The 57671-nt window shown below is 68.6% G+C and carries 44 protein-coding genes (1 of these 44 running past the window's edge); 17 read left to right on the forward strand and 27 right to left on the reverse strand.

Annotated elements, in window-relative coordinates:
* Together VFK57_05465 and VFK57_05470 are read left to right on the forward strand one after the other, a co-directional pair.
* Nucleotides 1-1210: hypothetical protein (locus VFK57_05465; protein ID HET7695137.1), on the forward strand; the 1210-nt coding region annotated here is incomplete at its 5' end.
* A gap of 3 nt (nucleotides 1211-1213) precedes the next feature.
* Complete coding sequence (locus VFK57_05470; GenBank protein ID HET7695138.1) at nucleotides 1214-2509, forward strand: MFS transporter; 1296 nt, start codon at nucleotides 1214-1216, stop codon at nucleotides 2507-2509.
* Between the two features lie 84 nt (nucleotides 2510-2593).
* Here VFK57_05470 and VFK57_05475 read toward each other — a convergent pair whose 3' ends face one another.
* A complete protein-coding gene (locus VFK57_05475) occupies nucleotides 2594-4564 on the reverse strand; it encodes a prolyl oligopeptidase family serine peptidase (GenBank protein HET7695139.1) in 1971 nt (656 codons plus the stop codon).
* Between the two features lie 101 nt (nucleotides 4565-4665).
* On the opposite strand from VFK57_05475, the gene VFK57_05480 reads away from it, so the two are divergent.
* Nucleotides 4666-5601, forward strand: coding sequence for a TIGR01777 family oxidoreductase (locus VFK57_05480; protein HET7695140.1), 936 nt, complete (start codon nucleotides 4666-4668; stop codon nucleotides 5599-5601).
* A gap of 64 nt (nucleotides 5602-5665) precedes the next feature.
* Here VFK57_05480 and VFK57_05485 read toward each other — a convergent pair whose 3' ends face one another.
* Complete coding sequence (locus tag VFK57_05485) at nucleotides 5666-6880, reverse strand: FAD-dependent oxidoreductase (protein ID HET7695141.1); 1215 nt, start codon at nucleotides 6878-6880, stop codon at nucleotides 5666-5668.
* 64 nt (nucleotides 6881-6944) lie between these two features.
* On the opposite strand from VFK57_05485, the gene VFK57_05490 reads away from it, so the two are divergent.
* On the forward strand, nucleotides 6945-8102 hold the full coding sequence (locus VFK57_05490) for a Vms1/Ankzf1 family peptidyl-tRNA hydrolase (GenBank protein HET7695142.1): 1158 nt from the start codon (nucleotides 6945-6947) through the stop codon (nucleotides 8100-8102).
* On the opposite strand, the gene VFK57_05495 is transcribed toward VFK57_05490, so the two are convergent.
* Nucleotides 8099-8737: a VTT domain-containing protein gene (locus VFK57_05495; protein HET7695143.1), complete on the reverse strand. Its 639-nt coding sequence runs from the start codon at nucleotides 8735-8737 to the stop codon at nucleotides 8099-8101. The genes VFK57_05490 and VFK57_05495 overlap by 4 nt on opposite strands.
* A 45-nt stretch (nucleotides 8738-8782) precedes the next feature.
* Here VFK57_05495 and VFK57_05500 point away from each other — a divergent pair, with 45 nt between their 5' ends.
* From VFK57_05500 to VFK57_05510, 3 genes are read left to right on the forward strand one after another with little or no spacing between them, the layout of a single operon-like run.
* Complete coding sequence (locus VFK57_05500) at nucleotides 8783-10087, forward strand: hypothetical protein (protein HET7695144.1); 1305 nt, start codon at nucleotides 8783-8785, stop codon at nucleotides 10085-10087.
* Nucleotides 10088-10134: 47 nt separating this feature from the next.
* Entirely contained in the window at nucleotides 10135-11058 is a 924-nt protein-coding gene (locus VFK57_05505) for an FRG domain-containing protein (GenBank protein ID HET7695145.1), read from the forward strand.
* Nucleotides 10952-11992 (forward strand): NAD(P)H-quinone oxidoreductase, encoded by a 1041-nt coding sequence (locus VFK57_05510; GenBank protein HET7695146.1) that lies wholly within the window; start codon nucleotides 10952-10954, stop codon nucleotides 11990-11992. Before VFK57_05505 ends, VFK57_05510 begins: the two co-directional genes overlap by 107 nt.
* Here the strand turns inward: VFK57_05510 and VFK57_05515 are convergent.
* The gene (locus VFK57_05515) at nucleotides 11943-13034 is read right to left on the reverse strand and encodes a DUF763 domain-containing protein (GenBank protein ID HET7695147.1); all 1092 of its coding nucleotides are present in this window, start codon (nucleotides 13032-13034) and stop codon (nucleotides 11943-11945) included. The genes VFK57_05510 and VFK57_05515 overlap by 50 nt on opposite strands.
* Before the next feature lie 44 nt (nucleotides 13035-13078).
* On the opposite strand from VFK57_05515, the gene VFK57_05520 reads away from it, so the two are divergent.
* On the forward strand, nucleotides 13079-14866 hold the full coding sequence (locus VFK57_05520; protein HET7695148.1) for a glycosyltransferase family 39 protein: 1788 nt from the start codon (nucleotides 13079-13081) through the stop codon (nucleotides 14864-14866).
* An 11-nt stretch (nucleotides 14867-14877) separates the two neighbouring features.
* On the opposite strand, the gene VFK57_05525 is transcribed toward VFK57_05520, so the two are convergent.
* On the reverse strand, nucleotides 14878-16857 hold the full coding sequence (locus tag VFK57_05525; protein HET7695149.1) for a von Willebrand factor type A domain-containing protein: 1980 nt from the start codon (nucleotides 16855-16857) through the stop codon (nucleotides 14878-14880).
* A 151-nt stretch (nucleotides 16858-17008) separates the two neighbouring features.
* Between VFK57_05525 and VFK57_05530 the strand changes: the two genes are divergently transcribed.
* Nucleotides 17009-17497, forward strand: coding sequence for a four helix bundle protein (locus VFK57_05530; GenBank protein HET7695150.1), 489 nt, complete (start codon nucleotides 17009-17011; stop codon nucleotides 17495-17497).
* Nucleotides 17498-17582: 85 nt separating this feature from the next.
* Here the strand turns inward: VFK57_05530 and VFK57_05535 are convergent, their stop codons facing one another.
* From VFK57_05535 to VFK57_05560, 6 genes are read right to left on the reverse strand one after another with little or no spacing between them, the layout of a single operon-like run.
* Nucleotides 17583-19496 (reverse strand): DNA topoisomerase IV subunit B, encoded by a 1914-nt coding sequence (locus tag VFK57_05535; GenBank protein ID HET7695151.1) that lies wholly within the window; start codon nucleotides 19494-19496, stop codon nucleotides 17583-17585.
* A 42-nt stretch (nucleotides 19497-19538) separates the two neighbouring features.
* A complete protein-coding gene (locus VFK57_05540; GenBank protein HET7695152.1) occupies nucleotides 19539-22520 on the reverse strand; it encodes a protein kinase in 2982 nt (993 codons plus the stop codon).
* A 21-nt stretch (nucleotides 22521-22541) separates the two neighbouring features.
* Nucleotides 22542-23027, reverse strand: coding sequence for a DinB family protein (locus tag VFK57_05545; protein ID HET7695153.1), 486 nt, complete (start codon nucleotides 23025-23027; stop codon nucleotides 22542-22544).
* A complete protein-coding gene (locus tag VFK57_05550; GenBank protein HET7695154.1) occupies nucleotides 23027-23926 on the reverse strand; it encodes a hypothetical protein in 900 nt (299 codons plus the stop codon). The genes VFK57_05545 and VFK57_05550 overlap by 1 nt, the downstream gene beginning before the upstream one ends.
* A 14-nt stretch (nucleotides 23927-23940) precedes the next feature.
* Nucleotides 23941-25218, reverse strand: coding sequence for a 2-oxoglutarate dehydrogenase complex dihydrolipoyllysine-residue succinyltransferase (gene odhB, locus VFK57_05555; protein HET7695155.1), 1278 nt, complete (start codon nucleotides 25216-25218; stop codon nucleotides 23941-23943).
* Between the two features lie 49 nt (nucleotides 25219-25267).
* On the reverse strand, nucleotides 25268-28093 hold the full coding sequence (locus VFK57_05560; protein ID HET7695156.1) for a 2-oxoglutarate dehydrogenase E1 component: 2826 nt from the start codon (nucleotides 28091-28093) through the stop codon (nucleotides 25268-25270).
* Between the two features lie 24 nt (nucleotides 28094-28117).
* Between VFK57_05560 and VFK57_05565 the strand changes: the two genes are divergently transcribed.
* Together VFK57_05565 and VFK57_05570 are read left to right on the forward strand one after the other, a co-directional pair.
* Nucleotides 28118-28399 (forward strand): hypothetical protein, encoded by a 282-nt coding sequence (locus tag VFK57_05565; GenBank protein HET7695157.1) that lies wholly within the window; start codon nucleotides 28118-28120, stop codon nucleotides 28397-28399.
* Between the two features lie 37 nt (nucleotides 28400-28436).
* Entirely contained in the window at nucleotides 28437-29267 is an 831-nt protein-coding gene (locus VFK57_05570) for a glycoside hydrolase family 16 protein (protein ID HET7695158.1), read from the forward strand.
* A 43-nt stretch (nucleotides 29268-29310) separates the two neighbouring features.
* Here the strand turns inward: VFK57_05570 and VFK57_05575 are convergent, their stop codons facing one another.
* Entirely contained in the window at nucleotides 29311-31686 is a 2376-nt protein-coding gene (locus tag VFK57_05575; protein HET7695159.1) for a DNA topoisomerase IV subunit A, read from the reverse strand.
* A 288-nt stretch (nucleotides 31687-31974) separates the two neighbouring features.
* On the opposite strand from VFK57_05575, the gene VFK57_05580 reads away from it, so the two are divergent.
* On the forward strand, nucleotides 31975-32886 hold the full coding sequence (locus VFK57_05580) for a PhzF family phenazine biosynthesis protein (GenBank protein HET7695160.1): 912 nt from the start codon (nucleotides 31975-31977) through the stop codon (nucleotides 32884-32886).
* On the opposite strand, the gene VFK57_05585 is transcribed toward VFK57_05580, so the two are convergent.
* The 3 genes from VFK57_05585 to VFK57_05595 form a co-directional block, all read right to left on the reverse strand.
* A complete protein-coding gene (locus VFK57_05585) occupies nucleotides 32883-34484 on the reverse strand; it encodes an AarF/UbiB family protein (GenBank protein ID HET7695161.1) in 1602 nt (533 codons plus the stop codon). The genes VFK57_05580 and VFK57_05585 overlap by 4 nt on opposite strands.
* A gap of 90 nt (nucleotides 34485-34574) precedes the next feature.
* Nucleotides 34575-35444: a hypothetical protein gene (locus VFK57_05590; GenBank protein ID HET7695162.1), complete on the reverse strand. Its 870-nt coding sequence runs from the start codon at nucleotides 35442-35444 to the stop codon at nucleotides 34575-34577.
* Nucleotides 35445-35501: 57 nt separating this feature from the next.
* Entirely contained in the window at nucleotides 35502-37685 is a 2184-nt protein-coding gene (locus tag VFK57_05595; GenBank protein HET7695163.1) for a glutamine synthetase III, read from the reverse strand.
* Between the two features lie 96 nt (nucleotides 37686-37781).
* Between VFK57_05595 and VFK57_05600 the strand changes: the two genes are divergently transcribed.
* Nucleotides 37782-38135: a helix-turn-helix transcriptional regulator gene (locus tag VFK57_05600; GenBank protein HET7695164.1), complete on the forward strand. Its 354-nt coding sequence runs from the start codon at nucleotides 37782-37784 to the stop codon at nucleotides 38133-38135.
* A 10-nt stretch (nucleotides 38136-38145) separates the two neighbouring features.
* On the opposite strand, the gene VFK57_05605 is transcribed toward VFK57_05600, so the two are convergent.
* Together VFK57_05605 and VFK57_05610 are read right to left on the reverse strand one after the other, a co-directional pair.
* Nucleotides 38146-38583 carry an SRPBCC family protein gene (locus VFK57_05605; protein HET7695165.1) on the reverse strand — a complete coding sequence of 146 codons (438 nt, stop codon included), beginning with the start codon at nucleotides 38581-38583 and terminating at the stop codon, nucleotides 38146-38148.
* Nucleotides 38584-38585: 2 nt separating this feature from the next.
* Nucleotides 38586-39446, reverse strand: coding sequence for a DUF1684 domain-containing protein (locus VFK57_05610; GenBank protein HET7695166.1), 861 nt, complete (start codon nucleotides 39444-39446; stop codon nucleotides 38586-38588).
* Between the two features lie 171 nt (nucleotides 39447-39617).
* Between VFK57_05610 and VFK57_05615 the strand changes: the two genes are divergently transcribed.
* The gene (locus tag VFK57_05615; protein ID HET7695167.1) at nucleotides 39618-40331 is read left to right on the forward strand and encodes a peptidase inhibitor family I36 protein; all 714 of its coding nucleotides are present in this window, start codon (nucleotides 39618-39620) and stop codon (nucleotides 40329-40331) included.
* Nucleotides 40332-40355: 24 nt separating this feature from the next.
* On the forward strand, nucleotides 40356-41432 hold the full coding sequence (dinB, locus tag VFK57_05620; GenBank protein ID HET7695168.1) for a DNA polymerase IV: 1077 nt from the start codon (nucleotides 40356-40358) through the stop codon (nucleotides 41430-41432).
* On the opposite strand, the gene VFK57_05625 is transcribed toward dinB, so the two are convergent.
* The 10 genes from VFK57_05625 to VFK57_05670 all read right to left on the reverse strand — a co-directional run bounded on the left by VFK57_05625 (nucleotide 41429) and on the right by VFK57_05670 (nucleotide 56449).
* Entirely contained in the window at nucleotides 41429-42745 is a 1317-nt protein-coding gene (locus tag VFK57_05625) for a tetratricopeptide repeat protein (GenBank protein ID HET7695169.1), read from the reverse strand. The two genes, dinB and VFK57_05625, sit on opposite strands and share 4 nt — an antisense overlap.
* 5 nt (nucleotides 42746-42750) lie before the next feature.
* The gene (locus VFK57_05630; GenBank protein ID HET7695170.1) at nucleotides 42751-43587 is read right to left on the reverse strand and encodes a VWA domain-containing protein; all 837 of its coding nucleotides are present in this window, start codon (nucleotides 43585-43587) and stop codon (nucleotides 42751-42753) included.
* Nucleotides 43588-43849: 262 nt separating this feature from the next.
* On the reverse strand, nucleotides 43850-45331 hold the full coding sequence (locus tag VFK57_05635; protein HET7695171.1) for an NYN domain-containing protein: 1482 nt from the start codon (nucleotides 45329-45331) through the stop codon (nucleotides 43850-43852).
* A 13-nt stretch (nucleotides 45332-45344) separates the two neighbouring features.
* A complete protein-coding gene (locus VFK57_05640) occupies nucleotides 45345-46466 on the reverse strand; it encodes a peptidylprolyl isomerase (protein HET7695172.1) in 1122 nt (373 codons plus the stop codon).
* Nucleotides 46467-46497: 31 nt separating this feature from the next.
* Nucleotides 46498-47775 carry an ABC transporter permease gene (locus tag VFK57_05645; GenBank protein HET7695173.1) on the reverse strand — a complete coding sequence of 426 codons (1278 nt, stop codon included), beginning with the start codon at nucleotides 47773-47775 and terminating at the stop codon, nucleotides 46498-46500.
* Complete coding sequence (locus tag VFK57_05650) at nucleotides 47772-49073, reverse strand: efflux RND transporter periplasmic adaptor subunit (GenBank protein HET7695174.1); 1302 nt, start codon at nucleotides 49071-49073, stop codon at nucleotides 47772-47774. The genes VFK57_05645 and VFK57_05650 overlap by 4 nt, the downstream gene beginning before the upstream one ends.
* A complete protein-coding gene (locus tag VFK57_05655) occupies nucleotides 49070-50338 on the reverse strand; it encodes an efflux RND transporter periplasmic adaptor subunit (GenBank protein ID HET7695175.1) in 1269 nt (422 codons plus the stop codon). Before VFK57_05655 ends, VFK57_05650 begins: the two co-directional genes overlap by 4 nt.
* A 4-nt stretch (nucleotides 50339-50342) precedes the next feature.
* Nucleotides 50343-51581, reverse strand: a complete 1239-nt coding sequence (locus tag VFK57_05660) for an HlyD family efflux transporter periplasmic adaptor subunit (GenBank protein HET7695176.1) — start codon at nucleotides 51579-51581, stop codon at nucleotides 50343-50345.
* Between the two features lie 124 nt (nucleotides 51582-51705).
* The gene (gene metH / locus VFK57_05665) at nucleotides 51706-55464 is read right to left on the reverse strand and encodes a methionine synthase (protein HET7695177.1); all 3759 of its coding nucleotides are present in this window, start codon (nucleotides 55462-55464) and stop codon (nucleotides 51706-51708) included.
* 13 nt (nucleotides 55465-55477) lie between these two features.
* Complete coding sequence (locus VFK57_05670; GenBank protein HET7695178.1) at nucleotides 55478-56449, reverse strand: metalloregulator ArsR/SmtB family transcription factor; 972 nt, start codon at nucleotides 56447-56449, stop codon at nucleotides 55478-55480.
* 54 nt (nucleotides 56450-56503) lie between these two features.
* Here VFK57_05670 and VFK57_05675 point away from each other — a divergent pair, with 54 nt between their 5' ends.
* Complete coding sequence (locus VFK57_05675) at nucleotides 56504-57253, forward strand: thioredoxin domain-containing protein (GenBank protein HET7695179.1); 750 nt, start codon at nucleotides 56504-56506, stop codon at nucleotides 57251-57253.
* A 32-nt stretch (nucleotides 57254-57285) separates the two neighbouring features.
* Nucleotides 57286-57671 carry the 5' portion of a nuclear transport factor 2 family protein gene (locus VFK57_05680; protein ID HET7695180.1) on the forward strand. Its footprint extends 52 nt past the window's final position, so 386 of the gene's 438 nt are visible here — the first part of the coding sequence; the start codon lies at nucleotides 57286-57288; its stop codon lies off the right edge, out of view.

The raw sequence follows: 57671 nt of genomic DNA on the forward strand, positions 1-57671 counted from the left end.
GCGCTACGCACGCGAGGTGTATCACCCGTGGTACGCGCATCCCGATCGGCTGTTCCTGATGCTGCTGGCGATCGGCACGCTTGCCGGATGGCTGATCGTCCGGCTCGGCGCGATCCTGCCGCGGCGCGCGCACGGCGCGCGACATCCGATCCTGGTCTGGAGCCTCGCGCTGCCGCTCTGGGTCGGGCTCGCCGGCGTGACCGCCGCGCTGGCGCCGGTCGCCGGCTACTTGTGGACGCTGCCGCTTCTCACAATCGGCGCCGGCCTGCTCGCGGTCCCGCCAGCCCGGATTTCAGGGGTGCGCGCGGTCTCGGTCGTGGCGCTCGCCGTCGCCGGCACTCTGTGGCTGTTCGATACCGCCGACCTTCTCCGCTTCATGGTGCCGCTCTTCGGACGATTGCCGCTGGTGACGCCCGTCTACGTCTACCCGGCACTCATGCTCGCGTGCGGCGCGATGGTCGTCCCGCCGTTCATCGCCACCACCGCCGCGGTGGCCCCGCTCGTACGCCCGTCGCTGATTACGACCGCTCTGCTCGTCGCGGTGGCGGTCTCGATGGGCGCCGCGTTCTTCGCGCCGGCCTACACCTACGAGCGGCCGCAGCGGCGCAGCGCGCGGGCGATCGTCGAGCCGGGCGCGGCGACGGCAACGTATGAGGTCGCGTCGCAGGAACCCGGGATCGACCTCGACGCCGGTGCGCCGGAAGGCTGGTACCGCGCGACCGATGCTCCCGCGGCGAGCGTTCCGCTCGGACGGTATCCGCAGCCGTTCGTCTTCCGTGCCACCGCGCCGAGCCCCGGCCCCGCTCCTGCGGCGGTGACCGAGTTCTCGCTCAAGGCAGTTCCCGCCGGCACCGAGGTGACGATGACGATCGTCCCGCGCGAGCCGGGGCTCACCGCATTGTTCGTCCTGCCCGACGGGATCACGCCGGCACGCTCCAACCTTCCCGGCGCGGTCACCCGCGGGCGATGGCGCGTCGTCTACGCCGGCATTCCCAGCGACGGCGTGACGTGGCGCGCGTCGTTCAAGGCGGGGCTCGAATCGCGGCTGACCGGGGCGCGCGCGGTCGTGGTGTCATCGCGGTTTCCGGGGGGCACCGGATGGCAGTCGCTGCCCGCGTGGCTGCCGCAGCAGAACACCGTCTGGGACGCGGACGTCGCCTGGGTGCTCGCCGCGGCCGCGCCGATTCCTCCAGTGCCGCCGCTGCGCTGAACGATGACGCGTCTGCTCGATCGCCTCGGGCTCGGCCGCCGCGATCTGCGCGCCTGGGCGATGTACGACTGGGCCAACTCCGCGGTGCAGACGACGATCATCGCGGCGATCTTCCCCATCTATTTTCAGAAGGTCTCGGCGGCGAACCTGCCGGGGCCCGAGGCGACCGGCCGTTTCGCCTGGGCGACGACGATCGCGATCGTCATCGTCGCGGTCGTGGCGCCGGTGCTCGGCGCGATCGCGGATCGCACGCCGATCAAGAAGCGGCTGCTCGCCGTGTTTCTCGCAATCGGCGCCGCCGCGACGGCGGCGATGTTCTTCCTGTCGCGCGGCGACTGGGCGCTGGCGCTGACGCTGTTCGTCGTCACCAACGTGGGCGTCGCCGGCAGCATCGTCTTCTACGAATCGCTGCTGCCGCATATCGTCGTCGAGGGTGAGCTGGACCGGGTGTCGACCGCCGGCTACGCGCTCGGCTATCTCGGCGGCGGCGTGCTGCTCGCGATCAACATCGTGATGATGGCGAACCCGACGTGGTTCGGCCTGCCGGATCGGGATACCGCCGTCCGGGCCAGCCTGGCAAGCGTCGCCGTGTGGTGGGTGCTGTTCTCGATTCCACTGTTCCGCCACGTCCCGGAGCCGACGCTGCTCGACCGTAACCGCGACGCGGCGCACCCGGGTGGAATCGCGGCGGCATTCCGGCAACTGTTCCATACACTCCGGGAACTGCGTCGCTATCGTGACGCCTTCCTGTTGCTGCTCGCGTTCCTGGTCTACAACGACGGCATCCAGACGATCATCCGGATGGCGACGACCTACGGAACCGAGATCGGCATCGACGAGAACGCGATGATCGGAGCGCTGCTGCTGACGCAGTTCATCGGCGTGCCGTTCGGGTTTCTGTTCGGCGCGTTTGCCGGAAAGGTCGGCGCGAAGCGGGCGGTGTTCGTCGGTCTCGCGGTCTATTCGCTGATCACCGTGCTCGGATACTTCATGCGGACCGCGACGCATTTCTTTGCGCTGGCGGTGATGGTCGGCGTCGTGCAAGGCGGGACGCAGGCGCTGAGCCGATCGCTGTTCGCCAGCATGATTCCGAAGGAGAAGTCGTCCGAGTTCTTCGCCTTCTTCGGCGTGTTCGAACGGTATGCCGGCGTGCTGGGACCGGCGGTGTTCGCCTGGGTGGTGACCCAGTCCGGCACCAGCCGCAACGCGATCCTGTCGATCCTGGGGTTCTTCGTCGTCGGCGCGGTGCTGCTGATGCTGGTGGACGTGGAAGCGGGGCGGCGCGCGGCGCGGAGTTAGCTGCCGGCTACCGGCTACCGGCTACCAGCTACCAGCTACCGGCTACCGGCTACCGGCTACCGGCTGCCGGCTGCCGGCTGCCGGCTAGTTGAGCAGGAAGCTCTGGATGAACACGATCCAGGCGTTGAGCATCCAGCTCACGTTCGCGATCGTGTTCGGGAAATTGTCGTGGCTGGCGTCGGCGAACTCCGCATACCAGACCGGGGCGTTGTTTCTCTTGAGCGCCGTCAGGAGCTCTCGCGCCTGACCCACGGGAACGCGGATGTCTTTCGCGGGATGCAGGATGAACGTCGGCTTCTTCAGGTCTGCGGCGCGGGTCACCGGTGAGATCGACTTGAGAAACTCCCGCATCTGCGGATCGCGTTCGTCGCCGAACTCCTGGCGGCGGTTGTCCTGTCGCGCCGCATCGGTCGTCTCGAGGTAGGTGTTTATGTCGGTAATGCCGGCGCCGGCGATGATGCCGCGGATGCGGCTGTTGTAGTGAATGCCGGCTTCGAGCGCCAGCCAGCCGCCGTAGCTGGCGCCGGTCAGCATGATGCGGTTCCCGTCGAGATCGCCGCGGGTCGCGATCCAGTCGAGCAGCGCGCCGATGTCCTTGATCGCCCCTTCACGGCCGCGCCCGTCATCCATCTGCTGGAACTTGCGGCCGAAGCCCGACGATCCGCGGACGTTCGGAAACACGATTGCGATCCCCATCTCGTTGAGGAAGTAGTTGCTGCGGCCCTGCCACCGGGCGCGCTCGGACGTGTCCGGCCCGCCGTGGATGTTGACCAGGACGGGACGCGGTCCGCTGAATTTCGCCGCCGGCCGGTACAACACCCCCGAGATCGGCGTGCCGTCGAAGCCCTTCCACTCGATGACTTCGGGAGCGGGCAGTACCTCCGGGTTGAAGCTGGCCTCGCTGCTGGTCCACCGGGTCACCGTGCCCAGCGCGACGTCGAGAGAATACACATCCCCCTGCGACTTGATCGAGCCCAGCGTGAACGCGATCTCGCGCGACGCCGGCCGCCATCGCAGCTGCGATACCAGCCCGCGCGGAAGGCCCGAGAACGTCCGCGGCTTCATGGTCGCGACGTCCAGGATCTGCAGTTCCGTCGACGTGCCCTTGTCGACGACGATGGCGAGCAGCAGGCCGTCGGAGGAGAACTCGAAACCAGCCGATCCGTGGAGTCCGCCGATCGCGTCGACGACCATGCCTTCCGGCGTCGCCGCGGTCCACTTGCAGTTCGCCGGCTCGCACCGCCACAGACGGAAGTCTCCGCCCTGGCGATCGCTGAGCGCGTAAACCCGGCGGCCGTCCGCGGAGAAACGCGGATTGAACCAGGCGGCTTTCTCGCCGTCGCGCGGTGTCAGTGCCTTGCGCTCACCCGTCTTGACGTCGACCGTCCAGAGGTAGGTCTCGGCGTTCGCGAAGACTTCGTTGACCAGCAGGGTGGATCCATCCGGAGACCAGTCCTGCGGACTCCAGTTGCCTTCCGCTTCGATGACCCGCCGCTTGGTCGCCGGATCGGATATGAGCATGACGTACAGATCGCGATCGCGGCCGTTCCGCTCGGCGGAGTCGAACGCCACCCACTTTCCCGCGCGCGCGAACACGTGCGGATACCGCGTCTTCGAGGCCGTCACCCGCGACGACTCGCCGGTGGCGAGATCGTAGCGATACAGCGACCGCAGCTCGGCGCCGTCCGGATCGTATTGATAGAAGAACGTGTTCGGATCCGTGGGGTCGAACGCGACGTTGGTGAAGATCGGAAGACTGCGATCCGACCACGTCAGCTGGCGGCGGTAGCGCAGCGGGCCGTCAATCCAATAGAGCTGGGTCGTATTGCCGAGGGCGGTCGTGATCAGGACCTGCCGCTTCGCCGGATGCCAGGCCATCAGCTGCGCCTGGCGGAACTGCGCGTAGCGCGCGAGGCCGTCGGCCACGCTCTGTGGAATCGGCGGAATGCCTTCGGTGGTGACCGACGGGGGCGTCGCCAGAACCTTCTCCTGCGCGTGGATGATCGCCAGCGCCGGCAGCAGCGCCAGCGCGGCGGCGCACACGAAATGTCGCATGATCCGGCCCTTCCGAAAGAGCTGCAGGGGAGTGCAGGAGCCATTATAGTGCACCGATCGCGCAAACTTCCCGGGGAGCGGGCACGTCCAACCAGAGCACGATGCGAGTCGTCATCGCCGGCGGCGGCGGGTTTCTCGGCGGTCCACTGGCGTGGGCGTGGGCCGAAGACGGACACGACGTCCGCGTGCTGACCCGCGGCCTCGCGCCCGGGCAGGCGCAGCACGAGTCGGGCACCGGCCGCCCCGGGATCACGCGGGTCGGCTGGGAGCCGGACGGCAGCGCCGGGCAGCTCGCCCGCGAGTTCGACGGCGCCGCCGCAGTGGTCAATCTCGCCGGCACCTCGATCGCCGGCGGGCGCTGGACCCCGGCGCGCAAGAAGGCCATTCACGACAGCCGCATCCGCGCCACGCAGTCGCTGGCGGCGGCGTTCGGCGGCGTGGCGTCGCCGCCAGGGACGTTCATCAGCGCCAGCGGCGTCGGCTATTACGGCGATCGCGGCAGCGACGTGCTGACCGAGAGCGCCGCGCCCGGATCGGATTTCCTGGCCAACGTCTGCGTAGCGTGGGAAGCGGAGGCACGGCGCGCCGAGCGGAGCGGCGTCCGCGTCGTGCTGCTGCGTACGGGGATGGTGCTCGAGAAGGAAGGCGGCGCGCTGCCCCGGATGATGCGCCCGTTCCGGTTCTTCGTCGGCGGGCCGATCGCGGGCGGCCGCCAGTACGTGTCCTGGATCCATCGGCACGACTGGACCGAGATGGTCCGCTGGATCGTCGAGACGCCGGACGTCGCCGGGCCGCTGAACGTCACGGCGCCGCATCCGGTGACCAACCGGGATCTCGCGCGCGCGCTGGGACGCGCGCTGCGCCGGCCGGCGCTCGCCCCCGCGCCGCGGGTCGTGCTGAAACTGGCGCTCGGGGAAATGGCGGAGGGCCTGCTGTTCGCGAGCCAGCGCGCCGTGCCGTCCCGGGCATTGGCGGCCGGCTATCACTTCCGCTATCCCGAAATCGACATCGCGTTCAGAGGAATCTTCGGCGACTGAGGCCACCGATCACACGGATGGCGCGAACGAAATCAGAAGTCCGCGCGGTCAGTGAAATCCGTGGCTACAGCACCCGCGCGAACCCGAACTGCTCGTCCCCCTTCGCCGGCTCCTGCAGGTAGGCGCGCAGCAGCACGCGCGCGGCGAGCCACGCCGTCCCCGCGCCGTGGCGGCCGCTGCCGAGTGCGAACAGGTGCCGCGGGAAGTTCCGGTGCGGACCGATGACCGGAAGATCGTCCGGCGAGCCGTACGAGTCGGCGTCCCAGCCCCACTCGGGCTGCAGACCCGAGATCGCCGGATACAAGGTCGTCAACTCGTACATCAGCTCGTGCACCTCCGGAACGCGCAGCTTGTCGCGCGCACGGCCGGCGACGACGGGACGCTCGCCGCCGGCGACCAGCACGCGATCGTCCTTGAGCCATCGCACCAGGCGCGGCGGCACGTGAGTGTCGCGCACCGCGGTGGTGCGCTTGCCGACTTCCCGGCGCACGGCCGCCGGCAGGGGCTGGGTCACGGCCGCATACGACATCGTCGGCGCGAAGTGCCGCCGCAGGGCACGCAGATCATCGGGCAGCGCGCCCGTGGCAATGATCACCGCGCCAGCCGTCACGACGCCCGTCTGGGTGGTCACCTGCACGGACTTTCGTCCGGCGCGGATGCGGCGCGCGCGGGAGTGTTCGTGGATCTGCGCGCCCTTCGCGGCGGCCGCCGAGGCGAGGCCGAGACACGCGCGGTACGGGTCCAGCGCTTCTCCCCTCGTGCGGATTCCGCCCGCCGCGGCAAGCCCGGTCTCGGCGCTCACCGCGCGCGCCGTGAGCCAGGACGCCTCCAGCCCGGCGTCGCGCCGGGCGCTCGACTCTTTGGCGAGCCGCCGCGCCCCGTCGGCGTCGCGCGACAGCAGGATCAGATCCTGCGGCACGACGTCGGCGCGGACGCCGGCACGCCGCAACGCGGCGCTGAAGTCGAGGGAGGCGCGTCTGAAGCTCTGCCACAGGTGGCGGGCGGTCCGCAGCCCGTGCCGCGCCGCGCTCTCCTGGAACGAGGCGTCCAGCGACTGCCGCAGCAGACCGGCGCTCGCCGCGGTCGCGCCGGCGCCCAGACGCTCCGCCTCCAGCAGCACGACCTCCACCCCTGCGCCCGCGAAGGCGAGCGCACAGGCACAGCCCGTCAGGCCGCCGCCAATGATGACCACGCCGGATGTCTGTTCTCCGCGCTGTCGTGAATAGTCGGGCCGCCGCGACCGGGGGAACGTATCGAAGAAGTAAGGAACAGACCGCATCCGCCCGTGGATTCTAACCTCAACGGCGCGCCGGCGTAGCACGCGGTTTGCGTAGCACTCTGCCATGACTCTCAACGACCAGCTCGCCCGCCTTGCCGCCTTCGAACCCTCGCCCTATCCGGTCATCAGCCTGTATCTGGATACACAGCCGGACGGCCGCGGGCGCGATCATTACCAGACGTTCGTACGCAAGGAACTGAAGGCCCGCGCGCAGACCTACCCGCAGCGCAGCCCCGAGCGCGAAATGCTGGATCGCGACATGGAACGCATCGCCTCGTATCTCGAGAACAGCGTCGAGCCGTCGGCCAACGGCATCGCCATCTTCGCGTGCGACGCGGCCGAGCTGTTCGAGGCGGTTCAGTTCGATGCGCCGCTCGGCGACCACTGGCTGTACGTCGGCGACACGCCGCACCTGTATCCGCTGGCGCGGGTGGCGTCCCAATATCCGCGCTACGCGGTCGTCCTCGCCGACACCTGCCGCACGCGAATTCTCGTCATGGCCGCCGGCGGCGTGGCTGCCGACACCGCGGTCGAGGGACCCAAGACCCGCCGGACCTCGCAGGGCGGCTGGTCCCAGGCGCGGTACCAGCGGCACGTCGAGAACTATCACCTGCAGCACGTCAAGGACGTCGCCGCCACGCTGGAGCGGATCGTCATGCGGGAAGGCATCGACCGCGTCATCGTCTCGGGCGATCCCGTGGTGATACCGCTGCTGCGGGAGCAGCTGTCGAAATCGCTGGCCGGCAAGGTGGTCGACGAGCTGACGATTCCGTCGGACGCGCCGGAGGCGGATGTGCTCGCCGCGACGCGCGGGTCGATCATGGAGGCCGATGCGAAGACCGACCGCGAGAAGGTGGACGCCGCGATCGGCGCGTATCGCGCCGGCGGCCTCGGCGTCGTCGGCCCGGACGCCACGCTGCTCGCGCTCACCAACGGCCAGGTCGACGAACTGCTGATCACGGCGTCGCTGGCGTCGCTCGAGGGTCTGCGCGGCACGCGCGCCGCCGAGATGGCGATTGCGAACGACACCGCGATTGCCGAGCCCGCGGTGGAGCCCTCGGCCGCAGGAGAACCCGCGGCCGCCGAGATGGGAACGGTGCGCCTCGCCGACGAACTGGTGACGAAAGCGCAGCAGACGGCGGCGCGGATCTCGTTCATCGAAGATCCATCGCTGCTCGAGGCGTACGGCGGCGTCGCGGCGACGCTGCGCTATCGAATCTAGGCCGGACGCTTCGCTTCCCGGACGCCGCCGGCGCTCGTCCGCGGGCGCCCGCGCGACCCGCGGATAGCGACGATTGCCGACACGATCGTGCCGATCACCGCGAGCGCGATGATCACGCCCACCACCGCCTGAAAGGCCGGCGTATTCATCCATCGCAGAATCTGGCTGCCGTACACATAGGCGAGCGCTCCTTCGACGCCGAAGCGGAAGATGCGGGCGCCCGCCAGTCCCGAGAAGAAGGCCCACGGGTTCATGGCCAGCGCGCCGCTCGCGAGCACGAAGGGTGTGAAAGGAAACGGCGGGGGGATCAGCGCCAGTCCGGCCATCACATACGCGCCTTGATTGACGCGGGCCTTCACCCGTTCGAGCCGGCGAGGGTTGACGAGCCGCGTCAGCCCCTTCTCTCCCAGCTTCTTGCCGATCCAGTAGGTCCCGGCGGCGCCGAGCATCGACCCGGCGGTGGCCAGCAGCGCGTAGAGCCAGAAGAGTTCAGGCCTGCGCGCCGTCATGACGATGACGACGAAGTCGATGCCGAGGGGCAGGAAGAAGACGAGCGATGCGTCGAGCACGCCCATGACGACGAGGCCCGGAGGGGTGAGGAAATACCCGAGAATGGAGAAGAAGAACCGGCGCACGCGCGGGTGGAAGCAAACCCGGCGCCGATCGGGAATAATCGTCCGATGACTCGAGCCCTCGCCTTCGGCTGCGTCGTTCTCTCGATGGCCGCGGCGGCGCCGCAGCGCGGCGCCCCGGCGGGGACGGCAGATCCCATGGCCACCATCTCCCGTGATTACGTCACCCTCGTGCTGGCCCTGGGCAGGCACGATCGCGATTACGTCGACGCCTATTACGGCCCCGATGACCTGAAGAAGGAAGCCGAATCGGCCGGCCTCGGCCTCGACGCGATCGGCGAGCGCGCCGCGGCGCTGCTGGATCGCGTCCGGAAGATGCCCAAAGGGGCCGACGACCTGTCGGCGCTGCGGCAGCAGTATCTCGAGAAGCAGCTCGGCGCGCTGGCGGCGCGGGTGCGGATGCTGAAGGGAGAAAAGCTGTCGTTCGACGCCGAGTCCAGGGCGTTGTACGACGCCGAGGCGCCGCGCCACGACGAGGCGCATTTCAAGGCGGTGCTGGACAAGCTCGAGCGGCGGTTCCCCGGAAACGGACCGCTGGTGGAGCGGTTCGACGCGTGGCGGCGCGCGTTCGTGATCCCGCGTGACAAGCTGGACGCGGTCTTTCAGACGGCGATCGCCGCCTGCCGCGAGCGCACCGCCGCGCACGTCACGCTGCCGCCCGGCGAGCAGTTCACCGTCGAGTACGTGACCAACAAATCGTGGAGCGGTTACAACTGGTACCAGGGGAACTTCCGGAGCCTGATCCAGGTGAACACCGACCTGCCGATCTACATCGATCGCGCGATCGATCTCGCCTGCCACGAAGGCTATCCGGGGCATCACGTCTACAACGCGCTGCTCGAACAGCACCTGGTGAAGAACCGCGGCTGGCTCGAGTTCACGGTGTATCCGCTCTTCAGCCCGCAGTCGCTGATCGCGGAGGGCACGGCGAACTACGGCATCGACGTGGCGTTCCCCGGACCGGCACGGGCGGAGTTCGAGAAGACGAAGCTGTTTCCGCTCGCCGGTCTCGATCCGGCGCGCGCCGCCGAGTACTACGACGTGCAGGCGCTCGTCGAGCAGCTCTCGTACGCCGGGAACGAGGCGGCGCGAGCGTATCTGGACGGGAAGATCGATCGCGAGGCGGCCGCCGCGTGGCTGCAGCGGTATGCGCTGATGTCGAAGGACCGCGCCGCGCAGCGGATCCGCTTCTTCGATCAGTACCGCAGCTACGTGATCAACTACAACCACGGCAAGGATCTCGTCCGCCGTTACATCGAATCGAGAGGCGGGACGGCGGGCAATCCCGCGAAGCGCTGGCAGGAATTCGAAACGCTGCTGTCGTCGCCGCGTCTGCCGTCCGGCCTGCGGTGACCCCCCGCGCCACGGGCTGGCGGCCATGTTGCTTCATCGCGCTGGGCATGGCTGGCAAGGCTGACCGGGCGCGAAGCTGGACCGGAATTCTGGAGGCGCTCTACGCGGGCTCGTGGAACCCGTCCCTGCGGCGGTTCCGATCGCCGTTTGCGTTCCGCGGGCTGCAGTGCGCCGAACACACGCTGTCGAGCTCGCTGCTCCGGCTCGCGGGCCGGGCGGATATCCGCACCCTCGAGCTGGCGCTGCTGCGCAACTTCCGAAAATACGCCGCGACCGATTCGAGCCACGCCGACTCGATCTGGGACTGGCTCGCGCTCGGGCAGCACCGCGGCCTCCCGACGCGGCTGCTCGACTGGACGTACTCGCCGCTCGTCGCGCTCCACTTCGCCACCGAGGCGCCCGAGGCATTCGATCGCGACGGCGTGGTCTGGTGCGTCAACTTCGTCGAGGCCAACAAGCGGCTGCCGCCGCGGTTGCGGCGGATCATGGCGCGGGAGGGATCGCAGACCGTCACGGTCGACATGCTGGCGGTGTTCAAGGAGCTGCGCGACTTCGACCGCCTCTCGCGCACACCGTTCCTCGTGTTCCTCGAGCCGCCCGCGATCGACCGCCGGATTCTGAACCAGCTGGCGCTGTTCTCGTTGATGAACAGCCCCGACGCCGAGATCGACGCCTGGCTGCAGCGTCATCCCGACCTGTCGCGGCGCGTGATCGTTCCCGCGGAGCTGAAATGGGAGATCCGGGACAAGCTCGATCAGGCCAACGTGAACGAGCGGATCCTCTTTCCCGATCTCGACGGCCTGAGCCGCTGGCTCACGCGCTACTATCTTCCGGCGGCTTCCGCGCCGCGACTGGCCGGACCATATGGCTCCCATCCCGAACACGATGCGCGCGATCGAGATCTCCGCGCCCGGCGGACCGGAGGTGCTGCGCCTCGCCGACCGTCCGCTGCCCGAGCCCCGCGAGGGTGAGGTCCTCGTCCGCGTCATCGCCGCCGGCGTGAACCGGCCGGACGTCATGCAGCGGATGGGCAAATACCCGCCGCCGCCCGGCGTCACCGACATTCCCGGACTCGAGCTCTCCGGCCGGATCGTCGCCACGCGCGGTACGTCGAGGTTCGAGGACGGGCAGATCGTCTGCGCGCTCGTCGCCGGCGGGGCTTACGCCGAGTACTGCGCCGTACCGGCCGAGCAGTGCCTGCCGGTTCCCCCCGGCATTCCGGCCGCGCACGCCGCGGCGATTCCGGAAACCTACTTCACGGTGTGGACGAATCTCTTCGATCGCGGCCGGCTGCGGCATGGCCAGACGGTGCTCGTGCACGGAGGGACGAGCGGCATCGGCACGACGGCGATTCAGCTCGCGCGCGCCTTCGGCGCCACGGTCATTGCCACCGCCGGCTCTGACGAGAAGTGCGCAGCGTGCCGCGCGATCGGCGCCAGCGTCGCAGTCAATTACACCCGCGACGACTTCGTCGCCGAGGTCCGCTCCGCAACCGGCGGCCGCGGCGTCGACGTCGTCCTCGACATCGTCGGGGGAGACTACCTGCCGCGGAATCTCGAGTGTCTGCGCATGGACGGGAGGCTGGTCCAGATCGGGCTGATCGGCGGATCGCGGGCGTCGATCGACTTGCGCGGCGTGCTGCAGAAGCGCCTGACGATCACCGGGTCGACGCTCCGTCCGCGATCCGCCGCGGAGAAAGGGCTCATCGCCTGCGATCTCGAGCAGCATGTCTGGCCGCTGCTGGCGCGGGGGGACGTGCGTCCTGTCGTCCACGGGGAGATGCCGCTCGAGCGAGCCGCAGACGCCCATCGGGAGCTGGAGGCGGGCAGGGTGATCGGAAAGCTGATCCTGCGGGTCAGCGCCGAGCCCGAATCTTCTCCTTTCCGTACTCCACCAGCCGCTTGAGCGCCTTGACGCGCTCGGATCGATCGATGTTCGCCTTGTTCACCGCGGCGCGCAGCACCTCGACGGTCCTGTCGTACGTTTCGAGATCGACGGGATAAGGGAATCCGTCCTTGCCTCCCACCGCGAACGAGAATCGCGCCGGATCGCGCGTGCTCGCCGGCGTGCCGTAGATCACTTCGGACGCCAGGGCCAGCGCGCGCAGCGTCTTCGCTCCCACCCCTTCCATCCCGAGCAGCGTCTCGAAGTCCTCCGGCGCCCGCTCGTACGTCTTCAGCAGGATCCTGTCGAGATGCTGCGGATTGACATCGGCGATGAGGACCGCGTGGCGGCGGGGCATCGACAGCAGCGGCAGGCCGCGCAGCGCGTCGAGCACGACGCCCGGCTTCTCGCGCGCGAGAAGCGCGGACGAGGTGCGCGCGCCGGCGCTTTCCTCCGCCACCAGGTTCAGCGTCGGCGCCTCCGCTTCGGCGCACACCGCAGCGTGCGGCTCGTTGACGAAGCTCGAGAGCCGGGCGGCGAGCCAGTGGTACCGTCTCGCCATCCCGTTGGCGTCGTTCATCCCCTGCTGGACGACGCACCAGCCGCCGGCGGGGGTGAAGAAGAACGCGTGGTGATACAACTGGTAGCCGTCCTGCACCGCGGCGCTGTCGACCTTCGCGGACATGCGGCTCGCGTAGACCAGCGGGCGGGCGTCGATCGACAGGCCGTCGCAGTAGTGCGCGATCTCGCCGGGCGTGCGCCGTGAGACCGCTCCCTTGCCGCCGCCGACATGGATCTGGAGGTCGCGCTCGGTTCCGCGCAGTCCTTCCTTGAGCGCACCCGTCACGGTGGTGGTGACGCCGCTCGAATGCCAGTCGAAGCCGAGCACGCAGCCGAACGCCTGGAACCAGTACGGATCCGACAGCCGCCGCAGCACTTCGTCCGGACCGTACTCCTGGACGATGTGCGCGACGATCTCGCGGGAGAGCCGCACCATCCGCGAGAAGAGCCACGCCGGCGCGCGGCCGCCGTGCAGCGGAAGCTGTGCAGAACCGGTTCGCACGGTTCCATTATCGCCGCGCGCGGGTGCTATTCTAGGCGCCGGTGGTGGCGCCGAAACGTCCGTCCTGGAGTCTCGTCGCCGCCCTGCTCGTCTGCGCCTACGGCGCGCTGCTTCGTCTCGACGCGCTCGCGGCCAAGTACGGGCCGCTCGAGCATCCCGCGTGGGCGCGCGTCGCGACCCGCGATATTGCTCCGCTCGCACGCCACGTCCGGCCCGCCTCGATTGCGTGGGGCCGCGAGCCGCGCCCGTACGTGGGCGGCGATCCCTACACGTATCTGAAGTACGCGCGCGAGATGCGATCGTTCTATCAGGCGCACGTCCGGGAGCCGGTGTTCCTGGCGACGACCCGGGCGGCGCTGTGGAGCGTGGATGGACAGGATGTCGGGATCAGCTTCGCGTCGGCGGCCGGCTCCGTGGCCGCGATCTTCGCCACGTATCTGCTCGGCGCCGCGCTGGTCTCTCCCGCGGGCGGCCTGCTTGCCGCGCTGCTGCTCGCGATCGAGTACGACGCGATCTCGTGGGCCGTCGACGGGTGGCGCGACGACACGTTCACCGCGTTCTTCGTCCTTGCGGTGTGGGCGCTCGTCCGGTTCCGGCAGCAGCCGACGTTCGCCAGGGCGCTCGCCGTCGGACTGCTCGGCGGCATCGCCTGCCTGACGCGGCTCACCGCGCTCTCGTTCATCCTGCCGGCCCTCGCATGGATTCTCGTCGAACGCCGCAGTGAAGGCCGCCGGCTCGTCGAACACACCGCCGTGGCGGCGGCCATGCTCGCCGCCGTCGTGGCGCCATACCTCGTGAGCTGCGCGATCGCTTCGGGCGATCCATTCCTGGCGGTGAATTATCACACCGGCTACTACCGGCACGCCGAAGGCCTGTCGTCCGCGGCGCCGATGTCCGCCGCCGATTACATCCGCTCCAAGATTACCCGCCGGCCGTTCGCCGCAATGGACGTGGCGGCCATCGGCCTGTTCGTCCGGCCGTTCGAGCGGAAGTGGTGGCCGTTCGATCTGTGGCGTGCCGGCCTCGCCGGCGTGCTGCGCCGGGTTGCGGTTGCCGGTCTGGCGGTCTGGCTGTTCCTGCCCGCCGGACGCTTCATGCTGTTCGTGCTGACGCTCTCGCTCCTGCCCTACGCCTTCACCTGGAATCTCGGCGGCGGCGGCGAGTGGCGGTTCACCATGCACGTCTACTCGATCTACCTCGTGGCTGCCGTCGACGCGTCGTTCAGAGCCGCGGCTCTCGTGTTCGCCGCCTTGCGCGAGCGCCGTGCGGGTCTGGCGGGCGTATCGTGGAGGCGGGTGGTACCGCGCACCGCAGTCGTGGCGGCGGCCGCCGCCGCGGGATTCGCCCTGGTATTCGGCATGCCATGGCTGGTGAAGCGCGAGGCGATCGCCGCGGGCGACGCGGTGAACGTCGAGGCGGGCGCACGCGACCGCATCTTCTTCCGCCGCGGCTGGTCGGAGCCGCACGCCGAAGGAGCCGTCACCGTCCGCGTATCCCTGACGGATCGCGCCGCCGTCCACTTCCCGCTCCCGCAGAAGCGCGCCTACGAGATCGCGCTGCGCGTCGACCCGGTCGTGCCGGATCTGCAGCAGCGGATGATGGTGCTCTTCAACCGTCAACTGGTCGGACGGCCGCAGCTCTCCTGGGATCCGAACCGGATCGGGACCTACCGGCTCTCGCTGCCGGCGGCCTGGGTGCGCGCCGGCGACAACGAGCTGGAGCTCATTCCGGAGAAGATGGTGACGGCAGCGCAGGCCGGCCCGCGGTTCGCGTGGATCGATCCGTCCGCGCAGCTCGGTCTTCGGTTCTGGTACCTGCGCGTGCTCGATTGAGCACGCCGGCGTCAGCGCCGCGCGTCGAGCTGCGTCGTCCGCTGGCGATCGAGCGCGGCCGCCAGTTCCACCAGGCGCACGAATTCCGCGCGATAGCCGTCGGGATCGTCGGCGCGGCCCGCACGCGCCAGGCGGACGACGTCCGACCAGGCCGCGTCGGCCTTGAACGGTGAATCGCGCAGCAGCATGCCGAACGCCGCCACCGCGGAGGCGAACGTGAGGTGGCGCGGCGAAGCCGTGTTGCGGTCCGCCACCGGAACGGTGACGAGCGTGCTCACCTCCCCGTCCGGCTTCTTGTAGCGAACCTTCACGTGCATCAGCTCGCTGGACGGGATGATGCTCCTCCCGCTCACCCGCTGCCCAAACCCGTCGTCGGGGCGCTGATAGCGCAGCGGATCGACCCCGCCCGTGCTGATCTCTTCTCCACGAGGCACGATCTCGTACAGCGCGGTCACTGTGTGGCCGGCTCCCAACTCACCCGCATCCTTCGCGTCGTCGTTGAAGTCGCGGGCGCGGAGACGCCGGTTCTCGTAGCCGACCAGACGGTACGCGCCGACCACCGCGGGATTGAACTCGACCTGGATCTTCACGTCCTTGGCCACGGTCACGAGGGTGGAGCCGGCCTCGTTGATCAGCACCCGGCGCGCTTCGGTCAGCGAATCGAGATACGAGTAGTTGCCGTTGCCCTTGTCCGCCAGCATCTCCATTCTGGCGTCCTTCAGGTTGCCGGTGCCGACGCCCAGCACCGAGAGGAAGACGCCGGTCGCGCGCTTCTCTTCGATCATCCTCTTCAGCGCGTCCATGGCGGTGATGCCGACGTTGAAGTCGCCGTCGGTGGCGAGGATGACGCGGTTGATTCCGCCCTTGACGAAGCTGGCGGCGGCCATTTCATATGCGAGCTGAATGCCGGCGCCGCCGTTCGTCGAGCCGCCGGCGGCGAGCATCCCGATCGCGTTCTGGATCTCGGCGCGCCGGTCGCCCCGCGTCGAGTGCAGCGCGACCCCGCTGGATCCCGCATAGGTGACGATGCCGACGCGATCCTCCGGACGAAGCGTCTCGGCGAGCATCTTCATCGCGTTCTTCACGAGCGGCAGCTTGTCGTCGCTCGCCATCGAGCCGGATACGTCGAGCAGGAACACGAGATTGCGCGGCGGGATCCTGCCCGGCGGCACCCGGCGCGCCTGCAGTCCGATCAGCGCCAGGCGATGGCGGCCGTTCCACGGGCAGGGCGCCACCTCGGTGGTAATGCCGAACGGAGCGCCCTGAATCGAGTCCGCGTAGTCGAAGCGGAAGTAGTTGATCAACTCTTCGACGCGGACGGCGTCCGCAGGCGGCAGACGCCCCTCGTTGAGGAAGCGGCGGACGTTGGTGTACGACGCCGTGTCGACGTCGATCGAGAAGGTGGACAGCGGCTGATCGAGGGGCCGCCGGAACTTGTTCTCCTCGATGGCCGCATAAGACTCCGTGTCTGGCGGCGGCATGAAGTTGTAGATGCCGGTGACCGCGCCCGCTCCTGCGCCGGCGCGTCCACCCGGCCGCGGCTCGGACCGTGACACCGCCCCGGGCGCCGCCGGGGGCGGTGGGGGAGCCGCCGGCGCCGCATTGGGCGATCCCGTTATTCTGAGCGCAACCGCGTCGGCGGTCACCGTCACCTTTTCGCTCGCACTCCCGATCTGCAGGCGGATGCGCAGCGGAGCCGGCGGCGCGGAGCCCACCGGGAGGGACATCACGGCCTGCCGGAACCCGGCGAGCGTGACGCGGATCTCGTAGGCGCCCGGGCTGACGTCGCCGAACCTGAACGATCCGTCAGACCCGCTGACGTCGGCGGCCGTGACCTTGCCGGCGGACACCAGCTCGACCCTCGCTCCCGGGATGGCGGTCCCCGCCGGGTCCACGACGAAGCCCTGGACCAGCACCCCGGCGGCGCGGCCGGTAACGGTCAGCAACGGCAAGAGAAGAGCAACGAGGAACGCGCGACTGGCTGCCCGCATGTCCATCCCTCCTATTCGCTGGCGAAGGATTAGACCCCGAAGGGGCCGACTTGGCCGGCGAATCGCTAATCCCTAATCGATCATCCCGGATCCTGGATCCCGAATCCCGAATCCCGGATCCCGAATCCCTCATCTGAATCCCTCATGCTGAATGCCTGATCTGGTTCCCGGCGGGTTCAGATCGGCACTTCTTATGCTCGGGTCGCCCGGCATGTCCAACACTCTCGAGGAATTGCCGATCTACGGAGAAGTCCAGAAGTTCTGGCACGCAGTGAACGAAGTCCTTCAGACGCCGGCGCTGCGCAGCGATGGCGATTTGTGCAAGCAGATCGCAAGAGCGAACGACTCTATCGACGCGAACATGCAGGAGGGCTTCGAACAGCCGACGGACGCGTCCTTCGGCAACTTCGTATTCATCGCCAAAGCGTCAACTGCCGAAGTCATTTCGCGGATGAAGCAGGCAAGACGCAAACAGCTCATTTCCGACGCCCAACTCGCACGGATCGAGGAACTGGGGGTTACGCTCGGCAAGATGATGGGCGGTTTCATCAAGTACCTGAGCAGGAGCGGTTTCACCGATCGAGGACGCCACGGCGTCGCTCCGACATCCCCGCGCCCCGGTAACTTGCGGCGACGTTAGAACAACAGCATCCGCGCTTCAGGACTCAGAATGCGATTCGGGATTCAGGATTCAGGATTCGGGATCAGCGATCAAGGATTAGGGATTAGACGTCCAGCTCCACCGCTTCTTCCGCTCGTTCCATGATGAACCGGAACCGCGCGGATGGATCTTTCCCCATCAACTCGTTGATCACGCGATCGGTGACGATCTGATCGCCGATCTCGACACGCAGCAGCCGCCGCGTCCGCGGGTTCATCGTCGTCTCCCACAGCACCTTCGGCATCATCTCGCCGAGCCCCTTGAAGCGCGTGATCTCCGGGTTGGCGCGGCCGTTGCCGTGAAGCTTCAGCAGCCGCGCCTTGTGGGCGTCGTCCAGCGCCCAGTAGGTTTCCCTGCCGACGTCGATCCGGTAGAGCGGCGGCTGGGCGAGGAACACGCGCCCGCTGGCGATCAGCGGCTGCATGTGGCGGAAGATGAACGTCAGCAGCAGGGTCGAGATGTGATGGCCGTCCGAATCCGCGTCGGCGAGGATGATCACCTTGCCGTAGCGCAGCCGCGAGAGATCGAAGTTCTTGCCCAGGCCGCAGCCCAGCGCCGTAACCAGATCGGTCAGCTCCTTGTTCTCGAGCACCTTCGCCAGCGAAGCGCTCTCGGTGTTCAACACCTTGCCGCGCAGCGGCAGGATCGCCTGGCGCGTGCGATCGCGCCCCTGTTTCGCCGAGCCGCCGGCCGAGTCGCCTTCGACGATGAAGATCTCGCTGTCGTCGCGGCCCGGCGACGAACAGTCGCTCAGCTTGCCCGGCAGGGTGAGACGGCCGGAGGTCGCGCTCTTGCGCGTGACCTCCTGCTGCGCGGCGCGGCTCGCCTCGCGGGCACGGGCGGCGAGAATGATGCGCGCGACGATCGACTCGGCCACCGAGATGTTGGTGTTCAACCAGTGCTCGAGCGCGGGGCGCACCTGCGAGTCGACGGCGGCGGTCACCTCGGGATTGTTCAGGCGATCCTTGGTCTGCCCCTGGAATTGCGGCTCCTGCACGAACACGCTGAGCACGGCGACGAGCCCCTCGCGGATGTCTTCCGCCGTCAGCGTCACGCCCTTGGGGGAGAGGTTGTGCGTGTCGATGAAATTCCGCACCGCCTTGCCGAGGCCGGCGCGGAACCCGTTCTCGTGCGTCCCGCCCGATCCCGTCGGAATCCCGTTCACGTAGCTGCGCACGTGCTCGTCGGTGGACTGCGTCCACTGCAGCGCGAGATCGAGCCGGATTCCGCCGCCGTCGTTGTCGCGCGTCAGCGTGAACGGCGCGTCGTGCACCGGCGTGGCGGTCCGCTCGCCGATGATCTGCTTCAGGTAATCGGCAATCCCCTCGGAATGCTGGAAGACGGTCTTCTCGCCGCGCGCCTCGTCTTCGAATGTGATGCGGACGCCCTTGTGCAGGTAGCTGGAGATCTCCAGCCTCGCCTTGATGACGTCCGGATCGAACTCGACCTTCGGGAAGATCGTCGTGTCCGGTCTGAAGAACACGGTCGTTCCAGTGCCGCGGACCGCGCCGAGCTTCCTGACCGCCCCGACGGGAACCCCCTGCTTGAAGCGCTGCTCCCACGCGGCGCCGTCGCGCTTCACCGTGGCGACCAGCTCCTTCGACAGCGCGTTGACGACGCTCGCGCCCACGCCGTGAAGGCCCCCCGCGGTCTTGTAGTTCCCGGCTTCGAACTTGCCGCCGGCGTGGAGCGTCGTGAAGATGACCTCGAGCGCGCTCTTCTTCGTCTTCGGATGCTTGTCGACCGGAATGCCGCGCCCGTCGTCGGTGACGGTGATCGAGGCGCCGTCGTCGTGGAGCGTGACGGTGATGTTCGACGCGTACCCGTTCATCGCCTCGTCGATGGCGTTGTCGACGATTTCCCAGACGAGATGGTGCAGCCCGGCGCTGCCGACGCCCCCGATGTACATGCCGGGGCGCTTGCGGACGGGCTCGAGCCCTTCGAGGACCGTGATGTCTTTTGCGGTGTAGGTCGCCACTAGGAATTCTGCGGACTGCGGACTGCGAAACCGACGCCTATTCTATCGCGGAACGATCCACGTGCCCGAGAGGCGATCCTGTATCGCGCGCGACGGGCGGAGGATCGCCCACGCCGCGCCCGCCGCGAGCACGGCGACCAGCAGCAGATCGAGGACCATGAACCCATAGCCGCCTTTCGTGATGTCCGGGCCGTACTTGAACGCAAAGAACAGCGCCACCATCGGGCTCCACGTGACCGCCGCACGCCACAGGCCGCGCACCCGCGAGATCCGCTTGCCCTTGCGGTTGACCAGCGCCGCGCCGAAGGGCCTGAACGTGAAGCCGCTGCCGGTGGCGAGCGCGCCGATCCCCGCAAACACCGCGATGGCGATGAACGTGCCGCCAAACGTCGCGACGACGATTCCCGCGAGCGCGCGGGCGCTGGCGAGTTTGGCGAGCCCTTGCGCCTGGCTGGCGAGAATCGGCGCCACGGTCGCTTCCGCACGCTGCACCTGCTCCGGCGTTCGCTGGCGATGCCGCTCGACCGCGCGGCGCGCCCGCTGCCGCCCGCCGCGCGCGCCGATCTTGATGTTCTGGTTCTCCCACGTGGCGGAGCGCTCGATCGTCCGCGCCATGTGCTCGGCGAGATAGACCTCGATGTCGTCGCGCCGCTGCTGGACGGCGGGGTCCGGCTTGTCGGCCAGCGACTCCTCCGCCTCCTCCAGCTCGTCGAGCAGCGCTTCGAGGCTGAAGAGCGTGCGATCCGCCAGCTTGCCGTTGCTGACCAGGGCGATCGAACCGGCGGAGATCAGCGTGATCGCGATGGGTCCGGCGGCGCAGACCGCGATCTGCCCGGCGCGCCGGGATCTCGAGACGGAGGCCGGCGTCTCCCCGACATCGTCGAGCCCTTCGAGAATCGCCGTGCCCGACGCGAAGCGCCCGTCCCGGAGCGAGAGCAGGAACGCCCGGGCCCGGAGCGGCAGCGGCGTCTCCGGCCCCATCGTCTGCGCCTGTTCGAAGGGAATGCCGAGCAGTGCCGCCGTCGCGATGCCGTGGAGGAACTTCTGGACGCCGGCGAGATCCGCCGGTGCCGGCTCCTGCTCGACCGCCGGCGGCCGCCCCGGCGCCGGCCACTCGAGCAGGCGTGCGTGACCATCAGCGCCTATCCACACTCGGGACGGCATCAACGGCGGGAGCGATCCATCCTCGAGGGCGGCCACCGCTTCGCGGGTGAGATCCGCGACCCAGTGCCGGACACGGGACCACGGCTGTGGTGCCGGAAGCCGCATGTCGAACGGCTCGCCTTCCAAAGCCTCGTACGCGTCCCAGCACTCGTTCGCGTCGCGCCGCCCGGCGAGCCACCGCAGCCTCGCGGGGCGTCCGAGGTCGCGGCGTCCGGCCGGCAACGGCGGCGTCCGCGGCGGCAGCAGCTCGATCCAGACGCGGCGATTCAGCCGATCGTCGAATCCTTCCACTCGCGCCGGTTCGCTCACGGCCGCCGGCGTTCCGGCCGGCACGAGGAACGGACCGATCCGATCGCTGGGCTCGAACGGGGCCGCCGCCTCCACCACCGTGCGGGCCGTCCGCTCGCGCGCTTCGGCGCGCGCGCGGCGGCGGACGACGCGCGTGCTGGTGAAGCGGTCGTGGAGCGCGGTGTAGCCGTTCTTCCGGCGAGCCGGATAGAACAGCAGCGCCAGCCACAGCGCCGCCATCGTCGCCGTCACGGCACTCGTCGACACCGCAGGATTCGCGAGCAGCATCAGGGAGGCGGCGACCTGCTTGACCAGCTGCAGCGGCCCTTCGAACGCGAGCGCGCGCAAGGCGGCGCGCCGGAACCCGGGGCTCACCTGGTGTTCGTCGATCACGCGAAGGCCCAGCAGCGCCTTGCCGGCGCCGGCGCCCCACACGCCTTCGCACCAGCCGTAGTAGAGCACCGCGATCGCGACCGTGGCCGCGGCGACGATGAATCCGTCGGCGCGATGGTCGAACACCGGCCGCAGCTGCAGCAGAAGGTTGACGGGAATGAGCGGCAGGCCGAGCAGCCAGGTGTCGAGGATGCCGGCGACCGTGCGGCGAACGATCGGCGCGGTGGTCACGCGCGCCGAGCCGAACGGCTCCAGCGCCGTCCGCAGCGCGGCGTAGTTCGGGTACCGCTCGGACGGCGTCTTCGCCAGGCACTTCGCGACGATCGCCGCCAGGCCGCGCGGCAGGTCCGGCCGGATCTCCGTCAGCAGCGGCGGCGGCTCGGACGCGACCTTCTTGAGCAGCGAGGTCGTGTCACGATCGTCGAACGGCGCGCGCCCGGCGAGGAGATAGAAGAGCGTCGCCCCCACCGAGTAGATGTCCGAGCGGACATCCAGGCTCTCGCCGCGCAGCTGCTCCGGCGAGGCAAACCCCGGCGTGCCCAGAATGGTCCCGGTGCTCTTGTGGTCCCGGTGCGCGGCGACCGAGAGGCCGAAGTCGCCGACCAGCACGCGGCCGTCGCGGTGCACGAAGCAGTTCGACGGCTTGATGTCGCGGTGCAGGATGCCGATCTCCGCCGCAGCCTCGAGGCCGGGAATCACCTGCAGGATCGCGTCGACGGCCTGCGTGCCGGGCATCTTTGCTCCCGGCACCACCAGGTCCTTCAGCGTCCCTTCGGGCACCAGCTCCATGGTGATGACCGGGAACCCCTGGATTTCGCTCGTGCCGAAAACGTAGACGCAGTTCGGATGGCTCAACGACGCGGCGAGCTGTCCCTCGCGAAGGAATCGGGCTCGTTCCTCGTCGTCGCCCAGGCCGCGCGAGAGCAGCTTCAGCGCGATGCGGCGGCCGCTCTCGATTTCCTCCGCCTCGTACACCTGCCCCATCCCGCCCTTGCCGAGCGGGCGGACGATGCGGTAGCCGCCGAACTGCTGGCCGCCGGAGAAGAGAAACGGGAGGTCCGCGGGCATCCCGGTCGCCGTCGGCGACATCGACCGGGTCACGCCGTCCGACGACCACATCGCCGCGAAATCGGTATCCTGCGGCCGGGTGTCGTCGCGCCTGTCGTCCGGCGGACTCATCGAGCTGTTCGCCCGCCCATGCTAGAGACCGAGCACCTTCTTGAGGATGGCGATCTGCCCGGAGTGGTAGGCGTCGTGCTGGACGATGCCGTGCAGCAGCTCGTAATAGGTGACGCCGGTGCCGAGCTCCCGGTTGCGCGGATCGTTGGTCGGCTGCAGCATGCGATCGTCGGCGAGGCCGGCCACCACGGCGACGAGGGCGCGATGGGCCTCGTCGAACGCGGCGAGCGCCGCCTGCCACCGGGCTTCGGTCGCATCGCCCACCGCCGGCCAGTCGCCGCCGGCGGGTTCGCCCGCCGGGTTGCCGGCGGCGCGGCGGGCCACTTCGTTGCGCCAGCCCGTCATGTGCAGCACGATTTCCCAGATCGAGTGCGCGCCGTTCGGCGGCCGGCGCGCCGCCTGGTCCCAGGTGACGCCGCGGAGGACCGCCTTGACCGGCGATCCATGCCAGGGATCGCCGTCGTGCGCGCGCTCGAGTTGATCGATTAATCGAGACGTTTCGGACATCAGGGAACCTTGACCACCTGGACGAAATCGACGCGTGCGGTCGACGTTCGTCCGTCGAAGATGCGCAGGTAGGAGAATCCGCCGCGCAACCGGCCGAAATCGTCCACCGATGCCGACAACGCCGTCACGCGATCGGCGATCCGCCCACCCAGTTCGTCGCGGCCGCCGGTCAGCTCGATGCTTCGCGCCCGCGCGGCGCCGGCGACGGGAATTCGCGTCGAGACGGGAATCAGCTCGCCAGCAGCCTCGTTTGCGCCAACCGACAGCGTCAACTCGATGTACTCCACGTAGCCGGGGCTGTTGAACAGGCCGCACAGCGGCCTCCCGGTCTCGTCGACACAGTCGCGCACCAGATAGAACCCTTTCCACGTCCCGCCGAGATCGGCAACGAAGGCGTCGAGACTCTGCCGTCTCGCGGACACGATGCTGCCGTCTCCCTGAGAGACGTACTTGTCGAGAGATGAAAGCAGCGTGGTGCGCTCGAACCGCATCGCGCCCCGGAGTCCGGTTGCCGGATCGAGGCGCAGCGAGGGAGCCGCGAATGTCACGGAGCCCCGCGCGCCGCTGGTGCCGCCGGTTGCCTCGCTCCCGGCGAGCGAGAGCGATCCGTCCGGCTGGACGTCGCCGGCGACTTCCAGGCTGCCGCCGTACTGCGAGGCAAAGACACCCACCACGTGATTCAGCGTCTGCCGGAGCCGCAGCGAAAACGGATCGTCGCGATCGATCCTGCCCGAACAGTGGAGACCCGCGCAGGCCTTGTATGCGAACGTGCCGGACCAGTAGCCCGAGAAATCCGCGTACGCCACGACAGCCGGCGGCGGCGTTGCGGGTGATGACGGCGCGGACGGAGCCTTGCTGCAGGCGGCAAGCACGCAGAGCGCGGCGGCGGCGCGGCGCATTCGTACCTCCCTGTCTATTCGATCAGGAGCGCCCCGGGGTCCTCGACGAGCTGTTTCACGCGCACCAGGAACTGAACGGCTTCGGCGCCATCCACGATCCGGTGATCGTAGGTCAGCGCCATGTACATCATCGGCCGAATCTGGACCTGTCCGTCCACCGCCATCGGCCGATCCTTGATCGCGTGCAGGCCGAGAATGCCGACCTGCGGCGGATTGAGGATCGGGGTGCTGAGCAGCGAGCCGAACACGCCGCCGTTGGTGATGGTGAAGGTGCCCCCCTTCAAATCCGCCAGCGACAGCGTCCCGTCGTCGGCCGCCTTCGCGAAGGCGCGGACCTTCTGTTCGATCTGCGCGAACGACATGCGATCGGCGTCGCGCAGCACCGGAACGACGAGACCTTCGGCGGCGCCGACGGCGATGCCGATGTCGAAGTAGTGCTTGAGCACCATTTCGTCTCCCTGGATCTCGGCGTTGATGCGGGGGAACGCGCGCAGCGCGCCGATGGCGGCCTTGACGAAGAAGGAGGTCAGGCCGAGCCCGACGCCGTAGCGCTCCTTGAACGGTTGCTTGTGCCGCTCGCGGATCGCCATCACCGCGCTCATGTCCACCTCGTTGAAGGTGGTGAGCATGGCGGCGGTGCTCTGCGCCTCGACGAGGCGCCGGGCGATCGTGGCGCGGCGTTTCGACATGCGCACGCGCTCTTCCGTGCGATCGCCCGCCGTCGCGCCGGACGGCGCTTCGACGCGGTTCGGCGCAGGCGCCGGCCGCGCGGCCTGCGCCTCACCCTGCGCTGCGGGAACGGCGAGGGCCTCGACGTCGCGCTTCATCACGCGCCCGGCCTCGCCGCTGCCGGCCACCTGCTTCAGATCCACCGACTTCTGCTGCGCGGCGTTGCGTGCGGCCGGCGTGGCGCGCTTCTTCTCGTCGGAGACGGATGCGGGTCGTGCGTCGGGTCTCGCGGCGGCCGCCGGGGATGCCGGTTCGCCCGCAGGCGCGGGCTTCGGCGGCGGCGCACTCTGCGGCGGCGCTTCGGCCCTGGGCGCCGCAGCGGCACCGCCGTCCTCGATCACGCCGAGCACTTCCCCGACCTTGACGTCCGCGCCGTCGCCGTGTGCGATCCTGCCGAGCACCCCGCCCTGCGGCGCGGCGACCTCGAGGTCGATCTTGTCGGTCTCGAGCTCGACCAGCGGCTCGCCGACCGAAACGGCGTCCCCTTCCTTCTTCAGCCAGCGCGCGACACGCGCATCCACGATCGACTCGCCGACTTCCGGAACTACGACGTTTGCGGGCATTTTCCAGGAGCTCCCACTCCGAACCGCCAAGCGCTAATTACCGCCTCTTCTACCCAGCGACCTGCTCCGGTGTGGGCCTCGTGCCCGGCCTGGCGCGGCCGGCGGTGGTCTTCGAGGGCGCAAACGCGGCGTCGATCAGGAGCTGCTGCTGCCGCGCATGACGCGCCGCCGAGCCTTCCGCGGGACTGGCGCTGCGCGGCCGCGCGATCGCCCGCACCGGCCGTCCAGCCGCCAGCTCCACGAGGTGAGGACGGATGAAGTCCCAGGCGCCCATGTTCTCGGGCTCTTCCTGGACCCAGATGATTTCCTGCGCGGACGGATACGCGTCCAGCAGGGCGCGCAGGCTCTGCGAGGGCACCGGATACAACTGCTCGACGCGGCCGATCGCCAGATCCCGCGCCGCGGCGCGCTGGTCGCTGCCGGCGAGGTCGACGTAGATCTTGCCGCTGCACAGCAGCACCCGCCGGATCTCGCCGGCGCGGCCGCGCGCGTCGTCGTCGTCGATGACCGAGCGGAAGCGGCCTTCGGCCAGCTCGCGCGGCGCCGACGCGACCATCGGGTGGCGCAGAAGGCTCTTCGGGGTCAGGATGACCAGCGGCAGCGGATCCGTGAGCAGCAGGGCGGCCTGCCGGCGCAGCAGATGGAAGTACTGCGCCGCGGTGGTGCAGTTCGCGATCCGCATGTTGATGTCGGCGGCGAGCTGCAGGAACCGCTCGGGGCGGGCGCTGGCGTGATCGGGCCCCTGCCCTTCATGCGCGTGGGGCAGCAGCAGCACCAGCGACGGCCGCTGTCCCCACTTCACGCGCGCCGAGGTGATGAACTCGTCGACGATGACCTGGGCGCCGTTGATGAAATCCCCGTACTGCGCTTCCCAGATCACCAGCCGGGCCGGCGCCTGGATGTTGTAGCCGTACTCGAACCCCAGGGCGCCGTTCTCGGACAGGGGACTGTTGCAGATCTCGAAGCCGGCGCGCGCCTGCGGCAGCGCCTGCAGGGCGACGTGCGTCTGGCCGCTGCGCACGTCGTGGAGGACGGCGTGGCGGTGGCTGAACGTCCCGCGCTCGACGTCTTCACCCGTCAGGCGCACGGCGGTGCCGTCGGCGAGAATCGACGCGAGCGCAAGCTCCTCCGCCAGCGACCAGTCCACCGTTCGCTCGTCCGGCTGGTCCAGGGCATGCGTGCGCTTTTCGCGAAGCCGCTCGAGCTTCTTGTGAACGGTGAAGCCTTCAGGAACGGTGAGCAGCGCCCGATTGAACTCGCCCAGCCGGTCGATCGGCACGGCGGTGTGCGCGCGCGCCGCCGCGCCGGGCGGCGGCACCGCGGGCATCGGCTCGACGAAGTGCTCCTCGGGCTGCAGCCGATCGAACGTCTGCTGCAACTGGTTCATGTACTTCGCCACCAATGCGCCGGGAACGCCTGCCTCGATCACGCCGCGCGAGACCAGCGTGCGCGCCCAGATTTCCCGGACGGTCGGGTGCTCGGCGATGGTGTGGTACATCACGGGCTGGGTGAAGCCCGGCTCGTCTCCTTCGTTGTGCCCCCAGCGGCGGTAGCCGACCAGATCGATGAGGAAGTCGCGGCGGAAGCGCATGCGATACGCGATCGCGAGCCGCGCCGCTTCGACGCAGGCGACCGGATCGTCCGCGTTGACGTGCACGATCGGGATCTTGAATCCGCGCGCCAGGCCGCTGGCGTACGACGTGCTGTAGGACTCGGTCGAGTCGGCCGTGAACCCGAGCTGGTTGTTGACGATGATGTGAATCGTTCCGCCGGTGTCGTAGCCGGGGAGCCGGCTGAGGTTCAGCGTCTCGGCGACGATGCCCTGGCCGGGAAACGCGGCGTCGCCGTGGATCAGGATCGGCAGGCTGCGCGACGGGTCGAACCTCGGCGCCCCGCGCCCGTCGGCGCGCGTGCCGGCGGCGCGCGCCATGCCGACGACCACCGGATCGACCGCCTCGAGATGGCTCGGGTTCGGCGGCATCGAGACCTCGAGCGCGATCTCGCGGCCGTCCTTGATGGCGCGGTGCGCGCCGGCGTGATACTTGACGTCGCCCGCCCACGCCATGTCTTCGCGGAAGTTGCGCGACGAGAGCGGATCCTTGAACTCGGCGAGGATCTGCTCGTACGGCTTGCAGAGCACGTGCGCCATCACGTTCAGCCGGCCGCGATGCGCCATGCCGATCAGGATCGATCCGACGCCGGTTTCGCCGGCGTCGCCGATCACCTCGTCGAGAATGGGCACGAGCATGTCGAGCCCTTCGATCGAGAAGCGGGTCTTCCCGGGAAAGGTGCGGTGCAGGAAGCGCTCGAACACCTCGACCTGCGTCAGCCGCTCGAGCAGCGCCACCGGATCGATCGGGTCGTGCGGCTCGCGAAAGCGCCCCTCTTCCGCGGCGCGGCGCAGCCATTGCCGCTCCTCGGGCACGAACACCTGAGCGTAGTCGTAGCCCGTGGTCGAGCAGTAGACGCGCCGCAGCGCGGCCACCAGCTCCTGCATGCTGCCGGCCTGCGCGGTGAGCGGCGAGTTCACCAGCGTCGCGGGAATGCGGCGGAGATCCTCTTCGGTCAGGCGGTGCCGCTCGGGACGAAGCGTCGGATCGCCGATCGGCGGTGTACCGAGCGGATCGAGCTGCGCGGCGAGATGGCCGTAGCGGCGGATCGACTGGGCGAGATTGACGGCGGACACGGCGGCGCGCAGCGGGACGCCGGCGTCGGAGCCCGGCGCCTCAGCTGGTGCGTCTTCGGCCGGCGGCGTCCACGACTCGAAGAACGCGCGCGTTTCGGCGTCGACGGACGCCGGATCGTGACGAAAACGGTCGTAGAGCTCGAGTACGTAGCCGCGATTGATGCCGGAAACGTCCAGCCACCCAGACATATCCTTATAATCCTACCCTGAGTAATGGGACGATTCTTCGCAGCGCTGAAGGCTGGAGTGAAGGGTTTCAAGACCGCGAACGATCCGGCCGAGTTCACCGTCGCCGGCCGGCCGGTGCGGTGCCCGCACTGCGGCGAGACGAAGTTCGCGCAGGACGACGCGCTCCTGAACACGCGCCTGCGGTCCGTGTTCAACGTCGACTGGGCCGATCCCGTCGCGACGATTCTGATCTGCGCCGAGTGCGGCCGCCTCGAGTGGTTCCTCAACGAGCCGACACCGCGCGCCAGTCGATCCGCAAAGCGCTGACCGGATCCGCCATCGCGCAGGTTCACTGGAATCCGAGATGCGACATCTCACCGGAATCGCCGTCCTCGCGCTCCTGCCGCTGGTCGCCACGGGACGCGCCGATCCGCAGGCCGCTGCCGTCACGTTTGCCGAGGAGTTCTCGGGGCCCGATCTGGATCGGACCCGATGGAACGTGATCACGACCGGCCGTACCGTCAACGACGAGCAGCAGGCCTACGTCGATTCTCCGGAGGTGCTCTCCATCGAGGACGGCATGCTCGTCATCCAGCCGCGATTCCGGCCCGGGTTCAAGACGCCGGAAGGACGCGCGTTCGATTTCGTGTCGGGGCGCATCGACACACGCGACAAGTTCTCGTTCACCTACGGGCGCGCCGCGGCGCGGATGAAGCTGGCGGCCGGCGCGGGGCTGTGGCCGGCATTCTGGGCGCTGGGCGGCGGGCGCTGGCCGGACACCGGAGAGATCGACATCATGGAGAACGTCGGGGATGCGGGGTGGACCAGCGTGGCGCTGCACGGCCCGGGCTATTCGGGCGATACGCCGCTGGTCAGGCGGACGCCGATGCCCGCGCCTGCGGATGCGACCGCGTGGCACGTCTATGCGGTGGACTGGAGCACCGATGCCCTGGTGTTCACCGTGGACGGCCGCGAGGTCTATCGCGCAACCCGCGAGATGGTGGAGCGCTTCGGGCGGTGGTCGTTCGACAACCCGAAGCACCTGATCCTGAACCTCGCGCTGGGCGGCAACTATCCTGCGGCGGTCAACAGGACGGCGGTGCCGTATCACGGGCTGCCGGACTCGACCGTTCGGGCGATCCAGCGCAGCGAGGCGCGCATCCTCGTCGATTGGGTCCGCGTCAGCACGAAATGAGCCGGCGCCGGCGCGCGCCGCGGCCGTCGGACGTCTCAGCTCCCTATTCGAACGGCGGCGGTGCGTCCGGCGTCGGCGAGATCACCCGGGTGAACTGACCGCGCTGCAGCAGCTCGCGCCCTTTGCCGCCGCGCCCCGTGACCTCGTACTTGGCGGTGCTGATCGTCTGCTCGGCGCCGCGGCTCGTTTCGACGGTCAAGAGGTCGCGATCGCCGGTCGAGGCGATGAAGCCCAGCACGCGATCGTCTTTCGACGCCAGCTTGATCAGGATGACGCCGCGGCCGGGGCCGGAGAGGAAGTTCACTTCCTCCGCCCTGGCGAGCAGCCCGCGCGCATCGCGCGTTGCCGCGATCAGCACCTCGCCGCCCGACAGGCGCGAGACCCCGACCACCTCGGCTCCTTCCGCCGTTCGCGCGAACCGCCGGCCGGCCCGCGTGCTCGGTTCGACGAACGGCTCCAGCGAGAAGCGCAGACTGTAGCCGTCGCTCGTGACCGCCACGGCGTGCACCTTCGGTTCGGCCCCTTCCTTCTTCGCCGTAATCTCCCCCGCGACCCGCGGATCGAGGCTCAGCGCCGCGACGATCCGCTCGCCGTCCTTCAGCTTGAACAGCCGCTGAATCGGCTCGCCATAGCCGGTGGACGCCGGCACGTCGGCGATGCGCGCCGAATAGGCGACCCCGAAGTTGCTGAAGAACACCACCGTCGCGCGCGTGCTGCCCGCCAGCGCGGCGAGCACCGAGTCACCCTCCCGCAAGCGGGTGGTGGCCACGTCCTTCACTTCCTTCTGCCGCTTGATCCACCCGTCGCGCGAGACGATGACGACGTTGTCCTCCTCGACGATGAAGTCTTCAGCCGTGTACTCGGCTTCCCCTTCATCGCTCGAGATGCGGGTGCGCCGCGGGTCGCCGTACTTCTTCTGAATCTCCTCGATCTCGATCTTGACGATGTCCCAGCGGCTCTCCTCGCTCTTGAGCAGCGTGTTGATCTGCCGCGCGCGCCGGCGCTTCTCTTCCAGCTCCTTGCGGATGACGAGGATCTCCAGCCTGGCGAGGCGGTAGATCTTCAGCTCGAGGATCGCGTCCGTCTGCTCGGCGTCGAGACTGAAGCGCTTCATGATCGCCTGCGCCGCATCCGCCTTGCCCTCCGAGCGGCGGACGATCTTCAGGATCTCGTCGAGCGCGTCGAAGACCTGCTCGAAGCCTTCGAGGATGTGAATCCGCTTCCTGAGCGCCTCGAGCTCGTGCTCCAGCCGGCGCGTCACCACTTCCAGGCGGAAATGGAGGAAGTAGAAGAGCATCTGGTGCAGATCCAGGCGCTCGGGCCGTCCGACTTCCGGATTGCCTTCCGTCGGCACCAGGCAGGTGAGATTCACCGGGAAGTTGGTCTGCAGCGGCGTGTGCTTGAAGAGGTACGCCATCACCATCTTCTCGTCGGCGTCCTTCTTCAATTCCAGCGCGATCCGCACGTCGTCGGTGGACAGATCCTTGACGTCGAGCAGCGGCGGCAGTTTGCGGCTGGCCGCGATCTCGCCGATCCGCTCGACCAGCGTGGCCTTGTTGACCGTGTAGGGAATGCTGGTGACGTAGACCGTCCTGGCGCCGCGCGTTTCCGGCCCGCTCTCCCAGGTGCCGCGGAGCCGGATCGCGCCGGAGCCGCTCTTGTAGATCTGTTTGAGCTCCTCCGCGGAGTTGAGCATCTCGCCGCCGGTGGGAAAATCCGGTCCTTTCACGTAGCGCGCGAGCTGCACGCTGCTCAGGTCCGGGTTGTCGAGCAGCTTGACGAGCGCCGTGCACACCTCCGACAGGTTGTGCGGCGGAATGTTGGTGGCCATGCCGACGGCGATGCCGGTGGCGCCGTTGATCAGGAGGTTCGGAATCCGCGACGGGAGGACCACCGGCTCGGTCTTCGTGCCGTCGTAGTTCGGCCGGAACGCGACGGTCGCCTGGTCGATCTCGGTCAGCAGCTCGTCGGAGACCCGCGCCAGCCGGCACTCGGTGTAGCGCATGGCCGCGGCGCTGTCGCCGTCGAGCGATCCAAAGTTGCCGGAGCCGTCGATGAGCGGGTAGCGCAGCGAGAACGACTGCGTCATCCGCACCAGCGTCTCGTAGAGCGCGACGTCGCCGTGCGGATGGTAGCTGCCCATCACGTCGCCGACGACCTTGGCGCACTTGCGGTGCTTCACGTCGGCGGTGAGGTTCTGCTGCCACATCGTGTAGAGGATGCGGCGCTGCACCGGCTTCAACCCGTCGCGCACGTCCGGCAGCGCACGCGAGGTGATCACCGAGAGGGCGTAGTTCAGGTACCGCGTCTGCGCCGCTTCGTGGAGCGGAACGTGCTCGTCGCCGGGGGGCGGCTGGGTATTGTCGTGATCGACGACGTCGAAGAGAGACGCGTCGCCGGATTTCTTGCGTTTGGCCATGGGTGCTGAGCGTCAGGATAGCAGCTTGCGGCGCTGAGACAACGGAGGTGGACGGAGGGAACGGAGCCCAACACGGAGGAACGGAGGGAACGGAGGGGAACGGAGGGGAACGGAGGGGAACGGGAGGGACTTGGGATCTCTTCTGCACAGAAGGTCCTTTCGCCAATTGGCTTGGGCTTGTCGGGGGAGTCCCGGGTAGGCTGTGCTGACTCCGTTCACCTCCGTTCCCTCCGTTCCTCCGTTTTTGTTATCCGTTGTCTCCGTCGGACTCGCACAGGCGCCACGATCATGAGCAGCTTCCGTTACCTCCACTACGACGTCTTCACCGACACCGCCCTCGAAGGCAACCAGCTCGCCGTGTTTCCTCAGCCGGCGGGGCTGACGACCGGGACGATGCAGGCGATCGCGCGGGAGATGAACTTCTCGGAGTCGACGTTCATCTTTCCGTCCGAGACGCCCGGCACCGACGTCCGCATGCGCATCTTCACGCCCGCCGAGGAGCTGCCGATGGCCGGCCATCCCACCATCGGGAGCACCTTCGCGCTGGCGCACGAAGGCGTGATCCGCCGCGGTCAGCAGCAGTTCGTCTTCGGGCTCGGCGTCGGCCCGACGCCGGTCTCGCTCGAGTGGAAAGGGGACGCGCTCGATTTCGCGTGGATGACCCAGAAGAATCCCGCGTTCGGCGGTGAGGTGAGCGACCGGGCGGCGTTCGCCGGAGCGCTCGGCGTGTCTCTCCAGGACCTCGCCGCGCCCGCGCCGCAGGTGGTGTCGTGCGGAGTGCCGTTCCTGTTCGCCGCGCTCGGCACGCGCAAGGCGGTGGACGGCGTGTCGGTCGATCCCGCGGCGTTCCGCGAAGTCTGCCGGGCGTCGGGGATAGACGAGCTGCCGCTCTTCATCTTCACCACCGACCGGACGGGATCGGCGGCGGACGAAGCCGTCTACAGCCGGATGCTGGCGCCCGGCTTCGGCATCGCCGAAGACCCGGCGACCGGCGGAGCGAGCGGGCCGCTCGGGTGCTACCTGTACAAGCACCAGATGATCGATCGCGGAAAGCTGGCGCACGCGATCAGCCTGCAGGGGGTGAAGATGAAGCGGCCGAGCCGCATCCACATCTCGATCGAGGCCGCCGGCGGGGCGATTACCCGCGTGCGCGTGGGCGGGCGCAGCGTGCTCGTCGGGGAAGGGCGCCTGACCTTCTAGCTTCGCTGATCGCTGCGGAGGATCTGCACGACCATCAGCGATCCGCCCACCGCGGCGCCGAGGAAGAACAGCATCGCCAGTCCCGGATAGCCGAGGATGCGGAAGCTGGTCTCGACCCGCATCAGCATCGCGGCGCCGATGATCATGGCCGCGAGGATCAGGCCGAGCGTGATCCGGTTGGCGACCTTCTGCAGGCCGTCGAGCACCGCCCCCTCGTCGATCAGCTCCACCCGGACCTTCATCTGCTGGTCCGCGACCGCGTCCAGGATGCGGTTGATCCGGCCGGGCAGCCGCTCGGCGAAGCTCTTGGCCTCGAGCAGCGACGAGAACGCGGCCGCCGGCGTGACGCTGCGGCGCATCCGCTCCATCATCAGCTCGTTGGCGTTGCGGCGCAGCGACTCCTGCACGTCGAAGTCGGGAGCCAGCGTGCGGCCGACTTCATCGAGATTCAGCAGCGTCTTGCCGAGAAGCGTGAGCTCGTTCGGCAGCCGCACCCCGCAGCTCACCGCCGCGTGCGCAACCGCGAGCATCAGCGTGCCCGCCGGCGTGTCCCCGATCTTGCTGTCGCGGCTGCGCACGATCACGTCCGCGATCCGGCGGCGGAATGCCGGCTCGTCGAAGCCGTCCAGCCGTTCGCCCATCTCGAGCGCGAGGTCCGACGCCTGCTCCGTGCGCCCGTCGGCAACCGCAAGCAGGAAGTTGAGCAGATTCTCCTGCAGGTCCGGCGAGAGCCGGCTCGCCATCCCGAGGTCGATCAGCGCCAGCCGGCGATCGTCGGTCAGCAGGACGTTGCCCGGGTGGGGATCGGCGTGGAACATGCCGTCGAGAATCACCTGGTGCAGGTACGCCCGGAACAGCTCCTCGGCGAGATCCCGCGATCCCGCTTCGGCGAGTACCAGCGGACTGACGGCGGTGATCTTCTGTCCGCTGATGTAGTCCATCGTCAGCACGCGGGCGCCTGAATAATCGGGAACCGGCTGCGGGACGACGATGCGCCGGAAGCGGGCGAGGTTCCGGCCGATCTCGACCATGTTCTGTGCTTCCATCCGGTAGTCGAGCTCGCGCAGCACCGACTGGCGCAGTTCTTCCACCACGCGCAGCAGGCTGGCGCGGCGCGCCTGGTCGGAATGGTGCTCGAGGAACCCGGCGAGGTCCTGAAGCGAATCCATGTCGCGCAGCACCTGCTCGCGGACGTTCGGCCGCTGCACCTTGACGGCGACCTCGCGCCCGTCCCTCAGCGCGGCGCGATGCACCTGGCCGAGCGACGCGGCGGCAATCGGCGCGCGGTCGAAACGCGAGAACGCCTTGGAGAGCCGGACGCCGAGCTCCTCGTTGACGGTGCGCTCGACGTCTTCGTAGGCGAACGGCTCGACGGCGTCCTGCAGGCGCGACAGCCCGCGCAGGGTGTCGGGCGGGAGGAGATCGGACCGGGTGGAGAGCAGTTGACCGACTTTGACGAATGCGGGTCCCATCTCCTCGAGATCGCCGGCCAGTTCGGCGCCGGTGCTGAACACGAGGTCCGACCGGCCGTACTTGAGCAGGAGCGCGGCGATATCGCGGTAGCGGCGCAAATGGTCGAGCTTCAGCGACAACCCCATCGGTTTCACCCGACGGGCAGAAATTGCAATCGCTGAGCCACACGGCGCGGGTGGGTGAAAACGCCTCGACTGCCGCGCCGTGCGGACCGTCTAGCGCTCGTTGATCGTGACCGGCCCGTTCACCGTCGAGAGATGCACCGTCACCGGCTCGGCGCCGAGCCGCAGCATCCGCGCGCGTTCGTCCCAGTCGCGCACGCCGCCGCGGCACGCCGCCGCCCGGCAGCTCCAGGGCGAGTGCGAGGACGACGAGATCTCGACGCCGGTCTGATAGTCGGCGGGAACGGTGACGGTGAGCGGACCGTTGCCGGCGCGCGCCGTGAGGCTGCCGTCCCAGCGCCGGCCGGTGAGCCGCACGCTGACGGGACCGTTCGAGGTCTCGACGTCGAACGTGCCGCGGCCGCCCTCGACGCTGACCGGTCCGTTGGCCGCGCGTGCTCTCACGTCGCCGTCGACGCGCGCCAGCGAGATCGGACCGTTCGACGCGCGCAGCGTGAAGGTGCCGGCGAGATCCCTCACGCCAATCGGCCCGTTCGTCGTCTCGGCGTCGACCGAGGCGCCGTCCGGCGCCTGCACGATCAAGTGGACGCTCCAGTTGCGGACCTCGCGCCCCTCCCCGCCGGAGAGGCGGACGCGGTTCCCCGCGACGTCGAGCCGCACGCTGTCTGCCGCCGCCTGCGCGTCGGCGAGCGTCGCGGCGCCGGCGCTGACACAGGCGGTGACCGCATATTCGCCTCCCGGCCCCCGCTCGATGCGCACGCCGCCGTTCGCGCCGGGGCGCACTTCGAGCGCACCCGCGGTCACGGGCACGCGCACGTGCTGGACCGAGCGGCCGACCTCCAGGTCGCCGTACGTGGTGTTCACTTGCGAGCAGTCGGCGGCCTCGAGCTGGACCGGACGATTCTGTGCGGGCGCGCCGAGGGCGAGGGCCAGGGCGCTGGCGAGAGCTGCGGTGCGAAACATCGTGGACACCTCCGTCCACTCCACTTGGACGGAGGCGCCCGGCGTTGCGTTGGCCCGCTACTTGACGAACAGCATCTCCCGGTAGGTGGGCAGCGGCCAGTGGCCGTGCGGGACGATGGTCTCGAGCGCGTCCCCGACCTCCCGCAGCGCCGCCATCGCCGGGATGACCTTGTCGCGGAAGTACTTGGCGTGCTTGAGCGGTTCGCTGTCCTCGTGCTCGAGCAGGTCGTGGAGCTTGTCGACCCTGACCTTCGCCTCATCCGTCAGGCGGCAGAGATCGTCGAGGGCGCGGCGGGTTTCTTTCGCCACCGCCCCGGCGGCCTTCACGGCCGCCACCGACTGCGCCATCTCGCCTTGGTACTTGTAAGCGGCCGGCAGGATGTAGCGATTCGCCATCAGCACCATCAGCTGGGCTTCGATGTTGATGGTCTTGTTGTACTGCTCGACGGCGACGTCGTGCCGCGCGTGCAGCTCGCGCTCGTTGAGCACGCCGTATTTCTCGAACGCCTTGATGACGTCGGGCTTCAGCGCCTCGCCGTAGGCGTCGACCGAGGTGCGGTGGTTGAGCAGGCCGCGGCGGGCCGCTTCCTTCTGCCATTCCTCGGAGTAGCCGTTGCCGTTGAAGATGATCCGCTTGTTCTCGCGAATCACTTTGGTGAGCAGCGCCTTCACCGCCGCCTGCAGCTTCTTGCCTTCCTTGAGCCCCTTCTCCAGTTCCGTCGCGACGTAGTCCAGCGATTCCGTCACCGCGACGTTGAGGCACACGTTCGGCAGCGCGATGCTCTGGTTGGACGACACCGCGCGGAACTCGAACTTGTTGCCGGTGAAGGCGAACGGGCTGGTCCGGTTGCGGTCGCCGGCGTCGCGCGGCAGCTTGGGCAGCACGTTGACGCCGATATCCATGATGCCGCCGCTCTTGGTCGTTTTCGCCGATCCGGCCTTCTCGATCTGCTGGAAGATGTCGGTCAGCATGTCGCCGAGGAAGATCGAGATGATGGCCGGCGGCGCTTCGTTGGCGCCGAGCCGGTGATCGTTGCCGGCGCTGGCGATCGAGAAGCGCAGCAGCCCGGCGAACTTGTTCACCGCGCGCAGCACCGCGGCGCAGAACACCAGGAACTGGATGTTGTCGTGCGGCGTGTCGCCGGGGTTCAGGAGGTTGTTCCCCAGCTCGTCGCTCATGCTCCAGTTCAGATGCTTGCCCGAGCCGTTGACGCCGGCGAACGGCTTTTCGTGCATCAGGCACGCCAGACCGTATTTCGGCGCCACCCGCCGCAGCATCTCCATCGTCATCATCTGATGGTCGGTGGCGACGTTGGCGTTCTCGAAGATAGGCGCGACTTCGTACTGGCTGGGCGCGACTTCGTTGTGCCGGGTCTTGATCGGCACGCCGACTTTGTACAGCTCACGCTCGACCTCCATCATGAAGGCCAGCACGCGATCGGGAATCGACCCGAAATAGTGGTCCTCCATCTCCTGGCCCTTCGGCGGACGCGCGCCGAACAGCGTGCGGCCGGCGTTGATCAAGTCGGGGCGGTTGAAATAGAACTGCCGGTCGATGAGGAAGTATTCCTGCTCCGGGCCGCAGGTCGTCGTGACGCGCTGCGCCTTCGATCCGAACAGCTTCAGGATGCGGACCGCCTGTTTCGACAGGGCTTCCTGCGATCGCAGCAGCGGCGTCTTCTTGTCGAGGGCGTCGCCGGTCCAGCTCACGAACGCGGTGGGGATGACCAGCGTCGCCCCCTGCGGCGTGACCAGCAGCCACGGCGGGCTGGTCGGATCCCAGGCGGTGTAGCCGCGGGCCTCGAAGGTGGATCGCATCCCGCCCGACGGAAAGCTCGAGGCGTCCGGCTCCCCGCGCACCAGCTCCTTGCCGCTGAACTCCGCGACGGCGCGGCCGTCCGGAGTGGGGTTGAGAAACGAGTCGTGCTTCTCGGCGGTGATGCCGGTCATCGGCTGGAACCAGTGCGTGTAGTGGGTGGCGCCGTGCTCCACCGCCCAGTCCTTCAGCGCGCTGGCGACGATGTCGGCGTGGGACGGGTCGAGCGACTCGCCGTGCGCGACGGCGCGGCGCAGGCCGCGGAACACATCCTTCGGCAGCCGGGCGCGCTGGACCTCCTCGTTGAACGTGAGCGAGCCGAACTCGTCGGTCGCCTTGCGGTTGCTGAACGCGGTGGCGTTCCTCACCGACATGCCGAACTCGTTGATGTTGCGGATAGCGTCGCCCGAAGCTGCGGATCCCATGCGTGCAGTCCCCCCTTGCAAAGAAGCGATTATGGTCGGGGCGGCGGGGCGCCTGCAAGCGAAAATCGCGGAAAATCTGTTGATATAGTTAACAATGTGAGACAAATCAGGCCCGCGGATTTTTTCGCGCCGATCGTCGGCGAGTTCGAACAGTTCGTGCTGCTGGCGCTCGTCCGCCTCGGCAATGGCGCGTACGGCGCCGCGATCCGGCGGGAGATCCGCGAACGCACCGGGCGCGACGCGTCGGGCGGCACCGTCTACATGACGCTCGCCCGTCTCGAGCAGAAGAAGATGGTCGCCTCCTATGCCGGCAATCCGACCGCGCAGCGCGGCGGCCGCCGGCGCCGCCACTACCTGATCGACACGGCAGGACAGAAGGCGCTCGGCCGCGGCTACCGCGGCATCGTCGCCATGGCCGAGGGCATCGAGAAGGAACTGCTCGCGCTCTAGCCTGGCGCGGTCATTCGCTGCGCTCGACCTCCCGCTTGAGGCCTGGCAGGTGCTCCGCGAAGCGCTCGCGGTTGGTGCGGACCATCAGCGGCAGCAGCAGCCACATCACCCCGCTCGGGCGCAGATTGCAGGTGAACGTGACCACCGTCCCGCCGCGGTCGGGCGCGAGCAGGTATTCGAACGTGCCGGTGGCCTTCTTCGTCACGCTGCGCAGCCCGAACCGCCGCGCCGTTTCGAAGGCACACACCTCGCAGCGCGTGGTGTGAACGCGGCCGGGCAGCGCAAACGTGATCTGAAGCTCGGTTCCGACGCGGAGCGGCCCCTCGGTCAGAATCCGCACCTCGCGCACGTGGTCGTGCCAGCGCGGCGCCTTCGTGAAATCCATCATGAAGGCCCACACCTGTGCCGGCGACCGTTCGATCCGGATGGTGTATTTGAACGACCGCATCGTCAGTGATGGCGCAGCTCGCCGGCGCGAATCGCGACCGCGAGCTGATTGTCCTTCGTCGGCAGCGGACAGGTGGCGAAGCCGGTGAACGCACAGGGCGGGTTGTAGGCCCGGTTGAAATCCAGGTCGACGTAGCCGTCCTTCGGCAGCGGGGCGTGCAGGTAGCGGCCGGCTTCGTAGGTCTCGGTGCGGCTCGTGAGATCCTTGAAGATGAAGAACAGATCCTCCCGACGGGAGGTTTCGTACACGGGCTCGAGCCGCCAGGTGCGTCCCTCCAGCGTGAACTCGACGTAGCCGGGACTCTCCATCGGCACGAGCTGACCGAGCACGTTCAACACGGAAACGGTCTTCATCGCCTGGTACGGCGTGAATCGCGCCTTCAGGCGATACGCCGGGTCGGTCGGGAAATAGCGCAGGCCCGCGAACCTCCTGCGGGCCGGGCTGTCGGGATCGAGCATGCGCAGTCCGACGCGGTCGCCGCGGCGGATGACGAACAGGCTGATGCGCGCGCTCACGACCGCGTTCGACTCGCCGCCGGCGAGCACGACCGGTCCCGAGGCGTGTTTCCCCGCCACCTCGACGTGGGCCGCGGGGTCCGGCGCGAAGGTCACCTTACCGGCCGCCAGGGTGAACACCCCGAGGCGCTTCGGCGCACGCGCCGGCAGCTTGATCTCCGAGGCCGGGTCGCTGCCCGCGCTGTTCGCGCCGTCGTGGAGCCAGAACAGTCCCTGAACCGCCAGCCATCCGTTGGGGGCCGTCAGCTCCGCCAGACGCTTCTGCCGGTACGTGTCGAGCTCCGCGCGATACGACGCCGTCTGACCGGCGGCGAGCGCGAGAACGATTGCGGCACAGAGTGATTTCATCGGTCGCGCCTTTCAAGCGTGGCGCGCGCGGCGTCCATACGCGGAGGATACACCGTTGCCGGCCGCGGATGGCACGGATCAGGCCACGGATTACACGGAGCACGCGAGCACACGGAGTCCATCGGCACGGTGATACGATGGCTGCGTTCCCTGCCACGGAAAGGAGCCTGCATGACGTCCACGAGAATCGCGGTGGCCGCCTGCGCCGCCGTGCTCGCGGTTGCCTCGGCCGCGGAGGCGCAGCGATGGGGTTACGGCCGGCGGCCCCGCGACGGCGCGTGCTTCTACGAGGACCGTAACTTCGGCGGTCAGTACTTCTGTGTCGACGCGGGCGCGAACCTGCCGTCGATCCCGCAGGGGATGAGCGATCGGATCTCCTCGCTTCGCGTCTTCGGCCGGGCGGAGGTCACGATCTATCGCGATTACCGCTTCAACGGGCGATCGACCCGGTTCACGCGCGATGTCCGCGACCTCAGGAACGAGGGCTGGAACGACGCCATTTCGTCGCTCGACGTGCGCGGCCGCAATGCCGGCGGCTCCGGCGGCGGCGATCCCGATCGCATCGTCCGCCGCGCGTACGACGACATCCTCGAGCGCGAGCCGGATTCAGCCGGCCTGCGGCTGTACCGCTCCCGCATTGTCGATGACGGGTGGACCGAGGCGCAGGTGCGCGACGCCCTGCGGCGCAGTCCCGAGTACCAGAAGCTGATGGCGGACAAGGCGCGCGAGATCGTGCGTCGTGCCTATCTCAACGTGCTCAAGCGGGAGCCGGACGCGGGCGCCGGCAGCTACGTCGACAAAGTCGTCCGCCAGCGCTGGACCCAGGCGGATGTGGAGCGGGAGCTGCGCAAGAGCCCCGAGTACCGCGCCCGCGGCGGACGGTAGCGCCGTCGACCCCGAGCGATGGCGGTGCGCCGCATTCTCCATGTCGACATGGACGCGTTCTACGCGTCCGTCGAGCAGCGCGACCGCCCCGAGCTGCGGGGCAAGCCGGTCGCGGTCGGCGGAGACCCGCACCGCCGCGGCGTCGTCGCCGCTGCCAGCTACGAAGCGCGGACGTTCGGGGTGCGCTCGGCGATCCCGATGGCGCGCGCGGTGCGTCTCTGCCCGCACCTGATCATCGTCAAGCCCGACTTCCGGAAGTATCGCGCCGCCTCTGACGCGGTGTTCGAGATCTTCCGCTCGGTGACGCCGCTCGTCGAGCCGATGTCGCTCGACGAGGCGTATCTCGACGTCACCGAGAACGCGTGGGGGGAACCGCTGGGCCGCAACGTCGCGCTGCGGATCAAGCGGGCGATTCGCGACGCGACCGGCCTCACCGCGTCTGCCGGCGTGGCGCCGAACAAGTTCCTGGCGAAGATCGCCTCTGCCTGGAAGAAGCCCGACGGCCTCACCGTGATCGCGCCGGAACGGGTCGAGCGCTTCCTGCAGACGCTGCCGGTGGACGCGCTGTGGGGCGTCGGACCGGTGACCGCCGCGCGTCTCCGCGAGCGCGGCATCGAACGGCTGGTCGACGTGCGCACCGCCGACGACGAGGTCCTGCGCGCCGCGGTGGGGAGCTGGAGTGAGTGGCTGCGGCAGCTCGCCAACGGCATCGACGATCGCGAGGTCGAGCCGCACCACGAGCCCAAATCATCCGGCAGCGAGAACACCTACTCGCAGGATCTCACCGACATCAACGAGATCCGCGCCGAGATCGACGGCATGGCGCGAGACGCGGCCGAGTGGCTGGTCGAGCACGGGCTGCTCTGCCGGACGGTGACGATCAAGGTCCGCTATTCCGATTTCACCACGATCACCCGCAGCCACTCGCGATCGCCGGCCACCCGCGACGACGAAGACATCGCGCAGCGGGCGGTGAAGCTCCTCGAACGCACCGACGCGGCGAGCCGGCCGGTCCGGCTGCTCGGCGTCAGCGTGCACAACCTGGAAGATCCGTCCGCGCCGTTCGAGCCGGAAGATCCGCGCCTTCCGTTCGACGACTAACGAGCGGCGGCGTACAAGGCGCGATAAAGCCGCTGCCACTCGCGTCCCGTGGCGAGACGATAGTCGAGCCAGGGATCGAGGCTCGGGATGGCCGACGACGGGTCGCGGGGCAGCAGCCCGATGGGTGCGATCGCTCCGGTGACGTCGCCGCGCAGCAGCGCGACCTGGCTCTTCGCGAGCAGCGCGGACTGCGCCTGCGGATACAGGCGCAGCGCCTCGTCGATCTCGTTCGCCGCCTCGCGCAGGCGGCCGAGCGCCTGCTCGGCACGGCCGGCGAACAGCCGCGCGAGAAACGCCAGATCCTCCGCGAGCGCCCCGGACAGCGCCGTGCGAGCGTGAACGAGCGCTTCGTCATGGCGTCGCCGCTCGATCAACACCCGCGCCAGCCGGAGCCGCGCCTCGGCGTACTGCGGGTCGACGGCGAGCGCGCGCCGGAACAGGCGCTCCGCCTCCGCGTCGGCCTCGGCTTTGGGCGGAATGTCGAGGCCGGCGGCGGCGCGGGTGGCGGCGTTCGCGGAACTGGGAAAACGGCCGCTCTCGCGCCAGCGGCGAATCGCGACCGTATCGACGTTGCGCATCAGGACCTGATTCGTCGGCATGCCCTGAATCTCCGCGTACACGGCGCGATCGAACAAGAGGCGCGGATCGTCCGGCACCAGCTTCGCCGCGTTCGCGAGATGCACCGCGGCCTCCGCGTAGACTCTCCGCTCGAACAGGAATGCCAGCGTGGCGTGATACCAGTCGCCGACGAACGGATCCGCCGGCGCGGCGTCATGGATGCGGCCGACGAGGCTCCGGACGAAGGGCCAGTTCCAGTCCGACTCGATCTGTCCGAGCACCTCGCCGTCGCGGCTCACCGTCATGCGCCTGGTCGAGAGGAGCGGCGACTGCGATGCCGGGACCGGCGGCAGCGACGGCAGCGGCGACGGCGGAATCGACTCACGCGCGACCGCGACGTCGCTGTGCAGGAGCACCGCCCGCTTGAGAAACCCGCCGTAGCCAAGACGGGCGAGCGAGGCTCGCGCGAGCGCGTCGACCTTCCTCTGCAACTCGGTGTCCGGATCGTAGCGGCGTCCGGACAGAATCGACAGAAAGGTCCGCAACGGATCGTCCAGCAGCTGACGCTCGTGGTAGGTGAACGCCATTATTCGATCGGCCGCCTGATCGAGGACGCCAGGGGTGTGACTGCCGACCGCGCCGGCCCAACGCTCGAGCACCGCCACACCCGACGCAGGGAAATCCGAGGCGGCGGCCGGCGCGGGCGCCACGGCCGCGATGGCCAGAGTCACGAGCGCGATCGCGCGGCGTCGCATATCACCTACCTGCCAGGGCCGATCCCGATGTAGCTCTGGCGAGCCTTGACGGACAGCCCGGGCCGCTTGACGCGCACGTCGAGCCGATGCAGGCCGCCGGGGTCGACGCCATTCGGCGTGAAGGCGAGCACGTAGCGGCTGCGGAAGTCGCTCAGGATCCGGCGGAAGGCGGACGCCAGTTCCGCTCCCGACGCGACGCGAATCGTCTGACCGCCGGTTGCGTCGGCGAGATCCCCCAGCTCCGAGGAGACGGTATCGCCGGCGGAGACGGCGTAGATCACCGCATTCGATCGCTTCGCGGCGTCGACGACGGCATCGGCGGTCAGCCAGCTCGAGGTGTCGTACCCGTCCGTGCAGACAACGACGAGCGATCGTCCGGGCTGGGCCTGTGTGCTCATGAGCGCGACGAACACGCCGTCGAGCACGGAAGTGTCGCCGGCCGGCTTGACGGCGGCGAGTTCCGCACGCACGGTATCCAGGTCGGGGGTGAGCGCGAGGCGCAGCGCGACGTCATGGCGGAAGGTGACGAGCGCCGCGCGATCGCCGCGAGTGAGGCCGGCAAGGAAGGCCTCGCTCGCCCGCAGCAGCTCCGCGTGGCGGCGTCCGTCGATGCTCGCGCTCACGTCGAAGGCGAGCACGGCGTTGATCGGCTCGCTGGATTCGATCAGATGAACCGGCTGGACGACACCGTTGTCGCGCAGCTCGAAGTCGGCGGCGCTGAGACCGGCGACCGGGACGCGGCCGTCGGTCACCATCACGTCGACGCGGACGCCGATGGTCCGCGACGAGAAGGTCTGCAGCAGGATCGCCGTCATCAACGCCGGGACGAGGGACGCGGCCACGGCGGAATCCTACTTCGAGGTGCGCGCCCAGCGGGTTCTTACGGGTTCTTACGGGTTCTTACGGGTTCTTCGGGTTCTCCGGGTTCTACAGGTTCTACGGGTTCTACGGCAGTTCTCCGGGTTCGGGTTCTACGGGTTCTCCGGGTTCAACGTCGGTTCTACGGGTTCACGGGAAGTTCGACCAACCCGCACCCGAAGAACCTGAACCCGGAGAACCTGAACCCGAAGAACCTGTAGAACCCGGAGAACCCGGAGAACCCGTTTAAGCGTCTGCCGCGACCGCGACCTTCTTGCGTCCGCCGCGGGGCTTGGCGACCGACTTCTTTTCGCGCGGCTCCTTCGCCGGCTTCGGCTCCTTGGTACGGGCTGCCCGGCCGCCGGCGGTGCGGCGCCGGGTGCCGCGGGGCGCGTGGCGCTCCTCGACCGGCGACTGTTCCTCCTCGGCCGGCTGGGTTTCGGCCGCGGGGGCCTCCTCGGCATCCAGAATCGCCGGCGCGGCGCTCTCGCGGACGACGTCGCCGTCCACGATCTCCGCCTCGCGCTGCTCGGCGGCGAGCAGTTCGGCTTCCGCCTGCGCCGCCAGGCGCTCGGCGGCGGCGATGTCGGCGGCGTCGATCGCTCCCACCGCCCGCCCTTCCGCTTCCTTCATGACGTTCCCCTGGAAGAAGCGGATGACGCCCTGGCGATCCCGTTCCATCCGGAAGAGACCTTCCTTCTGGCACGCCCGCAGCAGATCGTTGAGGCTCTGGAACCCGAACTTCCGCTCGTCGAACGACGGGTCCACTCCTCTCAGGTACTGCTTCACCTGGCGCACGTACATCGGCCAGCGCGGCGGCTGCTGCGCGGTCTGGAACAGGCGGCGCACTTCGGCCACCGCTTCGGCGGCCCGCGGCGCGCCGGACGGCTGGTGGGCGTGCGGCGCGGGCTGCTGCCGCTCCTCCACGGGTGCCGCCGCCGGGGCCGCCGCGGAGACCCCGCGTCCCTCGTCCTTCAGCTCCACCAGGATGTTGCGCCCGGACTCCTTCAGCGTCACCGCGCCGGCGGCGGCGAGCTTCTCGGCGAAATCGCGGAACGTGCTGGCACCGTAGGTGCGCTCCGAGAACGTCGAGTCGAGCTGGAGCATCGTGCTCTTCAGCAGCCCGAGCTGCGGCGAGACTTCGCGGTCGCTCAGCACCTTCAGGGCGCGGCGCAGGAGCGGCACCACCTGCTCGATCGACGCCGGAGCGCCGGCCGGGCCGGCAGGCCCGCGCCCGCCGCGCTCGCCGCGCGCGCGCCCGCCGATCAGGTTCTCGTAGGCGATGAACTCGTGGCAGTTGCGCTGCATCACCTGGCTGGTGAACGAGCGGCCGCCGACCACGAAGATCTGTTTGTCGTACTGCTTCAGCTTCTCGACCAGCGAGATGAAGTCGCTGTCACCGCCGACGATGACGTAGGCGCTGATGTGCGGATGGGTGAACGCCATCTCGAGGGCGTCGAGCGCGAGGTTGATGTCGGCGCCGTTCTTGTCGCCGCCGGGCGTGAGATTGCGCTGGACCAGCTTGGTCGCATGCTGCGTGAGCGAGCGGCTGTAGTCGCCGGCGCGGGTCCAGTCGCCATAGGCGGTCTTGGACACGACGTCGCCGCGCTCCTTGAGCGCCTCGAGGACGACGCCGATGTCGAACTGTGCGTTGAGGGTGTTTTTGACGCCGATTTCGATGTTGTCGAAATCGATGAAGACGGCAATCTTGAGTCTGGTGTCTGCCATGTGAAAACTTGCGTTATCCCACGATCCGGACCTTCAGCAGGTCGATGCGCGTGGTTGGAGTCTCGCCACTGACGGGCGCGGCTGCGATCTTGTCGAGGACGTCGAGGCCGTCGATCACGCGGCCGAAGACGGTGTACTTCCCGTCGAGCGAGGGCGCGTCCGCTAGAACGATGAAGAACGACGTGGTGGCGCTGGCAGGGTCGTCGCCGCGAGCCATCGACACGATCCCTTTGACGTGCCTGGTGTCGTTGAACTCGGGCTGAAGGTTGTGCACCAGTTTCTGCTGCTTCTCGGTGAGCGGCGTGCCGCGGTCGTTCAGGGCGCCGGTCTGCGCCACGAAACCGCGCACGACGCGGTGAAACGGGGTGCCGTCGTACACACCTGCCTGCGCCAGCTGCAGGAAGTTGCGCACGTGCTCCGGCGCCTGGCGGGCGTCGAAGCCGATGGTGATGCTCCCCAGGGACGTCTCGAGCACCGCGGTGCGCCGCTCGAGCTGTTCCGGGGTATCGCTCGCAAACGGCAGCGGTTCCGGCGGCGGCGTGTCCCGGATGGTCACCGATCGGATGACCACCCGCTCCAGCGGCGCGCCCTTCGCGTCCGCCGGCAGCTGGGAAATTCGCTCCACCACGTCCATGCCGTCGCTGACGCGGCCGAACAGCGTGAACTGGCCGGCCAGCGCCGGCTGATCGGTCACGCAGACGAAGAACTGCGCGCCGCCGCTGTCCGGTTGATTGGGCCGGAGCGCCGCGCCCACCGCCCCGCGCGTGAACGGCTCGGCGCTGTGCTCCGCCTTCAGCACGCCGAGCCCGCCGCTGCCGTACCGCGACGCCTTGGCGGGATCCTTCGACAGCGGGTCGCCGCCCTGCACGATCCCGTTTCTCACGACGCGGTGAAACAGCGTGTTCGCGTACGCCCCCTCAGCGGCCAGTTTCATGAAGTACCCGACATGATTGGGCGCCAGATCCGGCCGCAAGCCGATGACGAACGTCCCCGCGCTCGTCTCGACCACCGCCTGCTTCCCCGTCATCTGCTCGACGCTCACCCGCGCCTGGAAGGGGACCGGGCCTGCAGGCTTCCGCCCGGCCTGCAACGGCAGAGCTGCGGCGAACGCGGCCAGCAGGATCAGAACGGGCACAACCTACCAATTATATGGGACCGCGGGAGATCTATTCGTAGTGCAGCGCCTTCACCGGGTCCAGGCGGGACGCGCGGACGGCAGGGTACAGGCCGAAGACGATGCCGATCACCACCGACACGCCGAACGCGAGCACGATGGAGCTGGTGGTGACGATCGTCGACCAGCCGGCGAGCATGCCGATGAGCTGCGACAGGCCGACCCCGGTGAGGATGCCGGCGACGCCGCCGGTCAGCGAGATGATCGTCGTCTCGATCAGGAACTGGCGGACGACGTCGCGCTGCCGGGCGCCGATCGCCCGGCGCACGCCGATCTCGCGCGTCCGCTCCAGCACGCTCGCCAGCATGATGTTCATGATCCCGATGCCGCCCACCAGCAGCGAGATCGAGGCGATGGCCACCATGACCATCTCGAAGATCCGCTGCGTGCGGCGCTGCTCCGCGAGCAGCTCGGCCGGGGAGACGATGGTGAAGTCGCCGGCGCCGCGATGGGCGACGTCGAGGATGCCGCGGATCATCGCCGCCGCCCCGGTGATGTCCGAGCCCTGCGCCATCTGCAGGTAGATGCCGTCGATCTCGTCCTTCTGCGCGCTCTGGCCGTCCTCGAGCCGGAAGACCGACGAGTAGAGCGGCACGTAAATGATGTTGTTGCGATCCTGCGCCGGAATGCCGGCGACGTCCGACTGCACCGTCAACTGCGGCCCGGCCACCCCGACGACGCGGAACCACTGATCGTTCACTTTCACGTACTTGCCGATCGGATCCTCGGCGCCGAACAGCGCCGCGGCCGCCGCTTCGCCGAGCACCGCCACCGGCGCCGCCGACGTCGTTTCCGTCTCGTCGAAGAAGCGGCCCGAGGCAACCTGCAGGCTCGCGATCGTGGCGTAGGACGGCGACACGCCGTAGACCACCGGCGAATCCCCGGCCACCGGCTTGGGCATCAGCTTCGAGGGCGTGAAGCGTTTGCGCGCGCTCGCGGCGGTGATGTTCTCGATGTTCGACTGGATGACGCGCAGGTCCTGGAACGACAGGCCGGCCGACAGCTTGCGGACCTTCTGCAGCGCCTGGTTGTCGGGCGCTTCCCGCGCCTCGACGATCAGGTTGCGGACGCCGAGCTGTTCGATGAACGCCATCACCTCCTGCTGCGCGCCCGCGCCGATCGACAGCATCGCCACCACCGCCGCGACGCCGAAGATCATCCCCAGCATCGTCAGCAGCGAGCGCAGCTTGTGCGCGCGGAGGTTCTCCAGGCCGAGCCGCAGCTCGGGCAGCAGGTCGGTGGACCAGAGATGGGTGCGCGTCGAGATCACTTCGCCATGCCGGTGGTGGGGCCCGAGGGCGCCCTGGCGCGGCGCGTGGCCACGTCGGGATCGACGAGGGCGATGACGTCCCCCTCGTTCAGCCCGCTGACCACGGCGCGGCTCTCGGTGCGGTTCTCGACTTTCACGTCGCGCCGTTCGAAGCGGTCGCCGCCGGCCTGCAGGAACACGAAGGTCTTGCCGTTCTTCTCGAACACCGCCTGACGCGGCACGTGCAGCGCATCCTTGATCTCGCGGCCGTCGATGACGACGCGCAGCGAGGAGCCGGCGCGCATCGCCGGATCCGGCTTGTCGAACTGCAGCGTGATGTCGAACTGGCGCACGGCGCTCGTCTCGAAGAAGTTGCCGCGCGAGGCGCTGCCGCTCAGCGGCCCGACCCTGGCGGGAAACGTCCGTCCGGGCAGCGCGTCGATCTGCACCGTCGCCGGCTGGCCCGCCTGCAGGTTGTCGCGATCGGTCTCGGTGACCTTGGCGCGCACTTCCATCATCCCGCTCTCGACGATGTCGGCGATGTTGCGGCCGGAGAAGGTCGAATCCCCCTCGCGGTATTGCGGCAGGATCATCCCGGTGAAGAAGAAGAACTGCCCGTCGCGGTTCTCCTTCACCGAGACGACCCCGTCCGACGGCGCCTTGACGATGAGGTTGTCGATGATCCCCTGGGCGCGCTCCATCGCCATCTGCGCCTTGTTGCGCCGCTCCTGCACCACCGCGAGCGCCGCCTGGCTGGTCGCCGTCCTCGCCGCCGCGTCGTCCTCGAGCTGCTTCAGGCGGCGCCGCGACTCTTCGAGCGTGAGCAGGTTCTTCTGCGCTTCGATCGCGCCGATGAACTCGTTGCCCGCGGTGTCGAGCTCGGCCCGGCGCACGTTGTAGCGCGCCGTCAGCATGTCGAGCGCCTGCTGCGAGGCGGTGACCGCCTGGTCGGCGCGCATCTTCACGATCTGCTGCTCGGCCTCGGCGAGATCGGTCTTCGCCTGCTGCAGCGCGTACTCCTGATCGGCGGCGTCGAACTCGATGACCTCGTCGTCTTTCCTGACCGCGGTGCCGGTCTGCAGCAGCCGGACGATGCGGAGCATGCCGCCCGCCGGCGGCGCCATCAGGTTGACGGTGCGCCCGGCGCGCAGCTCGCCGGTGGCGTAGACCGTCAGCTTCAGGGGTCCGCGGACCGCCTTCGCGGTCGGCACGATCGTGCCGCGGTCGGGAAGCACCGGCGCGCCGGTGGCGAACGTCGCGGCGATCGCCGCGATGACGATCACGCCGAGCGCCCAGACCGCACGCCGCTTCCGGATCACGACTTCCTCCGGATCAGTTCCGGCTCGGGGCGCCGCATCGCGAGCTTGTCGCCGGCCTGCACGCCGGCGCTCACCGCCGCCTGCTCGCGGCCCCGCCGCACGATCTCGATCGACTGCTCGTCGAACTTCGATCCGTTCAGCCGGTAGACGACCGGGCGTCCGTCCTTCTGGAAGATCGCTTCGGCCGGCACCAGCGTGGCGTCCGGCATCCGGTCGGCGGCGATGCGCGCCGTGGCGGTCATGCCGGGACGGATGCGCGGATCGCGCTCTTCGAGGACCAGGCCCAGATCGAAGTTCCTGACCGGCGGCCATCCCGACGAGAAGTCGACCCGCGCCAGCACCGAGATCAGATCGACTTTCGCGGCGAACTCCTTGCCGGGGACGGCTTCGATCTTCACCGTCGCGGCCTGCCCCACCTTCAGCCGGCCGCGATCGGACTCGTCGAGGCGGGCTTCGAGATGGATCGACGACAGGTCCGGCAGCTCCAGGATGCCCGCGCCCGCCCAGGCGCGATCCCCTTCGCGGAACTCCACGCCGCCGCCGCCGAACGGTCCGCCGGACCGCGGGTTCGGCAGGACGTTGACCGTGCCGTCGGCGGGGGCGACGAGCTTCAGCGCGGCAATCGATCGCAGCGTCCGCTCGACGTCCGCGAGCGCCTTGTCGCGGCGGCGCCGCCGCCCGGTGAGCTCCGCTTCGATCGCCGCCGCCGTCGAGAGCGATTTGGCTTCGATCTCCTTCAACCGCTGTTCGGCGTCGGCGAGCGCCAGCTTGGCGTTCTCGTACTCGAGCCGCGACACGATCTCGCGCTTGCCGAGATCGAGCCTGGCGCGCTCGACGTCGTACTTGGCCTTGAGGATCTCGGTCTGCCGCTGCTCGGCGGTGATCTTGGTCTGCGCCAGGGACTGCTCGATTTCCCCTTCCGCCGTCTTCAGCTCGGAGCGGCGCTCCATCAGGCGCTGATTGAGCGACGTCGCGTCGAATTCGACGACCACGTCCCCCTTCTTCACCGCGGCGCCGTTCTTCACCAGCTTGACGATCTGCAGCTCGCCGCCGGCGTCGAGCGGCGCCGCGAGCTGGATCGATTTCGCCGGCCGGATGTCGCCGCGGATCTGGATGTAATCGACGAAGTCGCCGCGCGTCACCTCCCCGGTGGTGACGTTGGGGATCGCGCCGCTGCTGCGGGCGTTGATGGCAATGCCCGCGGCGGCAATCGCCACGACGGCGCCGGCCGCGGCGAGCAGCCGCCTGCTGGGTCGGATTCTCATGGGTTCACTTCAGGGCGGCGGCGTTGCGCGCGACCGTGACGCCCTCCTGCAGGCCGCCGGCGACGACGGCCTCGTGCGTGTTCAACGGGCCGAGGGTGACGTCCTGGCGATCGAACCGGCCGCCGCGCTGCACGCGCACGAACGCGTGCTCCCCTTCGAGCACCACCGCGTCGCGCGGCACCACCAGCGCGCCGCGCACGCGATCCAGCTCGACGTCGAGCGACGCCGTCAGGTCGGGCATCAGATTCGGATGTGCTTCCTTCACCAGGACCAGCACGATGAAGTTGCGCACCTTCGGCGACAGCGTCGACTGCTGGCCGATGGGCGAGATTTGATCCACGGTGCCGTGGAACGTGAGCTCGGGATAGGCGTCGAGACCGACGCTCACCGGCTGCCCGACGCGCAGGTCGTTCATGTCCGCCTGGTTGACGCGGGCGCGAACGCGCATCACCGCGGGATTGACCACTTCGACCACCGGCTGGCCGGGACGCACTTCGTCCCCTTCCATGAACTCGACCATGTTGCCGCCGTTCTTCCAGGTCGTCTTCACCACCGCGACGCCGGGCAGCGGCGAGGCGATCAGCATGCGCTCGGCGTTCGACTCCGCCTGCTTCATGTTGGTCTCGGCGCGATTGCGGCGGATCTCGAGGATCCGGATGTCGGCGGCGGCGGCGCGCCGCTTCAACTCGAAGGTTTCCTGGAGCTGCTTCAGCCTGGCTTCCGCCTCCTCGAAGGCGAGCTTGTTCTTCTCGGCCTGGATCTTCGGCAGCATGTCGTTCTTGACCAGCTCGTTGCGGGTGCGCTCGACGGTGCTCTGCGCCTGCTTCAGCGTGCTCTCGTCGCTGGCGCGGGCCGCCACTTCCTCCGCCGTCCGCTTCTTGATCTGCTGATCCAGATCGTTCAGCTCGGCGCGCCGGTCCAAGGCGTTGCGGAGCTGATCCTGGCGATCGAACTCCACCAGCGGATCCCCCGGGTGCACCGAGGTGCCGGCCTTGATCAACCGCATGATGACCAGCGAATTGTTGTTCTGGCCCGACAGGCGGGGCGCCTGGATCGCCGTCGCCTGGACGGCTTCGACGGTGCCCGCCAGGCGGACGGTGCGCACGAAGTCCCCCTTCCGCACCACCGTCGTCGCCGGCGTGGCGCTGGCGGACTGCTCCGGACTGCGCGCGCGAAGCGACAGGCCGGCCGCGGCAATGCCGGCGACCGCGGCGGCGGCGATCAGAATGGACGATTTCTTCATGACAGTGCCCTGTATTTCCGGCGTATTCCGGGCCTGTAATCAGACGGCCGAAGCCACCCTTTGGTTGGGCACCGAACAGGATACCTCAAGCGCTACAAGGGCTTGCGGCCGTGCGGGAGTGATCCTAGGAGCATTTGACACCGAGATCGACTTCGTAGCCCAGATTCGGGGACAGCCACTTCTCCACCTCTTCAATGGCCACGCCCCTCCGCCGGGCGTACGACTCGATCTGGTCCCGTCCAACGCGCCCCACGTTGAAGTATCTGGCCTGCGGATGCGAGAAGTAGAACCCGCTGACGCTGGCGGCCGGCGTCATCGCGCCGTGCTCGGTCAGGCCCATCCCCTGCCGCTCGGCCTGGAGCAGTGCGAACAGCTCGAATTTCTGACTGTGATCCGGGCACGCCGGGTAGCCCGGCGCCGGCCGGATGCCGCGGTGGCGTTCCTGATGAAGGTCCTCGGCCCCGATGGTCTGCGGATCCGGGTGACCCCAGTCCTCACGCACCCGCGCGTGGAGATAGGTCGCAAACGCCTCCGCCAGACGATCCGCGAGCGCCTTGACCATGATCGCGCTGTAGTCGTCGTGCTCGGCCTCGAAGCGCTTCGCCAGTTCCTCGGCGCCGATGCCGCCGGTGACGGCGAACAGCCCGAGGTAATCGGGGATGCCGCTGCCGCGCGGCGCCACGAAGTCGGCCAGCGACAGATTCGGCCGCTGGTCGGGCTGGTGCTCCTGCTGCCGCAGCATCGGGAAGCGCGCGTAGACCTCGCGGCGATCCTCGTCCTTGTAGAGCACGATGTCGTCGCCGTCGGCGATCGCCGGCCAGAAGCCGTAGACGCCGCGGGCGCGGATCCACTTGCCGTCCACGATCTTCTTGAGCAGCGCCTGCGCGTTCGCATGGAGCTCGCGGGCCGCCTCGCCGTACTGCGGATGCTCGAGGATTGCCGGGTACCGCCCCTTCAGCTCCCAGGCGGAGAAGAAGTAGGTCCAGTCGATGTACCGGGCAATCTCCTGCAGCGGCACGTCGTCCAGGAACCGGCGGCCGACGAACGCCGGCGTCGCCGTCACGTGATCGTCCCAGTTGTACTGCAGCCGGTTGCTCTTCGCCTGCTCGTAGGAGAGCAGCGGCCGCTCGCTGCGCGCCTTGTACTTCTCGCGGATCTCCTCCTGGGCTTCGCGGTTGCTCTGCACGAAGGCGCCGCGGCGCTCGTCGTTGATGAACGCGGAGACGACGTCGACGACGCGCGACGCGTCGAGCACGTGCACCGTCGGCTGCGAGTATTCGGGCGCAATCTTCACCGCGGTATGCTGTCGGCTGGTCGTGGCGCCGCCGATGAGCAGCGGCAGCGTCAGCTTGCGCCGCTCCATCTCGCGCGCCACCGTCACCATCTCGTCCAGCGACGGCGTGATCAGCCCGCTCAGGCCGATCATGTTGGCGCCGCGCTCGAGGGCGGTGTCGAGGATCTTCGCGGCCGGCACCATCACTCCGAGGTCGATGACCTCGTAGTTGTTGCAGCCGAGCACGACGCCGACGATGTTCTTGCCGATGTCGTGGACGTCCCCCTTGACCGTGGCCATGACGATGCGTCCCTGGGCGCCGCCGGCGGAGGGATCCGCGGCGAGGCGCGCCGCCTTCTCCTTTTCCATGAACGGCTCGAGATAGGCGACCGCCTTCTTCATCGCCCGGGCGCTCTTGACGACCTGCGGCAGGAACATCTTGCCGGAGCCGAACAGGTCGCCGACGATCTTCATGCCGTCCATCAGCGGCCCCTCGATGATGTCGAGCGGGCGCGGGTACTTCTGGCGCGCTTCCTCGGTGTCCTGATCGATGAAGTCGACGGCACCGTGGACGAGCGCGTAGGCGAGCCGTTCCTCGACCGTCCGGCTGCGCCACTCGAGATCCGCTTCCTTCTTCCTGCCGCTGCCCTTCACGGTGTCGGCGAACTGCACCAGCCGCTCGGTGGCATCGGGACGGCGGTTGAAGATCACGTCCTCGACGTGCTCGAGCAGATCCTTCGGGATGTCTTCGTAGACGACGAGCTGCCCGGCATTGACGATGCCCATGTCCATGCCGGCCGTGATGGCGTGGAAGAGGAACGCGGAGTGCATCGCCTCGCGCACTGTGTCGTTGCCGCGGAAGGAGAACGAGAGATTGCTGACCCCGCCGCTGATCTTCACGCCGGGGCAGCGCTGCTTGATGATGCGCGTCGCCTCGATGTAGTTCACCGCGTAGTCGTTGTGCTCCTCGAGGCCGGTGGCGATGGCCAGGATGTTCGGGTCGAAGATGATGTCGGACGGGTCGTAGCCCGCCTGCTCGGTGAGCAGCTTGTAGGCGCGCTCGCAGATCGCGACCTTGCGGTCGACGGTGTCGGCCTGGCCGGTCTCGTCGAAGGCCATCACCACCACGGCCGCGCCGTAGCGCTGAATCGCGCGCGCCTTGGCGAGGAAGTCCGCCTCCCCTTCCTTCAGGCTGATCGAGTTGACCACTCCCTTGCCCTGCACGCACTTGAGGCCGGCCTCGAGCACCGACCACTTGGAGCTGTCGACCATGATCGGCACGCGGGCGATCTCGGGCTCGGTGGCGATGTAGTTCAGGAACGTCGTCATGGCGCGCTCGGAATCGAGCATGCCTTCGTCCATGTTGACGTCGATGATGTTGGCGCCGCCGCGCACCTGTTCGGCGGCGACCTGCGCCGCTTCCGCCCAGTTGCCGGCTTTGATCAGCCGCGCGAATCTCGCCGAACCGGTGACGTTCGTGCGCTCGCCAATCATCTGGAAGTTGGAGTCGGGCCTGATCGTCAGCGGCTCGAGGCCGGACAGCACCGTGAAGGGCTGGGAGCCGGAAGCCGGCAGCGGCCGCGGCGCGATTCCGGCGACGGCTTGCGCGATGCCGTGAATGTGATCGGGCGTCGTGCCGCAGCATCCGCCCACGATGTTGACGAACCCGCTGGTGGCGAAGTCCTTCACCAGTTCGGCGGTCTCGGCCGGCAGCTCCTCGTAGGCGCCGAAGGCATTGGGCAGCCCGGCGTTGGGGTAGCTGCTGACGTAGCACTCGGCGATCGCGGCGAGATCGGCAAGGTACGGACGCATGTCGCGCGCGCCGAGCGCGCAGTTGATGCCGATGCTGAACGGCTTCGCGTGCCGCACCGAAATGTAGAACGCTTCGAGCGTCTGCCCCGACAGCGTGCGGCCGCTCTTGTCGGTGATGGTGAACGAGATCATCAGCGGCAGGCGCACCCCCTTCTCGGCGAACACCTGCTCGATGGCCGCGATCCCCGCCTTGGCGTTCAGCGTGTCGAAGATCGTCTCGAGCAGCAGGACATCGGAACCGCCGTCGATCAGCCCGCGAACCTGTTCGGCGTAGGCGTCCCTGAGCTGATCGAACGTCAGTGCCCGGAACGCCGGATCGTTGACCTCCGGCGAGATCGACAGGGTGCGGTTGGCCGGACCGATCGACCCGGCGACGAACCTGGGACGATCCGGCGTCGTCGCCGTGCATGCGTCGCAGGCCGCCCGCGCCAGCCTGGCGCCTTCGAGATTCAGCTCGTAGGCGAGCGCCTCGAGGTTGTAGTCCGCCTGCACCACCGAGGTGCTGCTGAACGTGTTCGTCTCGATGATGTCGGCCCCCGCCTCCAGGTACTGCCGGTGGATCTCGCTGATCACGTCCGGGCGCGTGAGGATCAGCAGGTCGTTGTTCCCCTGCAGGTCCTTGGGATGGCTCCTGAACCGCTCGCCGCGGAAGTCCGCCTCGGTGAGCTTGTAGCGCTGGATCATGGTGCCCATGGCGCCGTCGAGCACGAGAATGCGCCCGCGGAGCGCCTGGTCGAGTGCGCTCCAGGCCGCGGGTCGAGGGCCGAGGGCCGAGGGTCGAGGGTCGTTCAGGGGCATCGTGGGAGGTCCTCTAGGAACTTGCGGCGGCTTTCACGCCGCTCGCGATCAGCACGGTAAACGGGTCGCGCGCACGGCGCGCACCGACGGTAATCTTCACGCCCGAGAGTCCGGCGCGTTCCAGCATCGCGCGCAGCTCGTCGTCTTCGAAGCCGAGCCACTTGTCGCCGAGGCGCTCGCGGACCCAGGCTTCCTCGTGGCGCCGCAGCTCCAGCAGCAGCACGCGCCCGCCGGAACGCAGGATGCGCACCGCCTCGCGCAGCGCCGCGTCCGGATCCTCGGCGTGGTGCAGCGCCTGCGAGAGCAGGGCGACGTCGACGCTCTCGTCTTCCAGCGGCAGGTTCTCGATCTCGCCGCGCGTCCACTCGATCTCGCCGCGCTCGCCGGGACTGCGGCGGGCCAGCTTGACCGCCGCCAGCGACTTCGCGCGCTCGAGCACGGCCTCGGAACGATCGACGGCAATGACGCGGCGCGCGAAGCGGCTCGCCTCGATCGTCAGATAGCCTTCGCCGCAGCCGAGATCCGCCACGTCCAGCTCGGGCAGCAGATGCCCGAGCGCACGGGCCCATGCCGCCCAGCTCCGGCCGGGAACGATCTGCCGGTGCTCGTCGGCCGCACCGTGCTCGTCGAAGTTCTCCCTGCGCACGCGCCGGACTTCTTCGAGCCGCGCCGCGTCCGCGCGCCCTTCCGGGGATCCCGCGACGGCGTCGAAATGCGCCCGGAGCACCGGCCAGATCGGGCCGAAGCCGTTCGCGCCGGACTGCAGCGCCGGCGCCAGGCTGAAAAACGTGAAGCCGGCCTCCTTCCGCTCCTCCACGAGCCCGGCTTCCTTCAGCAGACCCAGGTGCCTCGACACGCCGGACTGCGCGATGCCGAGGATGGCGGTCAACTCCGACACGTTCAGCCGCTCGGCTTCCAGCAGCCGCAGGATCCTCAGCCTCGCGTCATCACCCAGCAGGCGGAAGAGTGCCGCCGACGAGATCATTGCATCTATAAATCTATATGCGTTGATGCTTATTGTCCAGAGTAGACTTAGCCCATGAAATTCCAGACACTTCCGGCGACGCTGGTCCTGGCCGGCTTCTGTGCAGGGCCGGCCGCGGCCCAGCTGCCCCCGACACCGCCCGGCGGGTCCCCCCCGTCCGTCCAGCAGCAGAACGAGGAGATCATCAAGGAGCTGCGGACCATCCGCGCCCTCCTCGAGAGCGTCATCAGGCAGACGCCGCCGCCGCGTCCGGCCACCGGAAAGGTCAGCAACCTCCAGGGCTACGCGCTCGGCAGGCCGGACGCCCCGTTGACGATGGTCGAGTTCACGGATCTGCAGTGCCCCTACTGCCGCCAGTTCGCGCTGACGGCGTTCGACGAGATCAGGAAGAACTGGATCGACACCGGCAAGCTGCGCTATATCAGCCGGGACTTCCCGATCGACGTGCTGCATCCGCACGCGATGGCCGCCGCCCGCTCGGCGCGGTGCGCCGGCGAGCAGGGGAAGTTCTGGGAGATGCGCCTCACGCTCGTGCGCAACGCCAACGTGCTCTCCCCCGACTTCATGACGAAGACGGCGGGCGATCTGAAGCTCGACCCGAAAGCGTTCGCCGCGTGCGCCGCCTCGTCGAAGCACGACGCCGCGATCCAGGCGGAGCTGCAGGAAGGAGCGAAGCTGGGGATCGACGGCACGCCGACGTTCGTGATCGGCCGCACGACGCCCGGCGGCATCGACGGGCCGATGATCGTCGGCGCGCTGCCGTACGCACAATTCGACGCGAAGCTGAAGGAGCTGCTGAAGTAGACCAACAACCGGTGTCGTATTCAGGAGGACGCATGAAGATCGCTATCCGGGCCCTCGTGCTACTCGTACTCACTCCGGGGTTGTCGTTCGCGCAGGACAAGGCGGCACTCGAGAAGACGCTCATCGCCAACGAGCAGAAGATCAACGAAGCGGTTGCGAAGGGAGACAAGGCCACGTTCTCCTCCCTCGTCGCGGCAGGCGCCATGTCGGTCGACAAGAGCGGCTTCATGCCGATCGCGGAGTTCCTCAAGGTCTTCGACCAGGTCAAGATCAAGAGCTGGAAGATCGACAATCCGCAGGTCCAGTGGATCGACGCGAACAACGCGATCGTGAACTACACCTGGACGGGCACCGGCACCTTCATGAACCAGCCGGTGGACTCGCCGACGCTCGCGTCCACGCTGTGGACGAAGAAGGG

Source organism: Vicinamibacterales bacterium, from assembly GCA_035699745.1.
Classification (GTDB): domain Bacteria; phylum Acidobacteriota; class Vicinamibacteria; order Vicinamibacterales; family 2-12-FULL-66-21; genus JAICSD01.

Bases quoted from the DNA above. Each gene is read 5' to 3' on its own strand.
- VFK57_05470 (HET7695138.1), top strand. From the start codon at position 1,214: ATGACGCGTCTGCTCGATCGCCTCGGGCTCGGCCGCCGCGATCTGCGC.
- VFK57_05475 (HET7695139.1), bottom strand. From the start codon at position 4,564: ATGCGACATTTCGTGTGCGCCGCCGCGCTGGCGCTGCTGCCGGCGCTG.
- VFK57_05480 (HET7695140.1), top strand. From the start codon at position 4,666: ATGCGAGTCGTCATCGCCGGCGGCGGCGGGTTTCTCGGCGGTCCACTG.
- VFK57_05485 (HET7695141.1), bottom strand. From the start codon at position 6,880: ATGCGGTCTGTTCCTTACTTCTTCGATACGTTCCCCCGGTCGCGGCGG.
- VFK57_05490 (HET7695142.1), top strand. From the start codon at position 6,945: ATGACTCTCAACGACCAGCTCGCCCGCCTTGCCGCCTTCGAACCCTCG.
- VFK57_05500 (HET7695144.1), top strand. From the start codon at position 8,783: ATGACTCGAGCCCTCGCCTTCGGCTGCGTCGTTCTCTCGATGGCCGCG.
- VFK57_05505 (HET7695145.1), top strand. From the start codon at position 10,135: ATGGCTGGCAAGGCTGACCGGGCGCGAAGCTGGACCGGAATTCTGGAG.
- VFK57_05510 (HET7695146.1), top strand. From the start codon at position 10,952: ATGGCTCCCATCCCGAACACGATGCGCGCGATCGAGATCTCCGCGCCC.
- VFK57_05525 (HET7695149.1), bottom strand. From the start codon at position 16,857: ATGCGGGCAGCCAGTCGCGCGTTCCTCGTTGCTCTTCTCTTGCCGTTG.
- VFK57_05530 (HET7695150.1), top strand. From the start codon at position 17,009: ATGCCTGATCTGGTTCCCGGCGGGTTCAGATCGGCACTTCTTATGCTC.
- VFK57_05540 (HET7695152.1), bottom strand. From the start codon at position 22,520: ATGAGTCCGCCGGACGACAGGCGCGACGACACCCGGCCGCAGGATACC.
- VFK57_05545 (HET7695153.1), bottom strand. From the start codon at position 23,027: ATGTCCGAAACGTCTCGATTAATCGATCAACTCGAGCGCGCGCACGAC.
- VFK57_05550 (HET7695154.1), bottom strand. From the start codon at position 23,926: ATGCGCCGCGCCGCCGCCGCGCTCTGCGTGCTTGCCGCCTGCAGCAAG.
- odhB (HET7695155.1), bottom strand. From the start codon at position 25,218: ATGCCCGCAAACGTCGTAGTTCCGGAAGTCGGCGAGTCGATCGTGGAT.
- VFK57_05560 (HET7695156.1), bottom strand. From the start codon at position 28,093: ATGTCTGGGTGGCTGGACGTTTCCGGCATCAATCGCGGCTACGTACTC.
- VFK57_05565 (HET7695157.1), top strand. From the start codon at position 28,118: ATGGGACGATTCTTCGCAGCGCTGAAGGCTGGAGTGAAGGGTTTCAAG.
- VFK57_05570 (HET7695158.1), top strand. From the start codon at position 28,437: ATGCGACATCTCACCGGAATCGCCGTCCTCGCGCTCCTGCCGCTGGTC.
- VFK57_05575 (HET7695159.1), bottom strand. From the start codon at position 31,686: ATGGCCAAACGCAAGAAATCCGGCGACGCGTCTCTCTTCGACGTCGTC.
- VFK57_05580 (HET7695160.1), top strand. From the start codon at position 31,975: ATGAGCAGCTTCCGTTACCTCCACTACGACGTCTTCACCGACACCGCC.
- VFK57_05585 (HET7695161.1), bottom strand. From the start codon at position 34,484: ATGGGGTTGTCGCTGAAGCTCGACCATTTGCGCCGCTACCGCGATATC.
- VFK57_05590 (HET7695162.1), bottom strand. From the start codon at position 35,444: ATGTTTCGCACCGCAGCTCTCGCCAGCGCCCTGGCCCTCGCCCTCGGC.
- VFK57_05595 (HET7695163.1), bottom strand. From the start codon at position 37,685: ATGGGATCCGCAGCTTCGGGCGACGCTATCCGCAACATCAACGAGTTC.
- VFK57_05605 (HET7695165.1), bottom strand. From the start codon at position 38,583: ATGCGGTCGTTCAAATACACCATCCGGATCGAACGGTCGCCGGCACAG.
- VFK57_05610 (HET7695166.1), bottom strand. From the start codon at position 39,446: ATGAAATCACTCTGTGCCGCAATCGTTCTCGCGCTCGCCGCCGGTCAG.
- VFK57_05615 (HET7695167.1), top strand. From the start codon at position 39,618: ATGACGTCCACGAGAATCGCGGTGGCCGCCTGCGCCGCCGTGCTCGCG.
- VFK57_05625 (HET7695169.1), bottom strand. From the start codon at position 42,745: ATGCGACGCCGCGCGATCGCGCTCGTGACTCTGGCCATCGCGGCCGTG.
- VFK57_05635 (HET7695171.1), bottom strand. From the start codon at position 45,331: ATGGCAGACACCAGACTCAAGATTGCCGTCTTCATCGATTTCGACAAC.
- VFK57_05655 (HET7695175.1), bottom strand. From the start codon at position 50,338: ATGAGAATCCGACCCAGCAGGCGGCTGCTCGCCGCGGCCGGCGCCGTC.
- VFK57_05660 (HET7695176.1), bottom strand. From the start codon at position 51,581: ATGAAGAAATCGTCCATTCTGATCGCCGCCGCCGCGGTCGCCGGCATT.
- metH (HET7695177.1), bottom strand. From the start codon at position 55,464: ATGCCCCTGAACGACCCTCGACCCTCGGCCCTCGGCCCTCGACCCGCG.
- VFK57_05670 (HET7695178.1), bottom strand. From the start codon at position 56,449: ATGATCTCGTCGGCGGCACTCTTCCGCCTGCTGGGTGATGACGCGAGG.
- VFK57_05675 (HET7695179.1), top strand. From the start codon at position 56,504: ATGAAATTCCAGACACTTCCGGCGACGCTGGTCCTGGCCGGCTTCTGT.